50 protein-coding genes (1 of these 50 running past the window's edge) are annotated in these 57,671 nt (G+C 64.4%); 36 read left to right on the top strand and 14 right to left on the bottom strand.

Annotated features, from left to right (window positions below; all coding sequences use genetic code 11):
* The 4 genes in view from secD to ACX4ZE_RS10085 are tightly spaced (at most 37 nt apart) and all read left to right on the top strand, a layout consistent with a single transcriptional unit that may run on beyond the window.
* A protein-coding gene (gene secD / locus ACX4ZE_RS10100) for a protein translocase subunit SecD (protein WP_480273088.1) crosses the window boundary here: on the top strand, window positions 1-1,352 show its 3' portion. 331 nt of this gene lie to the left of the window's left edge; 1,352 of the gene's 1,683 nt are visible here — the last part of the coding sequence; the start codon falls outside the window, past its left edge; it ends in the stop codon at window positions 1,350-1,352.
* Between the two features lie 7 nt (window positions 1,353-1,359).
* Window positions 1,360-2,553 carry a protein translocase subunit SecF gene (secF, locus tag ACX4ZE_RS10095; RefSeq protein ID WP_480273087.1) on the top strand — a complete coding sequence of 398 codons (1,194 nt, stop codon included), beginning with the start codon at window positions 1,360-1,362 and terminating at the stop codon, window positions 2,551-2,553.
* Between the two features lie 19 nt (window positions 2,554-2,572).
* A complete protein-coding gene (locus ACX4ZE_RS10090) occupies window positions 2,573-4,294 on the top strand; it encodes an ABC transporter substrate-binding protein (protein ID WP_480273086.1) in 1,722 nt (573 codons plus the stop codon).
* Between the two features lie 37 nt (window positions 4,295-4,331).
* The gene (locus tag ACX4ZE_RS10085) at window positions 4,332-4,904 is read left to right on the top strand and encodes an adenine phosphoribosyltransferase (protein WP_480273085.1); all 573 of its coding nucleotides are present in this window, start codon (window positions 4,332-4,334) and stop codon (window positions 4,902-4,904) included.
* Window positions 4,905-5,226: 322 nt separating this feature from the next.
* Here ACX4ZE_RS10085 and ACX4ZE_RS10080 read toward each other — a convergent pair whose 3' ends face one another.
* Window positions 5,227-5,559: a YnfA family protein gene (locus tag ACX4ZE_RS10080; protein WP_480273084.1), complete on the bottom strand. Its 333-nt coding sequence runs from the start codon at window positions 5,557-5,559 to the stop codon at window positions 5,227-5,229.
* Between the two features lie 294 nt (window positions 5,560-5,853).
* Between ACX4ZE_RS10080 and ACX4ZE_RS10075 the strand changes: the two genes are divergently transcribed.
* The gene (locus ACX4ZE_RS10075; protein WP_480273083.1) at window positions 5,854-8,262 is read left to right on the top strand and encodes a RelA/SpoT family protein; all 2,409 of its coding nucleotides are present in this window, start codon (window positions 5,854-5,856) and stop codon (window positions 8,260-8,262) included.
* Window positions 8,263-8,492: 230 nt separating this feature from the next.
* Here the strand turns inward: ACX4ZE_RS10075 and ACX4ZE_RS10070 are convergent, their stop codons facing one another.
* Window positions 8,493-8,873, bottom strand: coding sequence for a hypothetical protein (locus ACX4ZE_RS10070; protein ID WP_480273082.1), 381 nt, complete (start codon window positions 8,871-8,873; stop codon window positions 8,493-8,495).
* Window positions 8,874-8,961: 88 nt separating this feature from the next.
* Between ACX4ZE_RS10070 and ACX4ZE_RS10065 the strand changes: the two genes are divergently transcribed.
* From ACX4ZE_RS10065 to ACX4ZE_RS09995, 15 genes are all read left to right on the top strand, one after another.
* On the top strand, window positions 8,962-9,951 hold the full coding sequence (locus ACX4ZE_RS10065) for a DUF8176 domain-containing protein (RefSeq protein ID WP_480273081.1): 990 nt from the start codon (window positions 8,962-8,964) through the stop codon (window positions 9,949-9,951).
* Between the two features lie 14 nt (window positions 9,952-9,965).
* Window positions 9,966-10,841 carry a MinD/ParA family ATP-binding protein gene (locus tag ACX4ZE_RS10060; RefSeq protein ID WP_480273080.1) on the top strand — a complete coding sequence of 292 codons (876 nt, stop codon included), beginning with the start codon at window positions 9,966-9,968 and terminating at the stop codon, window positions 10,839-10,841.
* Window positions 10,838-11,500, top strand: coding sequence for a DUF6668 family protein (locus ACX4ZE_RS10055; protein WP_480273079.1), 663 nt, complete (start codon window positions 10,838-10,840; stop codon window positions 11,498-11,500). The genes ACX4ZE_RS10060 and ACX4ZE_RS10055 overlap by 4 nt, the downstream gene beginning before the upstream one ends.
* A gap of 51 nt (window positions 11,501-11,551) precedes the next feature.
* A complete protein-coding gene (locus ACX4ZE_RS10050) occupies window positions 11,552-11,848 on the top strand; it encodes a hypothetical protein (RefSeq protein ID WP_480273078.1) in 297 nt (98 codons plus the stop codon).
* Between the two features lie 8 nt (window positions 11,849-11,856).
* Complete coding sequence (locus tag ACX4ZE_RS10045; protein WP_480273077.1) at window positions 11,857-12,132, top strand: hypothetical protein; 276 nt, start codon at window positions 11,857-11,859, stop codon at window positions 12,130-12,132.
* Window positions 12,133-12,325: 193 nt separating this feature from the next.
* The gene (locus ACX4ZE_RS10040; protein ID WP_480273076.1) at window positions 12,326-13,138 is read left to right on the top strand and encodes a DUF8175 domain-containg protein; all 813 of its coding nucleotides are present in this window, start codon (window positions 12,326-12,328) and stop codon (window positions 13,136-13,138) included.
* 20 nt (window positions 13,139-13,158) lie between these two features.
* Complete coding sequence (locus ACX4ZE_RS10035; protein ID WP_480273183.1) at window positions 13,159-13,548, top strand: DUF8175 domain-containg protein; 390 nt, start codon at window positions 13,159-13,161, stop codon at window positions 13,546-13,548.
* Window positions 13,542-15,014, top strand: coding sequence for a hypothetical protein (locus ACX4ZE_RS10030; RefSeq protein WP_480273075.1), 1,473 nt, complete (start codon window positions 13,542-13,544; stop codon window positions 15,012-15,014). The genes ACX4ZE_RS10035 and ACX4ZE_RS10030 overlap by 7 nt, the downstream gene beginning before the upstream one ends.
* Window positions 15,011-16,501, top strand: a complete 1,491-nt coding sequence (locus ACX4ZE_RS10025; RefSeq protein WP_480273074.1) for an SCO6880 family protein — start codon at window positions 15,011-15,013, stop codon at window positions 16,499-16,501. The genes ACX4ZE_RS10030 and ACX4ZE_RS10025 overlap by 4 nt, the downstream gene beginning before the upstream one ends.
* A 7-nt stretch (window positions 16,502-16,508) precedes the next feature.
* Window positions 16,509-18,578 (top strand): hypothetical protein, encoded by a 2,070-nt coding sequence (locus tag ACX4ZE_RS10020; protein ID WP_480273073.1) that lies wholly within the window; start codon window positions 16,509-16,511, stop codon window positions 18,576-18,578.
* Window positions 18,575-18,883: a transposase gene (locus ACX4ZE_RS10015; protein ID WP_480273072.1), complete on the top strand. Its 309-nt coding sequence runs from the start codon at window positions 18,575-18,577 to the stop codon at window positions 18,881-18,883. Before ACX4ZE_RS10020 ends, ACX4ZE_RS10015 begins: the two co-directional genes overlap by 4 nt.
* Window positions 18,884-18,917: 34 nt before the next feature.
* Window positions 18,918-20,597, top strand: coding sequence for a peptidoglycan DD-metalloendopeptidase family protein (locus ACX4ZE_RS10010; RefSeq protein WP_480273071.1), 1,680 nt, complete (start codon window positions 18,918-18,920; stop codon window positions 20,595-20,597).
* Window positions 20,594-21,223, top strand: a complete 630-nt coding sequence (locus tag ACX4ZE_RS10005) for a hypothetical protein (protein ID WP_480273070.1) — start codon at window positions 20,594-20,596, stop codon at window positions 21,221-21,223. The genes ACX4ZE_RS10010 and ACX4ZE_RS10005 overlap by 4 nt, the downstream gene beginning before the upstream one ends.
* Before the next feature lie 40 nt (window positions 21,224-21,263).
* Window positions 21,264-23,102, top strand: a complete 1,839-nt coding sequence (locus ACX4ZE_RS10000; protein ID WP_480273069.1) for a type IV secretory system conjugative DNA transfer family protein — start codon at window positions 21,264-21,266, stop codon at window positions 23,100-23,102.
* Complete coding sequence (locus ACX4ZE_RS09995) at window positions 23,099-23,485, top strand: DUF4913 domain-containing protein (protein ID WP_480273068.1); 387 nt, start codon at window positions 23,099-23,101, stop codon at window positions 23,483-23,485. The genes ACX4ZE_RS10000 and ACX4ZE_RS09995 overlap by 4 nt, the downstream gene beginning before the upstream one ends.
* Window positions 23,486-23,568: 83 nt before the next feature.
* Here ACX4ZE_RS09995 and ACX4ZE_RS09990 read toward each other — a convergent pair whose 3' ends face one another.
* Together ACX4ZE_RS09990 and ACX4ZE_RS09985 are read right to left on the bottom strand one after the other, a co-directional pair.
* Window positions 23,569-24,117, bottom strand: coding sequence for a hypothetical protein (locus ACX4ZE_RS09990; RefSeq protein ID WP_480273067.1), 549 nt, complete (start codon window positions 24,115-24,117; stop codon window positions 23,569-23,571).
* 365 nt (window positions 24,118-24,482) lie between these two features.
* Complete coding sequence (locus ACX4ZE_RS09985) at window positions 24,483-25,367, bottom strand: peptidylprolyl isomerase (protein ID WP_480273066.1); 885 nt, start codon at window positions 25,365-25,367, stop codon at window positions 24,483-24,485.
* 138 nt (window positions 25,368-25,505) lie between these two features.
* Here ACX4ZE_RS09985 and hisS point away from each other — a divergent pair, with 138 nt between their 5' ends.
* Both hisS and ACX4ZE_RS09975 read left to right on the top strand, forming a co-directional pair.
* Window positions 25,506-26,777 carry a histidine--tRNA ligase gene (gene hisS / locus ACX4ZE_RS09980; protein ID WP_480273065.1) on the top strand — a complete coding sequence of 424 codons (1,272 nt, stop codon included), beginning with the start codon at window positions 25,506-25,508 and terminating at the stop codon, window positions 26,775-26,777.
* 251 nt (window positions 26,778-27,028) lie between these two features.
* Window positions 27,029-28,039 carry a malate dehydrogenase gene (locus ACX4ZE_RS09975; RefSeq protein WP_480273064.1) on the top strand — a complete coding sequence of 337 codons (1,011 nt, stop codon included), beginning with the start codon at window positions 27,029-27,031 and terminating at the stop codon, window positions 28,037-28,039.
* 58 nt (window positions 28,040-28,097) lie between these two features.
* Here ACX4ZE_RS09975 and ACX4ZE_RS09970 read toward each other — a convergent pair whose 3' ends face one another.
* The 3 genes from ACX4ZE_RS09970 to ACX4ZE_RS09960 form a co-directional block, all read right to left on the bottom strand.
* On the bottom strand, window positions 28,098-29,177 hold the full coding sequence (locus tag ACX4ZE_RS09970; RefSeq protein WP_480273063.1) for a 2-oxoacid:ferredoxin oxidoreductase subunit beta: 1,080 nt from the start codon (window positions 29,175-29,177) through the stop codon (window positions 28,098-28,100).
* Entirely contained in the window at window positions 29,174-31,105 is a 1,932-nt protein-coding gene (locus ACX4ZE_RS09965; RefSeq protein WP_480273062.1) for a 2-oxoacid:acceptor oxidoreductase subunit alpha, read from the bottom strand. The genes ACX4ZE_RS09970 and ACX4ZE_RS09965 overlap by 4 nt, the downstream gene beginning before the upstream one ends.
* Before the next feature lie 323 nt (window positions 31,106-31,428).
* The gene (locus ACX4ZE_RS09960; protein ID WP_480273061.1) at window positions 31,429-32,442 is read right to left on the bottom strand and encodes an NAD-dependent epimerase/dehydratase family protein; all 1,014 of its coding nucleotides are present in this window, start codon (window positions 32,440-32,442) and stop codon (window positions 31,429-31,431) included.
* A gap of 242 nt (window positions 32,443-32,684) precedes the next feature.
* On the opposite strand from ACX4ZE_RS09960, the gene ACX4ZE_RS09955 reads away from it, so the two are divergent.
* Both ACX4ZE_RS09955 and ACX4ZE_RS09950 read left to right on the top strand, forming a co-directional pair.
* Window positions 32,685-33,014, top strand: a complete 330-nt coding sequence (locus tag ACX4ZE_RS09955; protein ID WP_480273060.1) for a type VII secretion target — start codon at window positions 32,685-32,687, stop codon at window positions 33,012-33,014.
* Window positions 33,011-34,759 (top strand): hypothetical protein, encoded by a 1,749-nt coding sequence (locus tag ACX4ZE_RS09950; protein ID WP_480273059.1) that lies wholly within the window; start codon window positions 33,011-33,013, stop codon window positions 34,757-34,759. The genes ACX4ZE_RS09955 and ACX4ZE_RS09950 overlap by 4 nt, the downstream gene beginning before the upstream one ends.
* Before the next feature lie 123 nt (window positions 34,760-34,882).
* Here the strand turns inward: ACX4ZE_RS09950 and ypfJ are convergent, their stop codons facing one another.
* Window positions 34,883-35,773: a KPN_02809 family neutral zinc metallopeptidase gene (gene ypfJ, locus ACX4ZE_RS09945; protein ID WP_480273058.1), complete on the bottom strand. Its 891-nt coding sequence runs from the start codon at window positions 35,771-35,773 to the stop codon at window positions 34,883-34,885.
* 174 nt (window positions 35,774-35,947) lie between these two features.
* Between ypfJ and aspS the strand changes: the two genes are divergently transcribed.
* Window positions 35,948-37,738: an aspartate--tRNA ligase gene (gene aspS / locus ACX4ZE_RS09940; protein ID WP_480273057.1), complete on the top strand. Its 1,791-nt coding sequence runs from the start codon at window positions 35,948-35,950 to the stop codon at window positions 37,736-37,738.
* A gap of 167 nt (window positions 37,739-37,905) precedes the next feature.
* On the opposite strand, the gene ACX4ZE_RS09935 is transcribed toward aspS, so the two are convergent.
* Complete coding sequence (locus ACX4ZE_RS09935; protein WP_480273056.1) at window positions 37,906-38,853, bottom strand: DUF2189 domain-containing protein; 948 nt, start codon at window positions 38,851-38,853, stop codon at window positions 37,906-37,908.
* A 190-nt stretch (window positions 38,854-39,043) separates the two neighbouring features.
* Between ACX4ZE_RS09935 and ACX4ZE_RS09930 the strand changes: the two genes are divergently transcribed.
* Window positions 39,044-40,213: a phosphotransferase family protein gene (locus ACX4ZE_RS09930; RefSeq protein WP_480273055.1), complete on the top strand. Its 1,170-nt coding sequence runs from the start codon at window positions 39,044-39,046 to the stop codon at window positions 40,211-40,213.
* A gap of 21 nt (window positions 40,214-40,234) precedes the next feature.
* Here the strand turns inward: ACX4ZE_RS09930 and ACX4ZE_RS09925 are convergent, their stop codons facing one another.
* On the bottom strand, window positions 40,235-41,890 hold the full coding sequence (locus ACX4ZE_RS09925) for an alkaline phosphatase D family protein (protein ID WP_480273054.1): 1,656 nt from the start codon (window positions 41,888-41,890) through the stop codon (window positions 40,235-40,237).
* A gap of 166 nt (window positions 41,891-42,056) precedes the next feature.
* Here ACX4ZE_RS09925 and ACX4ZE_RS09920 point away from each other — a divergent pair, with 166 nt between their 5' ends.
* The 6 genes from ACX4ZE_RS09920 to ACX4ZE_RS09895 all read left to right on the top strand — a co-directional run bounded on the left by ACX4ZE_RS09920 (window position 42,057) and on the right by ACX4ZE_RS09895 (window position 49,553).
* Complete coding sequence (locus tag ACX4ZE_RS09920) at window positions 42,057-43,379, top strand: replication-associated recombination protein A (RefSeq protein ID WP_480273182.1); 1,323 nt, start codon at window positions 42,057-42,059, stop codon at window positions 43,377-43,379.
* A gap of 88 nt (window positions 43,380-43,467) precedes the next feature.
* Entirely contained in the window at window positions 43,468-46,137 is a 2,670-nt protein-coding gene (gene alaS, locus ACX4ZE_RS09915; RefSeq protein ID WP_480273053.1) for an alanine--tRNA ligase, read from the top strand.
* Complete coding sequence (gene ruvX, locus ACX4ZE_RS09910; RefSeq protein ID WP_480273052.1) at window positions 46,137-46,697, top strand: Holliday junction resolvase RuvX; 561 nt, start codon at window positions 46,137-46,139, stop codon at window positions 46,695-46,697. The genes alaS and ruvX overlap by 1 nt, the downstream gene beginning before the upstream one ends.
* Window positions 46,694-48,166 (top strand): endolytic transglycosylase MltG, encoded by a 1,473-nt coding sequence (locus ACX4ZE_RS09905; RefSeq protein WP_480273051.1) that lies wholly within the window; start codon window positions 46,694-46,696, stop codon window positions 48,164-48,166. Before ruvX ends, ACX4ZE_RS09905 begins: the two co-directional genes overlap by 4 nt.
* A complete protein-coding gene (locus ACX4ZE_RS09900; RefSeq protein ID WP_480273050.1) occupies window positions 48,156-48,971 on the top strand; it encodes a shikimate dehydrogenase in 816 nt (271 codons plus the stop codon). Before ACX4ZE_RS09905 ends, ACX4ZE_RS09900 begins: the two co-directional genes overlap by 11 nt.
* 102 nt (window positions 48,972-49,073) lie before the next feature.
* On the top strand, window positions 49,074-49,553 hold the full coding sequence (locus ACX4ZE_RS09895; protein WP_480273049.1) for a B-4DMT family transporter: 480 nt from the start codon (window positions 49,074-49,076) through the stop codon (window positions 49,551-49,553).
* Between the two features lie 46 nt (window positions 49,554-49,599).
* Here ACX4ZE_RS09895 and aroB read toward each other — a convergent pair whose 3' ends face one another.
* The 4 genes from aroB to ACX4ZE_RS09875 form a co-directional block, all read right to left on the bottom strand.
* Window positions 49,600-50,724: a 3-dehydroquinate synthase gene (gene aroB / locus ACX4ZE_RS09890; protein ID WP_480273048.1), complete on the bottom strand. Its 1,125-nt coding sequence runs from the start codon at window positions 50,722-50,724 to the stop codon at window positions 49,600-49,602.
* Window positions 50,721-51,602: a shikimate kinase gene (locus ACX4ZE_RS09885; RefSeq protein ID WP_480273047.1), complete on the bottom strand. Its 882-nt coding sequence runs from the start codon at window positions 51,600-51,602 to the stop codon at window positions 50,721-50,723. The genes aroB and ACX4ZE_RS09885 overlap by 4 nt, the downstream gene beginning before the upstream one ends.
* Window positions 51,599-52,807: a chorismate synthase gene (gene aroC, locus ACX4ZE_RS09880; RefSeq protein WP_480273046.1), complete on the bottom strand. Its 1,209-nt coding sequence runs from the start codon at window positions 52,805-52,807 to the stop codon at window positions 51,599-51,601. The genes ACX4ZE_RS09885 and aroC overlap by 4 nt, the downstream gene beginning before the upstream one ends.
* Window positions 52,808-53,020: 213 nt before the next feature.
* The gene (locus ACX4ZE_RS09875) at window positions 53,021-53,494 is read right to left on the bottom strand and encodes a prepilin peptidase (RefSeq protein WP_480273045.1); all 474 of its coding nucleotides are present in this window, start codon (window positions 53,492-53,494) and stop codon (window positions 53,021-53,023) included.
* Between the two features lie 242 nt (window positions 53,495-53,736).
* Between ACX4ZE_RS09875 and ACX4ZE_RS09870 the strand changes: the two genes are divergently transcribed.
* From ACX4ZE_RS09870 to ACX4ZE_RS09855, 4 genes are all read left to right on the top strand, one after another.
* On the top strand, window positions 53,737-54,864 hold the full coding sequence (locus ACX4ZE_RS09870; RefSeq protein WP_480273044.1) for a M24 family metallopeptidase: 1,128 nt from the start codon (window positions 53,737-53,739) through the stop codon (window positions 54,862-54,864).
* 111 nt (window positions 54,865-54,975) lie between these two features.
* Window positions 54,976-55,539, top strand: coding sequence for an elongation factor P (gene efp / locus ACX4ZE_RS09865; RefSeq protein ID WP_480273043.1), 564 nt, complete (start codon window positions 54,976-54,978; stop codon window positions 55,537-55,539).
* A 34-nt stretch (window positions 55,540-55,573) separates the two neighbouring features.
* Window positions 55,574-56,089 carry a transcription antitermination factor NusB gene (nusB, locus tag ACX4ZE_RS09860; protein WP_480273042.1) on the top strand — a complete coding sequence of 172 codons (516 nt, stop codon included), beginning with the start codon at window positions 55,574-55,576 and terminating at the stop codon, window positions 56,087-56,089.
* A 342-nt stretch (window positions 56,090-56,431) separates the two neighbouring features.
* Entirely contained in the window at window positions 56,432-57,349 is a 918-nt protein-coding gene (locus tag ACX4ZE_RS09855) for a hypothetical protein (protein ID WP_480273041.1), read from the top strand.
* The last annotated feature ends 322 nt before the right edge of the window (window positions 57,350-57,671 follow it).

Genomic DNA, 57,671 nt, shown 5'->3' with positions numbered 1-57,671 from the left:
CGACGACAGCGAAGATGTACATCCGCCCGGTGTTGCAGAGCATGCCTACCGCGAGCGGCGGCACCGCACCGCAGCCGCCGCCCGCACCGCAGCCGCCGCCCGCCGCGGAGCCGGGACCGGCCGCAGAGCCCACGCCCGCCGTGCAGCCGGAGACCCCGCAGGCCACACCTGCCCCACAGCAGCGGGTATTCCCCGCGCAAGCACCGGCCCAGCCGTCGGCTGAACCGAACTTGACGCCCACCGAGGAAGCGGCCAAGGAGATCCAGGCGGCCAAAGCGACGAGGCAGAGCACGGATCCGGCGGTGCAGCGGGCCGCGATGGCCGCACTGGACTGTAGAAAACCTGATCCGCTCGCAGGCAACGACGATCCGAATCTTCCGCTGGTGACCTGCTCGACCGACGGCACCCAGGTCTTTCTGCTGGACAAGAGCCGCATCGATGGCCAAGAGATCAAGGATGCCAGTTCGGGCTGGGACCAGCAGCAGGCTAGGCATGAGGTCTATCTGGAGTTCAAGTCCGGCGGCAGCAGTGCCTGGGCAACGCTCACTGGTGAGTACATCGGCAAGCAGGTCGCCTTCGTGCTCGACTCCCAGGTAGTCAGTGCACCGGTCGTGGAGAGCGGCCCGCAGTACGGCGGGAGCACCCGCATCACGGGCAACTTCAATACGGCGTCGGCGAAGGAGCTGGCGAACACCCTGAAGTACGGCTCGCTGCCGCTGTCGTTCGAGACCTCCGAGGCGGAGACAGTGTCGGCGACTCTCGGCCTGGCTTCGCTGCGCGCGGGTCTGCTCGCCGGTGCGATAGGCCTGGCGGTGGTGCTGCTCTACTGCCTGGCCTATTACCGCATGCTCGGGTTCATCACCGGTCTGTCCCTGGTGGCCTCCGGAGTCGCAGTCTATGGCATCATAGTGCTGCTCGGGCGTTGGATCGGCTTCACTCTCGACCTCGCGGGCATCGCAGGCCTGATCATCGGCATCGGCATGACCGCCGACTCGTTCGTGGTGTTCTTCGAACGCATCAAAGACGAGATGAGGGAAGGCCGCAGCTTCCGGTCCTCCGTGCCGCGCGGTTGGCAGCGCGCCCGTCGCACTATCCTGTCCGGCAATGCGGTCAGTTTCATTGCTGCGGCCGTGCTCTATAACTTGGCTGTCGGCCAGGTGAAAGGCTTCGCGTTCACCCTCGGTCTCACCACCATCCTCGATGTCGTCGTGGTGTTCCTGGTGACCTCACCGCTGGTGCTACTCGCCTCTCGGACGGAGTTCTGGTCCAAGCCGGCGGTGAACGGCCTCGGTGCGATCCAGCAGATCGCCCGCGAGCGGAAGGCGGCCGAAGCTGCCCTCGGGAAGGCATGAAGACGCGATGACCAACAGCTACACCACCTCGCTAGACAAGGTGGCCCCGGACGACAGCGCCACATCGAGCGCCGAACCACAACCGGTCCGGCACGGGTTCCTCAATCGCCTCTACACCGGTACCGGCGCCGTGAACGTCATCGGCAAACGCCGGATGTGGTACGGCATCACTGCCGTGATCGTACTGGCCGCACTGGGTAGCATGCTCGTGCGCGGTTTCGATTTCGGCATCGACTTCGAAGGCGGCACGCGCGTTCAGTTCCCGACCGGGGATGCGACAGTCAGCAAGGTCGAGGATGTCTACCGAGGTGCTATCGGCACCGATCCGGTTTCGGTGCAGACCGTCGGCACCGGCGGCTCGTCCACCATCCTGATCCGGTCGGAAGCACTGGACCAGAAGCAGGTGGAGGCGCTCAGTACCGCGCTGTTCGCCGCGTTCCAGCCGAAGGACGGCAACGGCAACCCGAGCTCGAACGCGATCAGTACCTCCGATGTCAGTGAGACCTGGGGTGGTCAGGTCACCGATAAAGCGCTCCTCGCGCTCGCGGTGTTCCTCGCGCTCGTAGCGCTCTACATAGCCATCCGTTTCGAATCACATATGGCCATCGCCGCGCTCGCCGCGCTCGGCTTCGACCTCACCGTTACCGCGGGTGTGTACTCTATGGTCGGCTTCGAGGTCAGCCCGGCGACGGTGATCGGTATGTTGACCATCCTCGGCTTCTCGCTCTATGACACGGTCGTGGTATTCGACAAGGTGGAGGAGAACACTCGAGGTATTCTGCATCTGACTCGACGCACCTATGGTGAGCAGGCCAATCTCGCAGTGAACCAGACGTTCATGCGCTCGATCAACACCTCGTTGATCGGTATCCTGCCGATCCTCGGCCTGATGGTGATCGCAGTTTGGATGTTGGGTGTCGGCACTCTCAAGGACTTGGCACTGGTTCAGCTGGTCGGTCTGCTGGTCGGTACGTACTCCTCGATCTTCTTCGCGACCCCGTTGCTGGTGTCGATCAAAGAGCGCTGGGGGCCCGTGGCGGCGCATACCAAGAAGGTTATGGCCAAGCGGGCCGGCGCGGCTGAGCGTGGGGCGAAGGCGGTGAGGCCGGACCTCGGTACTGTGCCGGACAGGCAGCAGATGGTGCGGGCACCACGGCCGGGTGTGCGACCGAGCGGAAAACGACACAAGAGGCGGCACTGACCACGAAACAGGGGGTTATATGCGACAGCCACGTACGGTGATACGACTGATCGGAGCGTTTGTCGCGGCGATCTCGACCGCCGGGCTGGTGGTCGGTTGCTCCAGTAAGAGCCAGGTGCCGTCCATCGGCTATGCGACTGACGCCACCATCACCACCTACAACGGTGGTAGTACGCTCGGGGCTGTTTCCGGATCTGCTGCAGTGTTCTCCCGGGTGCTCACCGGATTCTTCTATACGGGTCCGGACGGCCAGCAGATCGCCGACACCGATCTGGGCACCGCCAAGGAAGTACCCGGCGAATCGCAGACCATCCAGTACCGGCTCAATCCCGCTGGTGTGTACTCCGACGGAGTGCCGACCTCCTGCGATGACTTGGTTTTGGCGTGGGCCGCCCGCAGCGGGCAGTTCACCGAGCCCAGTGACCACGGGCCTACTCCGCTTTTCGATGCCGCGAGCACTGTTGGCTACGAGGATATCGAGCGCATCGACTGTCAGCCCGGCTCGCGGGACGCCATGGTGGTGTTCCGTCCGGGCCGGAACTATTTCGCCTGGCGTACCCTATTCGCCGCGGGGGAGTTGATGCCCGCGCATATCGCGGCTCAGGTGGCGAATGTGCCCGACGTGGTATCGGCAGTGCGGGCCCGTGATCTCGACGCCATCCGCAGACTCGCGGAGTTCTGGAACACCGGTTGGACCATCCCGGCCGACGGCAGGATGGATTTGTCCCGGTTCCCTTCTTCGGGGCCTTACCGCATCGAGTCTTTCAGTAAGGAAGACGGGTTGGTGTTGGTCGCCAATAGCCGCTGGTGGGGCAACAAGCCGGAAACCGGACGTATCGTAGTGTGGCCCAAGACTTCCGATGTGCGACAGAGAGTCGAGGAAAATGCTGTCAATGTGGTCGATATCGGTGCGGATTCGGTGAAAAACCTGGATCTGAAAGGTTTTTCTGTGCATACCCAACCCGGACGGGGTGTCGAGCAGCTGGTGTTGTCGACCAGCGGGGTGTTCGCTACGCGCGAGGCGCGCCAGGCATTCGCGTTGTGTCTGCCGCGTCAGGCATTGTTCGACGAACTCGGCAAGGTACCGGATGCGCCGAAGACCGGACTGGGCTCCGGCCCGCTGAACGCGCATATCGTCCAGCAGGATTCGTTGCTGTACCCGGCGGTTATCGGTGCGGCGAAAAAGTACTCCGGTGATGACGCGACAAATGCGGCCAGGGCGGTTGCCGCCTCCGGCGTGTCGAGTCCGACGGTTCGCATCGGCTACCTGGCTCCGGACAACCGTCGTGCGCGGACCGTCGCGATGATCGCCGATGCCTGTCGGCCGGTGGGTATCTCCGTAGTGGATGCCGGCTCGCCCGATTTCGCTCCTGCTCAACTCACCGAAGGCACAGTGGACGCGATTCTGGGGAGCACTGCCTCGGCGTCGGGCCCAGCGGGCTCGGTCGGTGCGGTAGTCGCGATCAGCGCGTTGCGCACCGGTAGTGGACTCAATGCCGGGCGATTCGATAATCGCCGGTACGATGCGATCACCAATCAGCTCGCGGTCGATGACGACTCGGCTACACAGCTGACTCTGCTCACTGAGGCAGAGAATATGCTGTGGACCCAGCTGCCGAGCATCCCCTTGTTCGCCACCCCCCGCACAATCGCTTTCGGGGCAGGGCTGCACAACGGGATCCCCGCCCCCAGCCGGGCCGGGACGGGCTGGAATATGGACCGGTGGGTGCTGCAGCGGTGACAGACGGTGTGGGTGATGTGATGAGGGAGATGTGTCGATGAGTAAGCATGCGGCAATCGAATCCGCGGACGCAGTCGCGGAACGAGCTGCCAAGGCCGCCGAGGCGGTCGATCGGTTGACCCGTTGGAACGACGACTTCCCCGTGCCTGGAGTGCGTTTCGCGGATCTGACGCCGGTTTTCGCCGATGCCGATGGCTTCCGTGCCGTGGTCGATTCCTTGGCTGAGTGTGCACCTGACGCCGATCTGGTGGCCGGAGTCGATGCCAGGGGCTTCTTGCTCGGAGCTGGCGTCGCCGCGACTCTCGGCACCGGGGTGCTCGCCGTTCGAAAGGCGGGCAAGCTCCCGCCTCCCGTGCTAAGCCGGAAATTCGAACTCGAATACGGCACCGCCGCATTGGAGATCCCCGCGGATGGTATCGAGCTGCGGGGTCGTCGTGTTCTGCTGTTGGATGATGTGCTCGCCACCGGCGGCACCATCGCTGCCGCCGCCGAACTGTTCGAGCAGGCAGGTACGGAGATCGCTGCCGTAGCAGTGGTGTTGGAACTCACCTTCCTCGAAGGACGCGCCAAGCAGGGGGACTATCCGCTGACCTCGATCGTGCAGGTCTGATCCCGCGTGGAGCCGATCATCCGGGTAGGATGTCGAGGCAATTCCTACGTGGTTCAGGGTCGGTCCTGACACTGTGGTCCTGATGATCCGAAATATCACGGGTCAGAAATGCTACGGACGCTTCTGCCAATATTGTACTTAGTACGGGATTTCCCTATCTTCGCTGATCGAGAGCCATGCCGTTGCTCTTGTGCGGTAGTCGCTCCAGCGGCCCGTCCTCGCGCGCCGTGTGTTCGCCGCAACCTCTGGGAGCTGATATGACCACTTTGTCTATTTCTGAGCGGCGGTTTCATCGACCGAACGAACGCCGACGGCACACCGGTCAGCGACGTGGCGCATACATGATGAGGGCGACACCGATGAGGCAGATCGTCGCGCCGAGGTAGTCCCAGCGGTCAGGATGGAACTTGTCCACAAGCATGCCCCATGCCAGTGAGCCCGCGACGAAGATACCGCCGTAGGCAGCGAGAACACGCCCGAAGTTCGGGTCCGGTTGAAAGGTGGCGACGAAGCCGTAGGCGCCGAGAGCGAGAACACCCGCGGCGATCCAGATGAGGCCACGTTGCTCGCGCCAGCCCTGCCACACCAGCCAAGCGCCGCCGATTTCGGCGAGTGCGGCGAGCGTGAACAGGAGCAGCGATCGGATGACCGTCATAGCGGCAACGATACGTACCCGGCAGCCGTCGCACGGTGCTAGCTCCGGGTAGTGTCGCGTTCTACATCGACTGGCCAGGCCGGATCGCAGCAGGACGAATCCAGCGTAGGTCCTGGATGGCTCACCGGCCGAAGTTCCGCCCGATGTCCAACGCCGCCCGGCCTCGGGAGCCCCTGGTGGGTATCGATGGCCCGCTGAGCGGACGTATGTGCCCCACCCGGACTAAAGTTGGTGGTCCGGGAGGTTGCGCCGGTCGGATAGGGTGGTCCGATCGAGGCGCGGAGAGGTGGTGACATGACTCAACATCTGGGCGAGGCGAAGGTCGAGCAATCGACATCGGGCCCGCAGACCAATGGTGCGGCCGCCACCGATGCCGCGCGGCAGGCACAGCCGTCGACGGGGGCAGACACGACGTCTGGACGACAGGCAGGTACCTCTTCGGCTGTCCCGACCTCGGCCTCGCGCCGAGTGCGTGCGCGACTGGCTCGCCGGATGACCGGTCAGCGCGGCATCCCGGCGGTCAAACCGGTATTGGAGCCGCTGGCCACCGTGCACCGCGAGTTGTATCCGAAGGCCAACCTGACGCTGTTGCAGCGTGCGTTCGATGTGGCCGACGAGCGGCACAAGCATCAGTTCCGCAAATCCGGTGACCCCTACATCACCCATCCGCTCGCCGTGGCCAATATCTTGGCCGAGCTGGGTATGGACACCACCACACTCGTGGCCGCGTTACTGCACGACACCGTGGAGGATACCGGCTACAGCCTCGAGCAGCTCACCAAGGACTTCGGCGCCGAGGTCGCGCATCTGGTCGACGGCGTAACCAAACTGGACAAGGTCAATCTGGGTGCGGCCGCAGAGGCGGAGACCATCCGCAAGATGATCATCGCTATGGCACGCGATCCGCGCGTACTGGTGATCAAGGTGGCCGATCGGCTGCACAATATGCGCACCATGCGTTTCCTCCCGCCGGAGAAGCAGGCCAAGAAGGCCAAGGAGACGTTGGAGGTCATTGCGCCCCTTGCCCATCGTCTCGGTATGGCGACAGTGAAATGGGAGCTGGAGGACCTCGCTTTCGCTATCCTGCACCCGAAGAAATACGACGAGATCGTCCGGTTGGTAGCTGATCGCGCGCCTTCCCGCGACACCTACCTGGCGAAGGTGCGGGCCGAGATCGTCAACACGCTGGCCGCCTCGCGGATCAATGCGATCGTCGAGGGTCGCCCGAAGCACTATTGGTCGATTTACCAGAAGATGATCGTCAAGGGCAAGGATTTCGACGACATCCACGATCTGGTCGGTATTCGCATCCTGTGCGACGAGGTGCGTGACTGTTATGCGGCTGTCGGTGTAGTGCACTCGCTGTGGCAGCCGATGGCGGGTCGGTTCAAGGACTACATCGCCCAGCCGCGTTACGGCGTCTACCAGTCGCTGCACACCACCGTGGTCGGGCCGGACGGAAAGCCTCTGGAGGTGCAGATCCGTACCCAGGACATGCACCGCACCGCTGAGTTCGGCATCGCGGCGCACTGGCGTTACAAAGAGACCCGAGGCAAGCACTCCAATGACACCGCCGAGGTCGATGACATGGCCTGGATGCGCCAGTTGCTGGACTGGCAGCGCGAGGCCGCCGACCCGACGGAGTTTCTGGAATCGCTGCGCTTCGATCTGAAGTCGCCGGAGATTTTCGTGTTCACGCCGAAAGGTGATGTGATCACCTTGCCGCAGAAATCCACACCGGTCGACTTCGCCTACGCCGTACACACCGAGGTCGGCCATCGCTGCATCGGTGCCAGGGTGAACGGTCGACTGGTCGCGCTGGAGCGGCAGCTGGAGAACGGTGAAGTCGTCGAGGTGTTCACCTCGAAGGCGCAGAATGCCGGGCCCAGTCGCGATTGGCAGAACTTCGTGGTGTCCCCCCGAGCAAAGGCGAAGATTCGCCAGTGGTTCGCCAAAGAACGGCGCGAAGAGGCTCTGGAAAACGGTAAAGAGCAGATTTCCAAAGAGGTGCGCCGCGTCGGGCTGCCTCTGCAGCGGTTGATGAGCGTCGACGCGATGAGCGCGGTCGCGCAGGAATTGCACTACACCGACATTTCTATGCTCTATACCGCGGTCGGTGAGCATCAGGTCTCCGCGCACCATGTGGTGCAGCGATTGATGGCCCAGCTCGGCGGTATCGGCGACGTGGAAAACGAGCTCGCCGAGCGCTCCACGCCTTCGACGACGCCGAGTAGGCAGCGGGTAACCGGTGATGCCGGGGTGTTGGTCCCCGGTGCTCCCGGTACGGTTGCCAAACTGGCCAAATGCTGTACCCCGGTACCCGGTGACGAGATCATGGGCTTCGTGACCCGAGGTGGCGCGGTGAGCGTGCACCGCACGGACTGCACCAACGCCGGTTCGCTGCGTGAGCAGGCCGAACGGATCATCGAGATCTCCTGGGCGCCGTCGCCGTCCTCGGTGTTCCTGGTGGCCATCCAGATCGAGGCACTGGATCGCACCAGGTTGTTGTCCGACGTGACCAAAGTGCTGGCCGATGAGAAGGTGAACATATTGTCCGCGTCGGTGGCCACGCACGGTGATCGGGTGGCGATCAGCAAGTTCACTTTCGAGATGGGTGATCCGAAACATCTGGGGCACTTGCTGAATGTGGTGCGCAATGTGGAGGGCGTCTACGACGTCTATCGCGTCACCTCGGCGGCTTGACAGGTTCGGCTTCTTCTTGTGTGGTAGCCGCTGATCAACTGGTCTGTCATAGCCGTGGTGCCCGATGATCGGCATCTGGCCGCTGCTCGGGGCGAGCTATTGGAAACTTACCGAATTCTCTCTGGTAAGGAGCCATGGCATGTCGCATACTGAACGGTGTTTCATGGAAGTCTTTCGCTGATACGGCGACGATAGCTGGAATCTGTTACGGTCTATTGCGTTTCATGGCGTTAGTGGTTACGGTGAGCGACTTGATTGCGGATCGCTATGATGAGTAGCACGGCACGACCCTCGCGGATGCTGACAGCATCCGCCGTAGCCGCGTCGGTAGTTCGGTCGTTCGTGGTGAAATCGCCGAATCGGGAAGCGGTGAATCGGACAGCGAATCCGACGAATACCGCGTTCAGAATCCTTCGCGCGACCGCTGCCTTCGACGGTAATGTCGCATCTGGGGTGTTCGCGAGGCGCCTGGCCGGATTCTTCGATGACGGCCTCGGCGCGTCGTCTACGTCGAGTTCTCCCGGTACGGGACAATTTCCGGTGGGGACAGGAGCCGATGGCGCCTCATCCGGCGGCGTGACACCGATCCCGCCCACCGGCCGATCCGGCATGCCCGACACCTACCCGTTCTCCACGAATTGATCGCAGAGAGGGTCCGACGATGCGGTACTGCGTGCCCAGTTCTGCGGGAATGGGGGAATGTTGAAGTCGTACAAACAACTTTCCCGTTGGTACGGCGCCATGGAACCGGAGAACGGCGCGGCAGAGGAGGGTCGGCCGAATGAGCGGCGGCCGAATGAGCAAGGAATACAGGCGGGTTCTGTTCTTGCCGCGCAAGCAGGTGCACCGGGCCGGCATCCGGAGCATGTTCGCGACGACGACGAGCCAGAACGGCCGGGGTCGGTGGACACCCAGGTGGGCCAGGCCGCGCAGCGCAGCGAATTCCGTGGCGGCTGGTCGGATTGGGTGGTGACCGATCGCGTGCCCGGCCCCGAGGACGACCATGTCGTACCGCACGCCGATCTCGGGAAGCTGCCGTGGGCAGTCGACGAGCACGACGAGCCTATCGGTCCGCATCCGATGGTGTCGCGGGCGCTGCATCGAGACGGCGGCGCCCATCCCGTCCAGCGTCGGACCAGGGTGCTGCTCGCGGTGATCGCTGCGGTGCTGGTGCTCACAGTGGTCATGGTGTGCGTTCTGGTCTTGTTGCGCTCGGCATCCGGTCATGTGGCCGGGTCGCGGCAGTTGCTCATGCCTTCGTCGGTACAGCTCACCGCGGGTGGTGTGCAGCAGAGCGGAAATCCGCGCGGGGTAGGCGAGGATGCCTGCCCGACCGAGCATGACGGTGCGATCGTGCGCAGCGCGGAAGCGGGCGGGACGGGCTCGGGGCCGGACGCAGTGTTGTCGTTCCAATACGCGTATTACGTCGAACGTTCCGGAACGCAGGCGCGGGCGGCTGTGGCGCAGGACGCCGCCGTTCCACCCGCTTGGATCATTCAACGCGGCATCGACAAGGTCCCCGCTGGGACTACGCATTGCGTGCGGGTCGTGACGATCAGTGACAACCGGTATTCGGTGGAGGTCACCGAATACCGGCCCGGCGGTGTGCCGGCTACGTACAACAAGCAGACGGTCACCACCGCGGTGATCGACGGCCGCACTCTGATCACGGGTATCGCGGCGGGATGAGGAGAGCAGAGTCGATGGGAGAGGATTGGAGCCGCTGGCTCGACGAGACGCTCACAGATGGCGGATCATCGAGCCGGTCGGCGCGCTTCAAGGCTCCGGTGGTGCGGTTGCGGCGAGACAAAGGCGATGATTCCGGTGCTGATCATCGCGCGCGGCGTTCGATTCTGGTGGTCGGCGGATGTGGCGGCGCAGGCACCACCACGACGACACTCGGTTTGGCGGGGGAACTGGGGGCGGACGGAACGCCGACAGTAGCGGTGGACGCGACGTCTGCGGGTAGTGATCTGGCGTTGCGCGGTGCGGATGAGCATCTGCACCCGATCAGTCTGCAGTCCTGGCTGTACGGGCGTGGTGACGACGAGCCTGCGCCATTGAAGGAATGCCTGTCCCGCGCGACTTCGGGTATCGGCTTGCTCTGGCGCGACGCCGCGCCATTGCGCAGGCGCGCGACCTATCTCACGGTCGCTCGCGCGGTGCGCGATGCCGGGTACACCCCTGTCTACGACGGTGGGCACCCGATTGCCGCCCGGCAACTGCTTCCTTTGCTCGATGACGCGGATGTTGCTCTGGTGCTTACCATTCCAGCCCGCAACGATGCGGCCAACCGGCTGCGAGTCACATTGGAATGGCTCGATGACCAGTTCAGTGCCGCGGAAGGACAGGCTGACGGCATCGTCGGTGACACGACCATCGCGGTCTCACACCAGTATCCCGGTGGGGATTCTCGGGTAGCGGACCATTTGCGTGAGCACCTGTCCGGCTGGGTCCGCGATATCAGGGAGATACCCTACGATCCGCATCTGGCTCGCGGCGAGCTCGTGCGGCACACCGCGCTGGCCGAGGAGACGCGCCGGGCGTACGAGCACTTGCTCACCGAGGTGGCATCATGACCGCCGCCATGATTTTTTCGCGTCAGCCCGATCCCGCGCCCGCCGGTGTGATCGCACCGCCGGAGTCTCGCCGCGCCACCATCTGGGATCGCCCCGTGCCCGGCGTCGGTCGCGCTCCGCTGGTGTGGCTGCTCGGTGTGCACGGCGGGGCGGGAACCAGTACTCTCGCGCATGTGCTCGCGCCCGCGGCGGATTCGGGTCGCCGCTGGCCCGGCGTATTCGACCGCGAAAGTCCGTTTGTCATTCTCGTCGCGAGGGAGACCATCTCGGGCTTATCTCGCGCGCACGACCTACTCCGCCAACATCTTTCGGGATTAGCCGGTCCCTCTCACGTGGTCGGCCTGGTCACCGTCGCCGGGCGTCCCGGTCGGATGGCTCCGGAGATCCGGCGCTACCGGGACGTGGTCGGCTCGCTGGCCGGGCAGGTGTGGCAGGTGCCATGGTACGAGGAGTGGACATTGGTCGAACCGGAGCAGCTGCCGGTGTGGTCACCCGGTGGTCCGCTGCCATCCAAGAAGCGCAAGCTCGATCCACTGCGGGAAGTACCACTCGACGTCCGGGAACTCGGCGCCGACATCATCGCGGCTGTGCGGACGGCGCTACAGGAGGCTGATTTCGACCGCCAGGCACCGGATCTCGAGCGGCCGGCGAATCAATGAGTTTCCGTAGCGAACCGGCCACAACCACACCCCCTTCGAGAAAGGTACCCGATGAGCACGATTCTCCTCGCCGTGCAGGACACGTACGGCACCGTACTCGCGCAAGTCGGTAATCCGAAGCCAGAGGCGCCGCCGGGCTCGGAGAAGATTCTGCAATTGGTGCGGTATCTCACCTGGTTCGTCCTGCTGTCGGGAATCTGCGGCATTATCTACGCGGGCGGGAAATTCGCGTGGGAGAAATGGACCGGCGGTGGACTGGAATCGCCGAAGATGGTGGCGGGCGCGATGATCGGTGGCATCGTCGCCACCAGCGCGGGCACCATCATGAACGCTGTCATCGGCACCTGATGCCCACGATGAGTACCATGCGCGTGCCGGTGGTCGAGCCGCTGGCCTATAAGCGGATGCCTGCCGAGGTAATCGCCCCGTTGATGCAGTTGCTGAACTGGCTGCTGTGGTTCGTGCTGCTGGTGTGCCTGGCGTGGATGATCGTATCTGCGGGCAAGCTGTGGCTGACGTTCCGCAGTGATCTGGCCATGAACGACTCTTCGCACGGTGTGCTGATGAGTCTTTTGGGTGCCGTTGTGGCGAGTACAGCGTCGGGAATAGCTCTGGCATTCCTGCCCGAGTGAGCCATCGAAGCGAGACGGGGAATTACGCGGGTAATGATTTCTATGCACGGGCGGGCAGCGCACGCTGCCGCGGGGCGACGAGGTCTCCACTGCCCGCGGCAGGAGTTGTCGTCGCCGCGGGCCTCGACAATCCGGTCGACAGTGATCCGTACAGCACATTATCGAGCGATATCCGGGCATCGGAGGTGTCGACGTGAGTGACAAGGAGTCGTATCCGCGCGACCGCGTCTCCTTCGGCGCCGTCGCTTCCGCCGCCGTATTGGCGCTCATCGTGATCGTCGGTGTCGTGGTCTACATCGGTCGTGGGGACGAAGAGGTGCGCGATGCCCCCGTGGTCGTCGTCGGCTCCGGCGGTACCGGGTTCGCCGGCCCCGAGGTGGACATCCTCGGCAGACGTGTGGACATACCGAACAATGCCGCCGGGCAACCGCTTCCGCAGGACCCGACACGACAGCACAAGCCGACTGATCCGGACTGGCTGACTGCCGCGCCAGCGGGTACCACCGAACCGTATGGCTGGCAGCGGGTGTACGGTGCCTCCGTCCCGTTCTCCACCTCCGACGGGCCGACGCGTATCGAGGACGACTTGGCCGTCGGTTACTCTCACACCCCGCAAGGCGCGGTGCTCGCCGCGGCGCAGATCACCTATCGGCTCAACGCCCGTCCCGCCGACCGCGATCTGTACGTCCGCCAGGTACGGGTGACCGCCCAGCAGATCGCCGCGTATGACAGAGCACTGGCCGCTGACCGCCTGCCTCAACAGCAGCCGGAGAAGGTGACCCGCTACTTCGTCGCTTCCGATGCGTTCAAGGTGGACGACTATGCCGACGATCTCGCGATCATCCGCCTGGCCACGAGGGGGCCCGTGGTGGACGGCAGGCAGCTGTGGGCGGCCACGCGCTTGGTCATGGTGTGGGACGCGGGTGACTGGCGCCTGAAGCCTTCGACAACTAATAGTCCGCAGACGGAGTATCTCGAGTCGCTGACGGGGTGGACGAAGTGGTGACAACACGGACATTCGATCGTATGTTCCTCATGCCGATGGGAGCTTGCGCAGTGCTCGGTGACATAGCCGCGGCATGCGGTAACCCGGTGTTGGATATGTTCGGTCATTGTGCCGATATATCGGCCATCGTGGAGGGAGTCGGAGGTGCGATGCCCGACCGGCTGCCGGATAAGCTCGTGCCATTGTCGTTCGCCTCGGATACGTTCCGAATCGGAAGCTATACAGATGATTTCGCGAAAGTTCAGTGTGCGAGAAAGGCTCGAGTAACAGTTGATGGTCAACCAACGTGGGTGGGCATGCGCCCGGCGGTCGTGTGGCGAGACGGAGATCGGAAGCTCACCGCGGTGACGGGCGACCAGCGAATGCAGATCGAGTCCCTGCGGAGTATCGAGGGGTGGACACCATGGTGAGGCGGCTGGTCACGATACTCGCGGTCATCTTCACGGTGATGATCGCGACGCCGACCGTAGCCTACGGCCAGACCTATGGCTTCGACGAGACGTGTAATGAGATCCACGACACCCTCGACAATATCGGTATCCCGGGTATTTCTCTGGGTGATGCCGCATCCGCCGCGTGCAAGGCGGGTAATGCCGCCACACATCCAGGGCAAGCCGCGACAGCGGTGCGGGACAAGGCGTGGGATTCGACGTTCGGTAAAGTAGTCGATTCATTGATGAGCGGCCTCGGCGAGGCTCTCATCCTCGCATTGACCTTCTGGATGAAGGTACCCAACGAGGTGACCAGTGATTCGGGCTCGCTGTTCACCAAGATCAACGACTACACCTATCAGATACAGATCTTGCTGTTGATAGCGTCGGTCATCATTTCAGGCGCGCGACTGGCCGAAGCCAGACGCGGGGCGGTCATGAACGAAGCGACGGAGTCGTTCCGCATGTTCACCCGTGTCGTGTTCAGCTCCTGGATGCTCGGTGCGGTTATCGTGGCGGGCACCCAGGCCTCGGATCGTTTCGCTGAGTGGATCATCAACGATTCGACCAATGGGAATGCCAAGGACCTTGCCGAATTGATGGTGAAAACCAGCAAGTTGCAAGCGTTTTCACCGGGGCTTGTCTTGATCATCGCGATTGTCGGTCTACTCGGCGCGCTGGCGCAGATCGTGCTCGCCATCGTTCGTCAAGGTCTGCTGGTGATCGCGGCCGGTGTGCTGCCGCTAGCGGCGGCGTCGTCCGGTATGAATGTGGGCAAGCAGTCCTATCAGAAACTGATCGGCTGGATCATCGCCTTTATGCTGTGGAAACCGGTGGCGGCGATCGTCTATATGATCGCGTTCACCACGGCGGGCCATGTCGACGCGCTCACCGAGACCGGGGGCTTGCCGGATGGTGAGCAGGCCCAGCGCATGCTGGTGGCGATCGTGCTGCTGTGCAGTGTGGCGTTCGTGCTGCCCGCGCTTATGCGACTGGTCACCCCGGCCGTCGCGATCGTCGGTAGCGGTGGTTCCGGCCTCACTGCCACCGGCGGGACATTACTCGCGGCAGCGGGTCTCGGCGCTATAGGTACGAAGGCTGTCGGCGTCAAGGGCGCGGCCGCGCCAGGTGCGGCCGGTTATGTGAGCGGTAGTGGTAGCGGTCCGAGGCCGGGTGGCGCAGGCGGACCGGGAGGTGGCGGCATGCCACGGCCGACTCCACCCCAGGGTGGTGGTGGCGGGCAAGGTGGCGCGGCTCCGCGCGCCTCCGAATCCGGGAGCGAGGCCGGAGTACCGTCCGGAGCAGCCAGGGCAGCGGGTCGGCTCGGTGCGGCGCGTGCCGCGAGCGGCGGGCTGAACCGAGCCGACCAAGCCATGGGTGATGTCGCGGGAGATCGCTGGGCCAACCGCTCACCCGACCTCGGGAGGAGCACCATTCCGCGATGACACTCACCGACACCTACGAGCGGCGTTCGTACGGACTCTGGCAGAAGCCGCGCAGTGCGGGCCTTTTCGGTTTGCGCTGGGAGGAGACTGTCCTCGGCTTCGTGGTTGTGATCACCGCGCTGATCGCCGCGATGGTCGGTGGCTTCCAAGCGGGTTTGATCGTCGGCGGCACCGGCGTCGCCGTGCTGGTTCCCCTGGTATGGCGGACCGGAGGTCGTTCGGGTTACGAGACGGGATTGATGATGTTCCATTGGATGCGCTCGCGCAGTCGCGGCGAGCACGTGTACCGAGGCGGCCGATTCTCCCGTGTACCGGGCGGCGTTACTCGTCTGCCCGGCTTGCTCGCGCCCGCTAAGCTCTACGAGGGCGTCGACGCGGGCGGCTACAACTTCGGCATGATCCATCTCCCGCAGTTCGCTCAATACACTGTGGTGCTACGTGCCTGGCCGCAGGGTCATGAGGCGGTGGACCAGCCGGTGATCGACCGGTGGGTGTCGGCATGGGGGACCTTCCTGGCCTCGGTCGGCCAGACCAGCGATATCGTCGCTGTCGTTCCGGTCATCGACACCGTGCCCGAGACCGGAAACCGACTGCTCACCGAGGTCGCTACTATCACAAAGCCGCAGGCGCCGGAGCTGGCCCAGCAAGTGATGTACGAGCTGGCCACCGAGTTGCCACAAGAGCGGGTACAGCTGTTGCCGCGCGTGGCGATCACATTCAAGGCCACGACCGCCGAGCGGCGCAAGAACCCGGCGGAGGAGGCCGTCGAAATCGGCCGTCGGCTGCCCGGCATCTGCGCGGCGCTGGAGGAGGCGGGCGTGCGCGCACAGCCGATGTCGGCCGACGAGGTGATCGCGTTCATCCGGCGCAGCTACGACCCCGCCTCACAGGCCGATCTGGAAGTCGCCGCAGGCGAAGCCGAGGGCCACGGCCTGGATTGGTCGGATGCGGGGCCGGTGTCGCATGACGAGAAATGGGATCACCTGATACACGACGGTGGCCGGTCGGTCACCTGGGAGATGGACGCGGCGCCGGAAGGCGCTGTGGACGAACGAGTACTGCAGCGCTTGCTCGCGCCGAATCCCGAGGTTCCGCGTAAACGTATCGCGATCGTCTATCGGCCGCACTCGGCCGCCGACGCCGCCGAAATCGTCGATGACGATTTCAAGAACGCGTTGGTGGCGCAGCAGAGCGAGCGGGGAGTCGTTTCGGCAGCGGCGACCCTACGGGTAGGGGCGACCCAACAGGCCCGTGAGGAGCAGGCCAGGGGGCACGGTGTGACCCGCTTCGGTGTCCTGGTGACGATCACCGAGCCACTGCGCGGCGATCTGCCGCGCATCGAAGCCATTACACGCGACCTGTCCACCCAGGCGCGGTTGAAGATCCGGCGGTGTTACCGCTACCAGGCGGCCGCATTCGCGGCTTCGCTCGGGTGTGGGGTGATTCTGCCGGAACATGCCACTATTCCGAAGGCACTGGCGGGGTGAGCGATTCATGGCAAGGAATTACGAGCCATCCGTACGGGACCGGGACGAGAACTCGCGGCGGCGCGGGTTCGGGAAAACCGGCCGCCCCGCGCGGAATCAGGCGCGGGTGAGCGGCAAGGATCGGCCGGACACAGAGGCGTCCGAGCGGCGCGCCCTAGCGGATGCGAGCCGGTCGAACGGTGTGCGCGACGAGCGCGGCTCCGATCTGCCCCTCGACATGATCACCGAGCCCGGCGACCGGCGACCTGAACGCAGCGCAGCCAGGAATGGCCAGGTGGCCCGACGATCTGTCGAGGTCGACTACACGGCCGACCGTGCTGTGGGCATTCCGGACCGGGACAAGACAGCTCGCCGTGCGAAGTCGAAGGCGCGCGGCCGCAAGCAGTCCGGTCCTTCGTTGCTCGACGACGCCGCTCGTGCCGAACTGGAGATCCTCGCCCGCGAGGGTAGTGGTTTACGGGCGGCGTGGGCCCAATTCCGGGTCCGCACCGATGATATCCGCAGACAGAACTACGCAGCCCGCGCCGAGCAGCTGGTCGAAGACGGATTCGACCGCAGTACAGCGCAACTCACCGATCGGGGCTATGCCGGCCCCGGCGGTGGAAGGATGAACGTGGTGGGCCGGCCGGTCGAATATCGCGCCACCACCGCCCAGGTAGCAGGCCTGTGGCCGTGGTCGGTCGGCGCGGGCGCGCCATTGATCGGTACGCCGCTCGGATCGCATCTGCACACCGGGGCACCGGTGTGTTTCGACCCGATGAACTGGTTTCTCCGCGGTAGCTTTATCACCGCGCCCAGCCTGTTCGTACTCGGTCTCAACGGATTCGGCAAGTCGTCGCTGGTGCGCAGGATCGTGCTCGGCGGCATTGCGCAGGGGATCACGCCGTTGATTCTGGCTGACGTCAAACCGGACTACCGTAAGCTGGTCGAGCTGGTCGGTGGCCAGGTGATCGACCTGGGATACGGTCATGGCAAGCTCAATCCGCTCGCCGCGGGTGTGCTCGGCGCGATAGTTCCGCAGCTGGAAGAGTTTCCGGCTCTGCGGCTTCAAGTGCTGCAGGATTTGCGGGCCAGACAGGTGACGCTGGTTGCTGGTCTGGTCGAGCTGGTGCGCGGTGACCGCGTCCGGGATTATGAGGAGACCCTGATCTCCACCGCATTACGTATCCTCTACCAGCCGGGAAGCGGCTATACGCCGGACAAGCCGCCGATCATGGAGGATCTGCTCGACGTGATCGTCAGCGGCGGTGCTGAAATGATGTTGGACGCGGGGGCCGACAACCCCACCGAGTACCAGGAGGCTATCAAAGGGCTGCGTCGCTCCTTACGGGCGCTCACTCAGGGGCCGTTCGGCGCGGTCTTCAACGGACAGACCACGGTGGCGATCGATACCAGCGCGGTCGCCGTGTGCATGGATGTCTCGCATATCCCGACCGGTGACAAGAAGCTCAAGGCCGCGGTTATGCTGGCCTGTTGGGCCGATGGTTTTGCTTCCGTCGAGGCCGCACATGTGCTGGCCGACGCGAAACTCGGGACACAGCGCTACTTCCAGGTTGTGATGGATGAGCTGTGGCAGGTGCTGGGCCTCGGCGACTTCATGGTCGATCGCGTCGACGAGCTCACCCGGCTGCAGCGCGGCATCGCTACCGCTCTGATCATGATCAGCCACACTATTAAAGACCTTCAAGCGCTTGGGTCGGAAGCCGCCATCGCCAAGGCGTTGGGCTTTCTCGAACGGTCGCGCGCCAAGATCTTCGGCGCACTTCCAGCCGAGGAGATCAGACGACTGGACAGTACGGTCCCGTTCACCTCGGCCGAAGCGGAGATGGTGACCGGGTGGTCCGCACCGCAAGCGCTGACCGGCGAAGCGCTCAAGCCGGGACAACAGCGTCCCTCCCCGCCCGGTACCGGAAAATTCTTGCTCAAAATCGGTGAAGACCGCAGGCCCGGCATCCCGTTCCACATGGAGTTCACGCAGTCGGAGAAGGAAAGCGGGATACACGACACCAACCAGCGGTTCAGCGAATTCACCGGATCAGCAGCGCAAGAAACGGATTCGCCGGGGAGCGCCGCATGATGCCGCATCGGTCTTACCGTCGAGTTTCCCCTGAAGTGCGCCAGGCCGCGGTGGCACAGGTCATTGCGCTCACCGGCAAGCTACGCAGTGAATCGGAGGCGTGTCGGGTGGTCGCAGAACAGATCGGTGTGCATACGAATTCGGTGCGTAATTGGGTACGCGCGGCTGAAGGCCCCAGTCTGGAGCGCATGGACGCGACCGCATTGCGGCGTAAAGTCGCACAGCTCCAGCAGCAATTGGCGGCGGCTGCTGAGATGAATCGAACCTTGGCCGATACGCTCAACGAAGCCCGGCACCGAAGGTGAGTCGCGCCAAGCCCGCGATCGGAGAGTGTCGGCTATGAGCGGGAAATCGGCGCTGTGGACGGCGCTCGGTGTAGTGCTGGGCCTTATGACGATCGTATTGGTGATCGTTATGCCCGCGGTGGACGACGAGTGTGTGGGCGGCTCGGTACTCGGTTCGCCGACGTTGTTCGCCCCACCGACCGGATACTCGTCCGATGATCCACGCGCGGCGGCCGCCACTGATCCCGAGGCGATCGAACCCGATGCGTCGCCGCATAATCCGACCACTATGGCGACACCCACATTGGTCGCGGAGGCGGGACCGCTGCGTCGGACCTTGCCACTGGCCGCAGGTACTTTCAGCATATCGGACATCTTCGGTTCGCGAGGTGGCACGCATAAGGGCATCGATCTGGCCGCAGCCGACGGCACTCCCATCTTCTCTGTATCGGACGGTTGGGTCGTAGCTGCTGGGCCGGCATCGGGTTTCGGTAGCTGGATCGTCATCGATTCGGTGGACAGCAACGGCCGTTCGTACTCGGCTGTCTACGGACATATGTGGAGCTCCGGGGTGCTGGTCCGGGCAGGCGACCGAGTGACAGCGGGTCAGCATATCGGTGTGGTGGGCTCCGGGGGCGAATCCAGCGGGCCGCATTTGCATTTCGAGATCGTTCCCGGCGGCCGGTTCACCGGAGGGCGTCCGATCGATCCGGTGCCGTGGTTGGACGGTGCTCCCACCCCGGATGTCGGTGGTGCGCACGCCTATTCCAATGACCCTAGGTGCAGCCGTGGTTTCGGTACCGCGGGTGGCGCGCTCGCCGCGGGCAAGGTGCCACGAGAACTGGAGATCTGGTATCGCCGTGCGGGGTCGATCTGTCCGCAGATCACGCCATCGTTACTGGCCGCGCAGGGTAGACAGGAATCCGGTTTCCGGCGTGATGCGATTTCGCCCGCTGGTGCGCAGGGGCTGGCTCAGTTTCTGCCGTCGACGGCGGCGAGTATCAATCCGGATGACGGCATGCCCTATGTGATCGATGCCGATGGTAATGGTGTGGCCAGTGTGTGGGACGCCGGTGACGCGATCATCGGCCAGGGTCGGTACATGTGCGCGCTCGCACACAAAATTCTGGGGTGGCAGGCCGAGGGCAAGGTGCACGGCAATGTCGTCGCACTGGCATTGGCCGCGTACAACGCGGGTGAAGGCGCGGTGTTGGCATCGGGTGGCATGCCGAACCAGCTCGCGGCGCATTACCTCGAGACCCAGCCGTATGTGCGGAACATCTTGGTGCTGGAAGCGCAATACCGCGCGCCAGGCTCGTTCGGCCGGTTCATCCCGGGGGAGGGCTCGCCAGGAGAACAGATCGTTGCCGCCGCGTACGAATGGCTCGGCACCCCATACGTGTGGGGCGGCGGCGGGCCGCAGGGGCCCAGCGACGGTGGTCTGGACGGACCAGGACTCACCTCGGCTGCGGTATTCGCGGCCTCGTCCGGATCGGTGACGCTACCACGTACAGCCGAACAGCAATGGGAAGCAGGGGTCGAAGTACGGATGAGCAGAGCTCGGCCGGGTGATCTGGTATTCAGTTCGTTCGGGGTGCGTGGCCCGGCCCAGGTCGGCATCTATCTTGGGGAGGGCAGGATGATCCAGTCCAGTCCCGGCGCGCTTGTCGGGTCGGCCGGCGGTGTCGCGGAAGCGGCGGTGCCAGGGGATGGGCGAGTGCGGAGGGTGCTGTGAGTGTATTCGGACTCGGTCCTGTCGTGGGACTGCCGCACCACGGTGCTGTGCGGTTAGCCTGGAAGGACAGCGCAATTGCGCGTGCGAAACTGGTGGTGGTGCTGGTGGTGAGCTTCGCGATGCTCGGCGCGGCCTGCGGCCGAGCGGACCACCCGGACGCCGAGTCCGGTGCGGCGCGCTCGGTGACCTCTTCGGCCCGGTTGCTCGAGGATGTCCCGGCACCGGATCCGGTGCTTCCCGATGGTGTTGCGGTCGCGGCACTCCGAGAGATCTACAGTTGGGAACCCGCCACCGAGAGCCAGGGTGCGGCTTTGGCTCGGGCACGGAAGTTCCTCGGCCCCAACCTGCTTCGGATTTCAGATGCGACGCCGACGGGAGTGCGGACACCGAATCCGAGCCTGCAGTGGGCGGATTGGGCAAAAGAGGGGGCGCGGGTGGAGGCGTTCACCTTCGCGGCAGGCGAGCAAGCGCCGCACCGACCCGACCCGAATATCCAGCAGTTCAAGATCGGGATCGAGCAGACCGTCATCTATCCGAACGGACGCAGGGAGTCGCTACCACCCACGACGGTGATTGCCACCGTTGTGCGCACACCCGATGGCTGGCGACTCGACGAGTTCCGCTGACCAACCGCTTCCCTATCGAAGGCCGACCGAGGAGACACACATGGCGAAGAAAAAGGTGACGGACCCGGCTGTCCCGGCACCCGATATCGGCTTGTACCTGATCTATGCCGGCTTCGTGCTCTTCGGAACCCTTTGGCTTACTCTGCATCTGGGTAATATGCTCTCCGCTGAGCAGCAAGATGTCCCGTTGAACCCGATCGCTATCGCCGCTGAATTGGCGAATGGGCAGCTGCGCTGGCCAGGTGCGGCTACCGCGATCCTGGTGCTGGTGATCCTGACCGTGCTCGCCTATTTTGTGGCCCGTGGGCGACTGCGGCGGCAACGGGCCGCGGGCAGGCTGCCGGTCGACGACAAGGCCGATGTGATGGGTTATGGCGGCGCGATCTCGATGCTCGCTGAGGCGGGCGTCCGGGAGAAGGCCGAACAGCTCGGAGTGAAACTCGGCTACAACGATATCCCGGGTGTGCCGATCGGTATCGGGGTGTCCGATGGGGCGATGCTCTACGGTTCGTACGAGGATCTGCACCTCGATATCTGGGGTCCGCGGCAGGGGAAGTCCACCTCTCGGGTGATCCCGGCGATCCTCACCGCGATCGGGCCGGTGCTGGCCACCTCGAACAAGCGTGATGTCGTGGACGCCACCAGAGACGTCAGGGAGACCAAGGGCAGCCCCACTTTCGTCTTCGACCCGCAGGGTGTGGCGAGCGAAGAGCCGACCTGGTTCTGGGATCCGTTGTCCTGGGTGGATGCCAAGCGCGAAGGGTGCGAGATGCGCGCTGCTCGGCTGGCCGGGCACTTCGCCGACGGCGACGATAGCAACGACACCACCACCGACGCGTTCTTCGATCCGGAAGCCGAGGATCTGCTGGCCGGACTGTTCCTGGCCGCCGCTGTCGGCGATCACAACGGCAGCAAGCCGATTGTGCAGGTCTGGGAGTGGGTGACCAATCCACAGGACACCGAACCCATCGAGATCCTGCGCGCCGCAAGGCATCATTACACGGCTTCTGGTCTTTCCTCGCAATACAATGCCGATGCGCGTACGCGCAGCGGCATTTTCGGCACGGCCAAGAAGATGATTCGTTGTCTGAAGTTGTCGAATGTACATCCGTGGATAACCAGGGGTAGTGACCGCGTACAGTTCGACGAGCTGGAGTTCCTGGAGCGCAATGGCACCCTGTACAGTCTGTCGTTGGAGGGCAGGGGGTCGGCGGCCCCGCTGGTGAGTGCGCTCACCGAGGCGGTGATCGATGTGGCGATGCGCAAGGCTTCGCAGTCGGCCGGTGGGCGATTGGCGATCCCGTTGCTCGCAGTGCTCGACGAAGCGGCGAATGTGGTGCGTTGGAAGGATCTGCCCAAGCAATACAGCCACTTCGGTTCGCGCGGCATCGTAGTCATGACGGTGCTGCAGTCCTGGGCGCAGGGCGCTCGGTGCTGGGGAGAAAGCGGAATGAACGCGCTGTGGGCGGCGGCGAATATCAAGGTGCTCGGCAGCGGTGTGGACGACACCAAGTTCCTGCAGGAACGTTCGGACGCCATCGGTGAATACGACACGATCTCGCGGTCGGTCTCCGAAGCCAAGGGTGGAAGCAAAACGTATTCGCGGTCGCTGAGTTCGGCGAAGACGTTCACGGTCAACGGGCTGGCGACTCTGCCGCGCGGCCGGGCCATCCTCTTCCCCTCCGGGGCGCCGCCGGTGCTGATCCGCACGGTGCCTTGGTGGGAGGGCGAATACGCGGCCGAGGTGAAGAAGTCCATCTCGCATCATGATCCGCAACGCAAGACCGAGATTACGGATTTGTCCGGCGCTCCGTCGCTGAGTAAGTCCATAACACCGCCACCGGATTACGGACAGATCGAGGAGGTTCGGCCACTGTGACCGAACAACAGCACCAGCCGATGATTCACGCGAGCGTGGTGGAGTTCGTCGAGAACTATCTCAGTGTGGTCTATCGACGGCAGGTCACCGATCTCAGCGACACGGTGTGGTGCCCAGAATGGTGGCAGCACGCCGAAGCGGTCGCGCGGCTGGACGCGCTCTGGCGAGCCTGGGAGCATTACCGGCTGGACGGGCGGACCGGTCTGAGTGTCTGGTTCCTCGATCACGCGGACCCACACATGTCGAAGTTGTTCGATCCGAGGGGGCCGTTCAAATACTGCAGTGTACGCAATGGCCACAAAGACATGCTCAGCCCGCTGCCGACGAAATTGCCGCAACACGGTATGTTCGGCGATCCTACGATAGGTGACTTCCGTAAATAGTCGGCGGTGTGGTGCCGGTGCTCGTACAGGCCCGCGGAAAGCGGAACGCCCGCTGGGAAATCCAGCGGGCACCCGCGACTCGATTACCTTGTGCGTTCCAGGCCGCGGGATTCCTGCTCTCGTGCTCTGGTGACGACGGGCGCTTGGTCGGGGCGGGTGCGTACGGCCTCGCCCGGTGGCTGCGCCTGCCCGATTTCGGTCAGCATCCGCACCTCGGCCAACTCCGGCGCGATACCCATTCGGGCGAGATGCGCGGCGAGGGCGGAGCGGCGTTCCGTGGAATCGTATTGCACGGCCGGTGGGGCGTCGGTCACGGCATTGGCGACTATGTCCATGGACTCGGATTGCGCTGAGAAGCGGTCTTTCTCCAAGGACACCCCCCGGTCCGTGCTCGGCTTCTCGACCAGCCGGGCCAGCTCGATATTCCGTGGATCCTTGGCCTTTGCCTCGCGGGCCTCGCGAACTTGCATCTCTCTGGCCTCTTTCAGGCGCGCTTCGGTGAGCTTGACACGCGCTTCGGCCTCTTTCTGACCACGCTCGCGGGCCCGCAGAGCGACGAGCGTCGCAAGCTGCAACATTGTCCTCATCATGGCCGCGGTTTCCCGGCCGATGTCGTCCAGTTCCTCGGACATGGCTGCTCCCCGATGCTGCGGTGATCACTATGGTTGATTGTGGTGCTCGGCCACGGATGCTGCCAGGCGAACTGTAGTCCCCCCGCAGCGGGTCTCGCGCAAGGACCGCGGTACCCGCGGTGTGTGGCACGGTACCTCAACGGGAATTGCCTGTTGCGGGGGTTACGCCGCAGGAACCGCTTGGGTCGAGATTACCCGGCGCATGCCGGACGCAATCGCGTAGGCATGCTGGGCATCAGCATATATCGCACATTTACGGCGTAGGACGGAAATGTGCCGGATGCTCTCGGACCTAGGGGGTATCTCGATGGCGAGAATTCGCTTCTTCTCGCTCGACTGACCGGTTCCTGGCATACCACCGATGGTCAGCGATCGAGGCGCACCGATTCGATGACGACCGGCTGCTTGGGCTTGCCGTCACCAGGTCCATTGGAGTTGTCCTGACCGAGCTTGGCGATGGTGTCGAGTGTGCCGAGGCTATTGTCGTCCACCGTGCCGAAGATCGTGTACTGCGGTGGCAGCTGCGAATCCGCGTAGACGATGAAGAACTGACTGCCATTGGTGCCGGGACCGCTGTTGGCCATGGCCAGGACGCCGCGCTTGTACAGGATCGGCATGGTGGCCGCCGGATCGCCTGGGGCGTATTGATCGGTCGGGTATTCGTTGTCGAATGCGTAACCGGGTCCGCCTGTTCCGGTAGCGGTCGGGTCGCCGCACTGCAGGACTTTGAGGCCATCGTTCGCGGTCATCCGGTGGCATTTGGTGCCGTCGAAGTAATTCTGTGTGGCCAGGCTGACAAAGTTGTTCACCGTGCACGGCGACTCGGCGTTGTTCAAGGTCAGGCCGAGCGGACCGTGATTGGTCTCCATGCTCATACTGACCGTGGCGTTGGCGCCGGTAGTCGGGATGCCGTTGGTCTTCGGCTCGTCCACGGGTTTGGCGGCGGGCTGGTTACTTTTGCGATAGTGACAATCGACGGTCGCGGGCTTGGCTTTCAGGGAGGGAGGCGCGGCAGCGGTGACGGTGTCGGTAGGGGTGGCGGATGCCGAGGCGTCGGCGGAGTTGGCGCTGCTGCCCTCGCCGCGGGTCAGCAGGTAGATCCCCGTGGCGGCCGCGACCGCTACGACGACGCCGAGTGCTGATCCGGCGATGGTGAGTTGCTTACGCCTACGTGCCCGCTGTGCCCGGTTGGCGAGCTGACGTTCCAGCTTGCGTTTCGCCGTTGCTCGTCGCTGTTGGTTGCTCGGCACTACCGCGTTCCTCCTCTATCCGGGTGCATCGGGATACGAGTGTGCCATCTCTTTCTGAGACTGTTCCGCATCCATTCCCAGGGTGGTTCGGCAAACCGGTTGGACTTCTCGGGCCGCAGTGGTGAAAACTGGAGCATCGTGACCAAGACCAGCAGCTTTTCTGCCCCGAAGGGGGTACCGGACTATGTGCCACCCGGCTCGGCCGAGTTCGTCGCGGTGCGCGACGGTCTGCTGCATGCCGCCAGATTGGCTGGGTACGGGCACATCGAGCTGCCGGTTTTCGAAGACACGGGCCTGTTCGCTCGCGGTGTCGGCGAGTCGACCGACGTGGTCACCAAGGAGATGTACACCTTTCCCGACCGGGGCGATCGCAGTGTCACGCTGCGTCCAGAAGGAACCGCCGGGGTGATGCGCGCGGTCATCGAGCACGGTCTCGACCGGGGCCAGCTGCCGGTGAAGCTGAGTTACGCCGGACCGTTCTTCCGCTACGAGCGCCCGCAGGCCGGCCGATACCGGCAGTTGCAGCAGGTCGGGATCGAGGCGATCGGGGTCGATGATCCGGCGTTGGACGCCGAGGTGATCGCTGTCGCCGATGCTGGATTCCGTGGGCTCGGCCTCGACGGTTTCCGGCTGGAGATCACCTCGTTGGGTGATCAGACCTGTCGCCCGCGGTATCGGGAATTGTTGCGGGAATTCCTGCTCGAACTGCCGCTGGACGCGGAGACCGAGCGGCGCGCCCGGCTCAATCCGCTGCGCGTCCTGGACGACAAACGTCCCGAGATACGGGCGATGACTGCGGCCGCGCCGTTGATGCTCGACCACTTGTCGGAGTCGGCGAAGGCGCACTTCGAGCAGGTGCTCGGCCACCTGGATGCCCTCGGCATCCCCTACGTGGTGAACCCGCGTATGGTGCGTGGGCTCGACTACTACACCAAGACTACATTCGAGTTCGTGCACGACGGTCTCGGCGCGCAGTCCGGCATCGGCGGCGGCGGTCGTTACGATGGGCTGATGGCCGACCTCGGCGGGCAGCCGTTGTCGGGAATCGGTTTCGGTCTCGGCGTCGACCGCACCATGCTGGCGTTGGCCGCCGAAGGGAAGTCGGCGGGCGATCCGGCGCGCTGCGAGGTATTCGGAGTCCCGCTGGGTGATGCCGCCAAGCAGCGGCTGGTCGTGTTGGCCGCACAGCTCCGGGCAGCGGGGGTCCGGGTCGACCTCGCCTATGGTGGGCGCGGTGTGAAGGGCGCGATGAAAGCCGCGGACCGGTCCAGGTCGAAGTTCGCCCTGGTGCTCGGCGATCGCGATCTCGCGGAGGGCGTTATCGGGCTCAAGGATATGCAGACCGGTGCACAACGCCGAGTTCCGCTGCCCGACGCGATCGAAGTGATCCAGGAGTCGCTAGCCGGATAGCGCGGGCGCAGGACCGGCCACTGTATCGCGCCATGCAGTTGGCGCAGGCCAAGGATGCGGTATCGCCGATTGTGCTGGCCGGCAGTGGGATCGCGGACCCGAGCTGATCCTGGTGTGCTGACCGGTGGCACGATCGGGAACCGGAGTGGCTCGCGCACCGACCATTGTCACGTAGCTCACCGTGGGGATTCGTGGGCGGTGAGAGTCGATAGGGTGGGCGATAAGAGTCCATCGACTGCAAGGAGTTCGTCGTGAGCACCGCCGCTGGGTCCGCAGCCGTCACTGTCACCGTGACCGGGGGCGCGGGCCAGATCGCGTACGGCTTGCTGTTCCGGATCGCCTCGGGCGCGATGCTCGGCCCGGATACGCCGGTGCGGTTGCGGTTGCTCGAGGTGCCCTCCGCGGTGGTAGCGCTGGAAGGCGTCGCCATGGAACTGGAGGACGGTGCTTTTCCGCTGCTGGAGTCCATCGACATCAGCGCGGATCCGTGGGTCGGCTTCGCGGGTGCCGAGATCGCACTGCTGGTCGGGGCCCGCCCGCGCACCGTGGGGATGGAGCGTTCGGATCTGCTCGCGGCCAATGGAGCGATCTTCACCGAGCAAGGCGCGGCGATCAACGCCACCGCCGCGGACGAGGTGAAGGTGCTCGTGATCGGGAATCCGGCCAATACCAACGCGTTCATCGCGATGAACAACGCACCTGACGTTCCTGCCGAGCGGTTCACCGCGTTGACTCGCCTCGATCACAATCGCGCTCTTGCGCAACTGGCCGCGAAGACCGGCGCGCCCGTTGCAAATATCGCGCGGGTCACGATCTGGGGCAATCACTCCGCGACGCAGTATCCGGACATCGCGCATGCCACCGTAGGTGGTCGCCCTGCCCTCGAACTCCTCGGTGAGAAGGTATGGCTGACCGAGGAGTTCATTCCGACCGTGCAACAGCGTGGTACCGCGATCATCCAGGCCCGTGGCGCCTCTTCCGCGGCCAGTGCGGCAGGAGCGGCGATCGACCATATCCACGACTGGGTGCATGGCACCCGGCAGGGTGACTGGGTCTCCATGGCCGTCCCCTCGGACGGCTCCTACGGCGTGCCAGAGGGGTTGATCAGCTCGTTCCCGGTTACCTGTGCGGGCGGCACGTACACGATCGTGCCGGATCTGGCTATCGACGAGTTCGCACGCACCCGGATCGATGCCTCGGTCGCCGAGCTCGTGCTCGAACGGGATGCCGTTATCGACCTCGGCTTCGTCAAGCGCGGCTGAACTGTTCGTCGGCTGTCTCGGTATCCGGTCGCTCGTGGCGCCGATTTCGCCCCGTCCGCTACTCGACCGTCCAGATTTCCGTCCCGGTGAGCAGGGACTGCAGCGATTCCGGATCGATCGGTTCGTTTGTGCGGGCCACCTCGACCTGGTTGCGCACTGTGTCGTCGTAGGTCGGCCGCGCTACGCTGCGGAAGATGCCGGTGGCGACGTGGCCGAGATCTTGGTCGGACAGTCGCGACAGTGCGTAAGCGTACTCTGGGCCCTTGGTGTGTATATCGTGCACGACGATGTCGGACTCCGCGACGCTGTCGGTGCGCACCGTCGCGAGTCCGAAGCCGTGGCGGACTACCGCGAATTCGCCCTCGGTGCCGAAGCGGATGGGCTGACCGTGCAGCAGCGGGATGAGGTGGTTGGCGGCATTCTCCCGGCGCAACATATCGAACGAGCCGTCATTGAAGATCGGACAGTCCTGCAGGATCTCCACGAACGACGTGCCGCGGTGCTCGGCGGCGGCGCGGAGCACCGCGGTGAGTCCGGCGCGATCGGAATCGAGTGCGCGAGCAGCGAAGGTTGCCTCCGCGCCGAGCGCCACCGAGAGGGGGTCGAACGGATGGTCCACCGATCCCATCGGGGTGGACTTGGTAATTTTGCCCTGTTCCGAGGTCGGGGAGTACTGCCCCTTGGTCAGGCCGTAGATCCGATTGTTGAACAGCAGGATCGTCATGTTCACATTGCGACGCAAGGCATGAATGAGGTGATTGCCCCCGATGGACAGTGCGTCGCCGTCACCGGTCACCACCCAGACCGAAAGATCGGGCCGACTGACCGCGAGGCCGGTTGCGATCGCGGGCGCACGACCGTGGATGGAATGAATGCCGTACGCCTCCAGGTAGTAGGGAAATCGGCTGGAGCAGCCGATTCCGGAGACGAACATCAGATTCTCCCTGCGTATGCCGAGCTCGGCGAGGAAGCCACGGATTGTTGCCAAGATCACATAGTCGCCGCATCCGGGGCACCAGCGCACCTCCTGATCGGAGGTGAAGTCCTTCGCCTTCTGCGGTCCGTCCGCGAGGGGCACTTCCGACACCCCGGTCAGACCGAGATCGGTACCGGTGAGTGAGGTTTCCACGATGGTCATGCATCACCTCTGGCTGTGCGATAGGTGGCCCGCGCCCGCGCGGCGAAGACCTTGTCCCTTTCCATCTCCTCTAGCGATCCGTCCAGCGCCGCATCGATGACCCCGACTACTTCCTGGACGGAGAACGCAGTGCCTGCGATCTTGGTCCAGGGTTGCACATCGACCAGGTACTTCGCGCGCAGCAGCATCGCCAGCTGACCGCTGTTCATTTCCGGCGCGACTACGAGACGGTAGCGGCGCAGTATGTCACCGAGATTAGCGGGCAACGGATTCAGATGTCTCAGGTGCACTCGAGCGACCGGTACTCCTCGGCGGCGCGCGCGACGGCACGCCTCACCGATCGGGCCGTAGGAGCTGCCCCAGCCGATCAGCAACATTTCGGCCGCGCCTGTCGGGTCGTCCACCTCGAGATCGGGCACATCGATACCATCGATTTTAGCTTGGCGCAGACGAACCATGAGGTCGTGGTTGGCCGGATCGTAAGAGATGTTGCCACTGCCGTCCGCCTTTTCCAGTCCGCCGATACGGTGCGTGCGTCCGCGGGTGCCAGGAACGGCGAAGGGGCGCGCCAGTGTGTCGGGATCGCGAGAATACGGCTGGAACGGGCTGTTTTCCTCCCCCTCCGACTCGAATGCCGGATCGATCCGGTCCAGTCGCGCGACATCTGGAATCGCCCACGGCTCCGAGCCGTTCGCGATCGCGCCGTCGGATAGCAAGACCACTGGGGTGCGGTAGGTGAGTGCGATCCGTGCCGCCTCCACCGCAGTGGCGAAGCAGTCGGCAGGCGAACACGGTGCGAGCACCGCCACCGGTGATTCGCCGTTACGTCCGAAGAGTGCTTGCAGCAAATCGGCCTGCTCTGTTTTGGTCGGCAGGCCGGTGGACGGCCCACCGCGCTGTACATCGATCACGATCAACGGCAGCTCTGTCATCACCGCGAGGCCGATGGTTTCGCTCTTCAACGCTAGGCCGGGGCCGGAGGTACTGGTGATCCCGAGCGCGCCGCCGAGCGAAGCGCCCAGCGCTGCTCCGATTCCGGCGATCTCGTCTTCGGCTTGGAAGGTCGTGACACCGAAGTTCTTGTGTTTGCTCAGCTCGTGCAGGATATCCGAGGCAGGCGTGATGGGGTAGGTGCCGAGGAAGACCGGCAGTTCTGCGAGTTGCCCGGCGGTAATCAGACCATAGGCGAGCGCGGTGTTGCCGGTGATCTGGCGATAGGTGCCCGCGGGTAGTTCCGCTGGTGCGATCTGGTAAGTAGTGGCGAAGCTCTCGGTGGTCTCGCCATAGTTCCAGCCCGCTCGAAAGGCAAGCACGTTGGCCTCGGCGATCTCCGGCCTGGTGGCGAACTTCTCTCGCATGAACTGTTCGGTTCCGCCGATCGAACGCCCATACATCCAGGACAGCAGCCCGAGTGCGAACATGTTCTTCGCACGTTGGGCATCTTTCTTACCCACTCCGGTCGACTCGGTGGCACCCAGAGTGAGTGAGGTCATCGGCACTTGGTGGACTGCGAAATCGGACAGGGTGTCGTCGGTCAGCGGATCTGCGGAATAGCCGACCTTGGCGAGGGCGCGGGTGGTGAACTCGTCAGTGTTCACGATGACGGTGGCGCCGTGCGGGAGGTCGTCCAAGTTCGCCTTGAGCGCGGCGGGGTTCATTGCGACCAGCACATCGGGATGGTCGCCTGCGGTGAGGACGTCGTAGTCGGCGATTTGGATCTGGAATGACGAGACGCCGGGCAAGGTGCCCTGCGGCGCTCTGATTTCTGCTGGGAAATTGGGCTGAGTGGCCAGGTCATTGCCGAAGGCGGCGGCCTCATGAGTGAAGCGATCGCCAGTCAGCTGCATGCCGTCGCCGGAATCTCCGGCGAACCGAATGACAACCTTCTCCAGCTTCGCAGTGGCGACATCATTGGGGTGTGAAACCATATGCTTGCTTCACTTCCTCGTTGCAGTGAGGTGTTATCGCCAAACTACCCCGTTGGCTGTAGTGTGTGCCCGCGGAGAACACGACCCACTGCGATTCGGTGGTCGCGGTCGCCTGAACACGTCTATCGCCGGCCAGGGATGGGCGTCCGATCCTGCCGCATCCTCGGTTCGGCGAGCTTGCCCGGTGTCGGCTCGGGTATGGCCGGTAGCTGATCGATCCGCGCGGGTAGCCGGATCGAGACGGTGATCTACTGCGCGTGTCGAAGTGATGGCGCCGACTGCAGCGGCGACCCAGTGTGGTCGACTCGGGGTTGCCGCAGCTGTCACGCGATCCGCCTGATAGCGGGTGGATCGTGCCGAGCCGGATCATTGAAGAAGGCAATCAGGTCACGAACGGTTTCATCGAGTGGGCGCGGCCGGTAGCCGAGTTCGCGCTCGGCCTTGCCGTGATCCACGATGGGCGCGGAGATCAGCGCGCCGAGCGCGGCCTTGGAGACGATGTCGGAGTCGAATAATCTGCCGATCGGCGCGAGTAACGGGATGAGACCGGATATGAGTTTCGGGGGGATGGCGAACTTGGGACCCTGCTTGCCGCCGTGGGCAGCGGCGATCCGGCACAGCTCGAGCATCGATATCATCGATCCGCCGAGCAAGTAGTTCTCACCGACTCGGCCCCGCTCACCGGCCAAGAGCAGGCCTTCGGCGACGTCACGCACGTCGACGAGGTCGAAGCCGCCGCCGATCATGACGGGTATCCACCCCCGCGCCGCTTCCTCGAGTGTCCGGTTGATGCGGGACAGCGGCTTGCTGTGATCCGGGGGGCCGAACACACCGGTCGGATTGCACAGAACCGCGTCCAGGCCCTGGTCGATCACGGTACGCAACGCCACCTCGCCCGCCCATTTCGAACGGTCGTAGACCGGTAGCCGAGGGTCGGTCGACCGCAAGGCGCTCTCATCGATCCGGCCACCGCAACTGTACTGATCGAAGGCGTGGATGGAGCTGGTGTGCACCATACGACGTGCGCCGACAGCCAGTGCCGCTTCGGCGACCACGCGTACGCCCTCGGTGTTCACCCGCCAGGCGAGGTCGTTCTTTTCGGCGAGGGTGATCACCGCGACCAAGTGATACACCATCTCGGCGCCGTTCAGTGCGGTACGCATCGACCGAGGATCGAGGACATCGCCGCGCACCCAAGTGACGTTCGGTGCTGTTCTCGCTGTTTTCTCATCGGGGACGTCCCGATCGATGGCAGTCACCTGGTGGCCACGCTCGGCGAGGAGACGGAGCAGATTTGTGCCAAGGTAGCCGGCTGCGCCGGTCACTGCGACCTTCATAAAAGAGAGAATATAGAACTTGTTCTAATTAGCAACAGGTTCTGATTTGCCAAGGATTCCTCGCTGTCCGGCGCACTCCGGGTCGAAACAGGACGGTGCTGTCCGCTATATTGAGCCCAGCCGTTGCGGCCCTTGCTGATTGGGTCGACAACGGGCGGCTGCGACGGCATTCATAACGCAGATATTCTGATGCAGACATGCACAACGATGCAGACATGCACAACGATTCGGGGGGAGGCTCGATGAAACATCTCTCGGTAGAGACCGAAGCGGTCCGAGGGTTCGCCGCTACGAACGCGGGCATCGCCGGTGATCTCGCGGGAGCGGGCAATATCGACGCGATGCAGCAAGTGTCCGCCTTGGTTCCGGTATTCGGTTTGATCGGTGCCGACTATCTGGCGATGTTCGCCGCGGCGCAGGTACTGCAGGCCAAGGACATCAACGATTTGTCGGCCAAGTACGCCGAGCTATCGGAGTCGGCGTTCAGTGCCGCCGCGGCCTACGACGCCGTCGACGCGACCAACGCAGGCGCGCTCGGGGCGGCTACCGGCCGGATCGGCGGCGCGCCATGAGGCAACTGGACAGCGGTGTCATCGCTCCGACAGAGCAGGTCAGAGAGCCAGTGACCGGGCCGGACGAGGCCATCGGCCGTCCGACGGTGCTGGATGCGCTGCAGGACTCGCCGATCGGGGCGGTACTCGACCTGCCGTTGCCGCAGCTCCCCGAAGGAATGCCACCGATCGAGCCGCCCGCTTTCTTGTTGTCACGCAAGATCGCCGAGGACCAGCAATCGACCGGTGCGATTCCCGCGGGCCTGCCTGGACTGAACGGCTCGCCGAGCGCGGGAGATCCGCCCGGTCTACCGCAGGAGGCATCGGCGCTGCTCGGTGAGGTGAACACGATGGCCGACCAGTTCGCCGCGCCAGTGGTCACCGCATTCCATCAGGCTGGTGCGGCGTTCGACCAGGCTGGCACCGCGCTTGTCCAGGCTGGTGCGGCGTTCGACCAGGCTGGTGCGGCGTTCGTTCAGGCCGGTGCCGCGCTGGGCGGTGCGCTCGCCACCGCGATGCCCCCGGCCCCGGCTATGGCGGCGTTGCCGCCATTGCCCGCCGATCCGGTCGCCGCATTGCTACAGGGGATCGCGTTGCCCGCGTTGCCCGGTGTGGACCTGCTGATCAAGCCGATCCTGGACTTGCTCGGCAGTTTCGGCAGCGGCATCATCGGTGCGTTCGACCCGACCGCGCTCCTCGACAAGTCCTCCCGGATCATCGAGATCGCCATGCAGGTGGGCCGGGGCAGCATGGTCGCGGTCGACGAGCTGTGGCAGAGTCAAGCAGCTCGTAATGCCCAGGCCGCGAGCAGGCAGGCGAATATCGAGGGCCAGGAGGCAAGTCAGCGCGGCATCGATATCTCCGAGCTGACCCAGCGCGCCGCCGCGGTAGTGCAGCAGGGCAATGCGCAGCTGCTCAGCATCGCTGCCTCATTCGCCAGCGAGGCGACCGCGCTTGCCCCTGCGATCCTGACCCCGCCCGCGCAAGCGGCGCTTGTCGCTTCGGCCACTCAACATCTCGGTCGAGCGGTCAGCGTGGTCAACGCTACCCGCGGGGATCTGGCAGGCAAGACCGCCGAACTCGGCGGTTTGGTACAGCAGCTGGTTGCGCCGGGTGGAGGGCCTGCGCCGCAGGAAGTCGTACAGACGTTGATGCGCAATATCGGTCAGCCGGTGTTGGAACAGGTTCAGTCGAGCGTGGTGGACACCACGACCAAGGCCGCGAGCCTGGACTCTGCCGTACCAGGGTCGCCGAGCCCGACGACCACGCCGGCATCGGTGCAGACTGCACAGGCTCCGGGTACGAACCACGGTGTGTCGTCCGGAGTTCCGATCGGTCCGGGTGGATCGGGTACCCCTGGTTCCTCGAGCGTATCGGGCCGAACGGGAACTCCGGGTGTGACTTCGGCGCCCAAACTCGTGGGTCTGCCCGGGGCCGCCGTTGTTGCGCCGATCCGCCCACTCGGTGGCATTCCCGGCATGTCGTTCGGTGCCGGGTCCGCGCCGTTCGGTGCGGGTACCTCGTTCGGCACTGCTACGCCAGGCACCACCTCATCCAGTGGCAACGGCTTTTTGGGTGGTCCGGGCGCGGCGGCGGGGCAGCGGAACAATGACGAGGAACATTCGCGTACGGTGCGGCCCTACTCTAGTTCGCACGGCAACGACAACAACCTCACCGGTCCGTTGGGGGAATCCACGCCGGATGTCATCGGCGCGACGCATCCCGACGAGATCATCAGCTCGGACTACGAACAAGACCAGTTCTAGCCCAGCGCAAGAATCTTGGGTACTTTCCGGTGCGCATGGCCATGCGCACCGGAAAGCGGACGCACCACCGCTGGATACCACAGGTCTACCTCCGCGGGGGGGCTCGACCTGCCGAATCCGTCGTTATCGCAATCCGGGTGGGTTGTTCAGATCCCGCGCTGAATATGTGTCACAGGCGTGAATCCGGCCGGACTCGTACCCGGTGAGAAACCACTTCTGCCGTTGCTCGGACGAACCATGTGTCCACGCTTCGGGATCGACCTTGCCCTGAGCAGCGTGTTGGATGCGATCGTCGCCCACTGCAGCGGCTGCGGAGAGCGCGTCGTCGATGTCTGTGTTCGACAATGGTTCCAGGAACGGCTGATCGCTGCCCGGCGCGGGCAGATTGTCTGCGAAATGAGCCCAGATGCCTGCGTAACAATCGGCCTGAAGTTCGGTACGCACCGCGCCGGACCCGGATCCGCGCGGATCGCGTCGTGCGCGCCCGATATCACCGAGCCGGTTCTGGATGTGATGGCCGATCTCGTGCGCCACTACGTATTCCTGTGCGAGCGGCCCACCACTGGAACCGAAGCGATCCACTAGTTCCTGGAAGAAGCTGGTGTCGAAGTAGGCGGACCGGTCGGCCGGACAGTAGAACGGACCCACCGCGCTGGTGGCGTAGCCGCAACCGGTCGAGATAGCTCCGGAAAAGAGGACGACATCCGGCCGCACGTACCGCTTGCCGGTTTGTTTCGGCAGTTCGGCCGACCATACGGTATCCAGGCTCTGTGCGGTGAGCGCTATCCGGCAGTCGAGATACTCATTGGCGTCGGCACCGGTCTTGCAATGGCTCGGTGTGCCCACTGTGTCCGGCTGTGTGTAGCTCTGTTCAGATGTGCCGCTCAGCAGCAGAGTCAACACCAGCACGATCAGCCCACCCGCGCCGCCACCGAGTACGAGCTTGCCGCCCGCGCCTGGACCACCGGACGAAACCCGATCCGGGTCGATCTGTATGCCTTCATTGAAGGTCATCGTCACTTTCTCCGTTGTCCGCAGTGTTGGGACGCGCGGCCCAGGCCGCCCACCTGTCGATACAGCTTGACACGGGCTCGGTGATCTCGGTTTCCGCTCCACCGAAGTGTCTCACTACGATGGACCCGCACCTGGTCGCACCGTTCGGGTGCCGGAGTCGTCGAAAGGAACCCCGTGCTGCGCACCCACTTGGCTGGTTCGCTGCGAAGCGAGCATGCCGGTCAGACCGTCACCCTCACCGGCTGGGTGGCCCGGCGACGTGACCACGGTGGGGTGATCTTCATTGATCTTAGAGATGCCTCCGGTGTGGCCCAGGCGGTGTTCCGCGAGGGGACGCCGGCACAACAGGCGCACCGGCTGCGCGCCGAGTACTGCGTGCGTGTCACGGGAGCCGTAGAGCCGCGACCGAGCGGCAACGAGAACCCAGAACTGCCCACCGGCACCGTCGAGGTGAACGTCACCGAGCTCGAGGTGCTGAACGAAAGCGCCCCATTGCCGTTCCAGTTGGACGAGCAGCCCGGCGAGGAAGCGCGTCTGCAGCATCGTTATCTGGATCTGCGCCGTGTGGGCCCCGCGCATGCCATACGGCTGCGTTCGAAGGTCAACGCGGCCGCCCGCGAAGTGCTGGCTCGCCACGAATTCGTCGAGGTGGAAACACCTACGCTGACGCGATCCACCCCGGAGGGTGCGCGTGACTTCCTGGTACCCGCCCGCCTGCAGCCAGGTAGCTTCTACGCATTGCCGCAGAGTCCGCAATTGTTCAAGCAGTTACTTATGGTCGGCGGCATCGAGCGGTACTACCAGATCGCGCGCTGCTACCGTGACGAGGACTTCCGTGCCGACCGGCAGCCGGAGTTCACCCAGCTCGACATCGAGATGAGCTTCGTGCGTCAGGAAGATGTGATCGGTCTGGCCGAAGAGATCCTGGTCGCGTTGTGGAATCTGGTCGGCTACGAGATCGCCACGCCGATCCCGCATATGACCTATGCCGAGGCCATGTGTCGTTTCGGCACCGATAAGCCGGACTTGCGCTTCGGAGTGGAGATCACCGAGTGCACCGGATACTTCGCAGACACCCCGTTCCGGGTCTTCCAGGCGCCCTACGTCGGTGCGGTGGTCATGCCAGGTGGCGCAAGCCAGCCGCGGCGGCAGCTCGACGCCTGGCAGGAGTGGGCCAAGCAGCGTGGCGCCAAAGGACTGGCCTACGTCCTGGTGGATGAGGACGGCACTCTGGGTGGCCCGGTCGCCAAGAATCTCAGCGCCGCTGAGCGTGAGGGCTTGGCCGAGCATGTCGGCGCAGTACCGGGTGACTGTGTGTTCTTCGCGGCCGGTTCCGCGAAGGCGCAGCGCGCGCTGCTCGGTGCGGCGCGCGTCGAGATCGCCCGCAAGGTCGGACTGATCGACGAGGATGCTTGGTCGTTCGTATGGATCGTGGATGCGCCACTGTTCGAGCCGACCGCTGAGGCGACTGCGAGCGGCGACGTCGCAGTGGGGCACTCTGCCTGGACCGCGGTGCACCACGCGTTCACCGCACCGAAGCCGGAGTCGCTGGATACCTTCGACACCGATCCGGGCTCGGCGCTGGCCTACGCCTACGACATCGTCTGTAACGGCAATGAGATCGGCGGTGGCTCGATCCGTATCCATCGTCGCGATGTGCAAGAGCGGGTATTCGAGGTGATGGGTATCAGTTACGAGGAGGCGCAGGAGAAGTTCGGCTTCCTGCTGGATGCTTTCGCCTTCGGGGCTCCGCCGCACGGCGGCATTGCTTTCGGCTGGGACCGGGTCACCGCGTTGCTCGCGGGCGAGGAATCGATTCGGGAGGTCATCGCCTTCCCGAAGACCGGCGGTGGTGTCGACCCGCTGACCGAAGCACCCGCGCCGATCACCGAGCAGCAGCGCAAGGAGGCGGGACTGGATGCCAAGCCGGAACCGAGGGCTGTAAACGCCGAGGTCGCGTCCTAGCGCGCAGCCGCTGATATGCGACCTCGGCCCCGCTCTGGTCGACGTCGACCAGAGCGGGGCCGTCGCTCTTACATGAATGTGGTCGGCTCGGTATAGCGATCGGCGGCGGTGGAATGATCCGAGTGCCGGACCGATACGCGCTCGCCGACTGCCGAACGAGCACTATGCTACCCAGAAGGGGGTATGTTACCGGTGAGTACACCGTAGGCGTAGGTCACCGCCATAACAGTGACCGGGCCCGCGACCAGCAGGCCTAGGCCACACAGTAGTGCTCCGAGAAAGGTCAGCACTGCCACCGCGAGGGCAAGCAGGAGTGTCTGCCCGGCATTGGCGAGCACCAGCATGCAGCTGGACTTCAGCGCTTCGAGCGGACCCTGGTCCTGATCGATGACGAAATGCAACGAGAACATGCACAGCCAGCCGACGACAAGACCGGGCAGGATGAACAGCGCCGAGCCGAGAAACGACGCCGTGAACGCGAGTAGCGCGGTAAGCAGTACATTTCCAGCGTTCACTGCGCGAAAATACGCGCCGAAAGGAGGTGGGATGCCATTGATTTCGTATAGTGCGCCGCGCACCATGGCCGCTTGCAACAGCCATACCGCCGCCATGACCGCAAGGAATATGAACAGCACCGCCAGTATCGTCGCCGGCTCGGTGATTTGCACGAAGAGCAGGCACGCCAGGTAGACGACCATGCCTACCGCTGTCACTGCGACCCAGGGGCCCGGATTGGCCCGGAATGTCGCCCAGCCGTATCCGAGCGCTCGGCCCACGTCGAGTATTTCGGGTCCTGTCGGGGCCCGTTGGTAGCCGTAGACAGGTTTTCGCGGTGGGACGGTCCCCGCGGAGGCCCAGCTCTGTTCGGCGCTTTGCTGGCTATGTTCTGCGTGTGGTGTGGGTGGAGGAGGATGCGCGCTGCCATGGCGTGCCGGGCCGTGCTCCGCGAATTCGGGGTGGCCCGCCATCTCTTCGTGATTCTGGTCTGCCCGAGGGTTCGGGTTCTGTGGGGCCCGGCTCGCATGCTGCTCGGGTCGCGCCGCGATCCGCTCGTCGCCAGGGAGGAAAGTATCGCCGGCCGATCGCTCCGGTGGGGGAGGCGGGGTTCCGGTCACATATAAACCCTTCCACTTGGTCGGCTTACGATGTGGCGCACAGTAGTTGACGATGAGAAAACCCGACGGATGCACAGGTGTCAAGCACTCGGTACTCACCATCCGGCTGTGCCGGGGACACGCCGAGCGACGCGGAAAGGTTGTGTAACCGCTCGCTAGAAGTGACCCGATGCGAGTAGCTTGAGAGGCGATGACCGCACTATTGGCCGAACGCGCCGCCGAAGTCGTTTCCGCAGCGCAACAGTTGCTCACAAAACGAATGGGTGCTCCGGTAAAGTTGAGCGATCCGATCGAGCTCAGCGGTAGCGGTAGGACGACAGTCCTCCGTGTGCGGGTAGCCGAGAACGCTTTCTCGTTACCGCGAACCCTGATCCTCAAGCAGCTTCGTGGATCCGCGCAGGACCACAGGACCGGCGGCTTGGCTCCAGGTGTCGCCAGCGTCGACTCCGCGTTTCTCCGGGAGACCGTGTCGTATCAGTTCACCACCGCGCTCAGCAGGGAACAGCGGCCGGGCGCATACCTGATTGCGCACAGCCTCCCCGATCGGTTGCTGATTCTCAGCGATCTCGGCGAGAATTCCCCATTGACCACGGTCTTGCAGTCCGGTGCCGAACCGGTCGCCCGCAACGCGCTGATGGCGTTCGCGCAGGCGCTGGGCCGGATGCATGCCGCCACCGTCGGACGCGAAGCGGATTTCGTCGCCTTGCTACGCCGGGTCGATGTGGTGCACCGGGTGGACGGCATCGCGCAGCAGGCCGAGTCGGCGATCGCCGAAGTGCCCGGGCTGTTGCAGCGAGAATTGGGTATCGAGGTACCCAAGGAGGTCGCTGAGCGGATCGTGCACGGCAACCGGCTGTATTCGGCGGGACGTTTCCGCGCGTTCAGCCCGTCGGATCTGTGTCCGGACAATGTGATCTTGAACGAAGAGGGCGCCCGCTTTCTCGATTACGAGTGGGGCGGGTTCCGTGATGCCACCTTGGACATCGCCTATGTGCTGGTGTCTTTTCCCGGTTGCCTGTGTGATGTCGAGCTTTCGCGCGAGCGCGCCGGGCAGATGGTGGAGGCCTGGCGCTCGGAGGTCGTGGGAGTGTGGCCCGCGCTGGCCGATGATGATTTGCTCGCTCAGCGCATTCTCGAGGCCCGGCTGATCTGGGTGTGGCTGTCGACCTACTGGTTCCTGCCCGCCGATCACACACGCATCGCCGCGGCACGGGAGCACGGGCTGTCGGTGCCGCGTTCGGAGGCGCTGATCAACCGCTGGGCCGCGCTCGCGGAGGATGCGCGGTGCACGGGCGACGATATTGTCGGGGATTTCGCCGAGGACGTCTCGGCAAGGCTGGAAGAGCACTGGTCGGAATAGGCCGCCCGGCACGCGATGAGCTCAGCTGAGCGGGGTCCGGCGCTGCTCGACCCGGCCGCCGGAACGTGTGGCGAAAGAGGCCCCGTAGCGTACAGCGGAATTCGGGTCTGCCACATTCAGTAGGTAGTACCAGTCCATCTGCACCTGTTCCGCAGTGACTTCCAGTACGCCGTAGCCATGGGAATCCAGTTCGGCATAACGCAGGTGGTGGTTGACCGCCCTGACCGATTCCGCGATCGGCGCGGTGTTCGCTCCTATCATGTCGCCGATGCTGAGCGAGGTCACCGAGGGAACGACGAATTCGGTGCCCACCGTGGCGCCGCCCGGGTAATTCGCCGCATCGACGGGCAGGTCCGCGGCCCAAGAGGAATGGATATCGCCGGTCAGGAAAACTACATCGGAGATCTGCTGCTCGGTGATGGCGTGGAACAACCGGGCGCGATCGGCGGTGTAGCCGTCCCATTGGTCGCCGTTTATCGTCAGGCCGGACCGAGGTATGCCCATGATGCTGGTGATCGTCGCTGTCGTGGCCGGTTCCAGTGGTGGGAAGACCAACGGGGCGATCATCACCGAGTTGCCGACCAGCTTCCACCGCACCGGCGCGGATGCCAGGCCAGCGGTCAGCCACTCCATCTGTGCCTTGCCGGTGATAGTGCGTGCCGGGTCGTCGGCTACTCGCCAGCCCGCGACTGGGCCCGCCTCGCGGTCGCGATAGCTGCGCAGATCCAGCATGGACAGTTCGGCCAAGGTGCCGAAGCGGAGCCTGCGGTAGAGCCGCACTTCGGCGCCGGATCCGGCTGTACGGACCGGCATCCACTCCAGATAGGCCTGCGTGGCGGCGGCGCGGCGGTCCTTCCAGCTGCCTTCGGTCGCGGGGTCATGGTTGGCCGCGCCGCCGGACCAGGAGTTGTCCGCGAATTCATGGTCGTCCCAGGTGCAGATGAACGGCATTGCGGCGTGCAGGCGGAGTAGATCCGGGTCGGTCTTGTACTGTCCGTGCCGGATGCGGTAATCGGCCAGGCTGATGATTTCGTTGGCCGGTTCATGCGGGCGCACTGTGCCGGTGCGGCCGCCGTACTCGCCGCGGCGGTATTCGTAGAGGTAATCGCCCAAATGTACGATCACGTCCAAGTCGGTGCGGTCAGCCAGATGACGGTAGGCGCCGAAGTATCCGGCTTCCCAGTTCGCGCAGGAGACCACGCCCAATCGGAGGCGCCCAGGAGACTGTTCGGCAGCGGGCGCGGTTCTGGTGCGGCCGATCGGAGATGTCTGTCCCAGTGCGCTGAAGCGATAGAAGTACTCTGTCGCGGGTGCGAGGCCGGATGCATCGATCTTGACAGTGTGATCGGAACCCGCTGTGGCTGTCGTGCTTCCGGAAGCAGTGATCGCTGTGAACCGCTCATCCGCGGCGACCTCCCAGCGCACTATTGCCGGGTTGCCCAGTCCAGAGCCAGGGACTGCGTCATCGGAGACCGTGACACGAGTCCAGAGGATCACGCCACCGGGAAGCGGGTCACCCGAGGCGACGCCGTGCCGGAACGCCGGTGGCGCCGCGCCGGAGTGTCCGGCGCCGAACACTGTGGTAGCGGTGGCTGCTGCCGCTCCGCCCCGCAGAAGAGCGCGCCGAGCGAAGCGTCCGGTGGCTCCCTGATCTGAAAAGAGAAATTTTTCGGTCACGGTAGCGATCCCATACGAAGTACTGATGACACGCAACTCGGTTCTGCGCGGAGTAGTATCCGAGACCTGCGCCGGGAGCGGGGTGTTCGCGGGACAGTCGGAGCGGGACGAAGTGCTATTGGTGTAGCTCGGTAACGTTCTGCTGGTGAGCGATGGCTTGTTCGATATGCCAGATACCGCCGTGCCCGGGGATTACTCTATCGACGCGGTGGTGCGCAGAGACCAGGGAGCGCCCTTGGCGGTGCGTATGCGCCCCGCCACACTGGCGGAAGTGGTCGGGCAGCAGCATCTACTCGGCCCCGGCTCTCCGTTGCGTAGGTTGATCGAGGGCTCGGGTGCGGCATCAGTGTTGTTGTACGGCCCGCCAGGAACCGGGAAGACAACCCTCGCCGCGCTCGTTTCGCAGGCGACCGGCCGCCGATTCGAGGCGTTGTCGGCTCTCTCCGCCGGGGTCAAGGAGGTGCGCGGGATCATCGATACGGCACGGCGCAGGCTGACGGCGGGCGAGCAGACTGTGCTGTTCATCGACGAGGTACACCGTTTCTCCAGGACCCAGCAAGACGCGCTGCTGGCCGCGGTGGAGAACCGGATCGTCCTGTTGGTCGCCGCGACCACGGAGAATCCCTCGTTCTCGGTGGTATCGCCGCTGCTGTCGCGCTCGCTGGTGCTGCAATTGCGGGCGCTCACCGAAGTGGACATCCGACAGGTACTCACCCGGGCGCTCACCGACCCGCGCGGACTCGGCGGCCGGTACGTCGTCACCGATGACGCGCTCGATCACATTGTGCGGATCGCCGGCGGCGATGCCCGCCGGGCGCTGACCGCATTGGAGGCCTCGGCCGAATCGGCACCCGACGGCACTGTTGATATAGATCTCGTCGAGGCCGGCCTGGACCGGGCCGCCGTGCGCTATGACCGTGCAGGCGACCAGCACTACGACGTGACCAGTGCGTTCATCAAATCCATCCGCGGTTCGGATGTCGACGCCGCGCTGCACTATCTGGCCCGCATGCTGAGCGCGGGCGAGGATCCGCGCTTCATCGCACGCAGGTTGATGATTCATGCGAGCGAGGACATCGGCATGGCCGACCCGATGGCGTTGCAGACGGCGACCGCCGCCGCGCAGGTGGTGCAGCTGGTCGGTCTGCCGGAAGGCAGGCTCGCGCTGGCACAGGCCACGATCCACCTGGCGACCGCTCCGAAGTCCGGCGCTGTGGTGGCCGCGATAGATACCGCCATGGCCGACGTCGCCGCAGGCAAGGCGGGGGCGGTACCAGCACATCTGCGCGATGGCCACTATCAAGGCGCGGCCGCACTCGGCAGTGCCGTCGGATACCGATATCCGCACGATGACACCGACGGCGTGCTCGCTCAGCAATACCCGCCCGACGAACTGATCGGTGTGGACTACTACCACCCCACTGGGCACGGTCACGAACGGGAGATCGGTCCTCGAATTGATAAGCTGCGTCGTATCGTCCGCAGTTGACTGTATCGCTCTCGCTCACTCAGGAGAACGCGCTCGGACCACCGGTCGCTGGATAATCGCGCGCACGACACCGGTAGGCTGGATAGTTGTGCAGACCCACGAGATTCGACGGCGTTTCCTGGACCATTTTCTTCGGGCCGGCCATACCGAGGTGCCGAGTGCCTCGCTGATCCTGGCCGACCCGAACCTGCTGTTCGTCAACGCAGGCATGGTCCAGTTCAAGCCGTATTTCTTGGGGCAGGAAGAGCCTCCCTATCCGCGAGCGGCCAGCGTACAGAAATGCGTGCGCACCGGTGATATCGAAGAGGTCGGCGTTACGACGCGACACAACACATTCTTCCAGATGGCGGGAAATTTCTCCTTCGGTGACTACTTCAAGGAGGGTGCGATCACCCTTGCCTGGGACCTGATCGCCAAGCCGCAGGACGAAGGTGGTTATGGATTCGATCCTGAGCGGATCTGGGTGACTGTGTATCAGGAAGATCCGGAGACGGCCGAGATCTGGCGGCGGGTCGCGGGCATCCCCGAGCAGCGCATCCAATTCCGTGACGGCAAGGACAACTATTGGGACATGGGCGTGCCGGGTCCGGGGGGGCCGTGTTCGGAGATCTACTACGATCGCGGGCCCGAGCACGGTCGCGACGGTGGGCCGGTCGCCGACGAAGACCGCTACCTCGAGATCTGGAATCTCGTCTTCATGCAGGACGTTCGCGGTGAGCTGAGCCCCAAGCGGGGGCATCCTCCGGTCGGGGCGCTACCGAAGAAGAACATCGACACCGGTATGGGTGTGGAGCGGATCGCGATGTTGCTGCAGGGCGTGGACAATGTTTACGAGACCGACCTGCTGCGTCCGATCATCGGTAGAGCCGAAGAGCTGTCCGGACGCAACTATGGCGTGCGGCACGACGACGATGTGCGCTTCCGTGTGATCGCCGATCATGTCCGCACTGCCGCTATGCTGATCGCCGACGGGGTGAATCCAGGAAATGACGGCCGTGGCTATGTGCTGCGGCGCCTGCTGCGTCGCATTGTGCGCTCGGCTCGCCTGCTCGGCGCGGAGAAGCCGGTAATGGGCGAGTTCATCAAGATCGTCAGCGATCTGATGGCCCCGTCCTACCCCGAGTTGGCTACCGACTTCCACCGTATCGAGACCGTTGCGGTCGGCGAGGAGACCGCGTTTCTCAAGACGCTGAACACCGGTTCCACCCTGTTCGACAACACCGCCGCCGCGGTGAAGGCCGAGGGCGGCACGACGATCGCCGGGGCGGACGCTTTCACCCTGCACGACACTTACGGATTCCCGATCGATCTGACTCTCGAGATGGCTGCCGAGGCCGGCCTTTCGGTCGATGAGGAAGGCTTTCGCTCGCTTATGGCCGAGCAGCGCCAGCGCGCCAAGGAGGACGCTCAGGCCCGCAAGCACGCGCATGCGGACCTCACGGTCTACAAGGAGCTGGTCGATCGCGGCGCCACCGAGTTCACCGGCTTCGACGAGCTGGCCACCGAAGCCACTGTGCTCGCCTTGATCGTCGGTGGTATGCGCGTGCCGGCCTCGACCGCGGGTCAGGACGTCGAGGTAATCCTGGATCGCAGCCCGCTCTATGCCGAATCCGGTGGTCAGATTGCCGATCGCGGCTCGATCGTCGCCTCCTCCGGTCTGAAACTGCGGGTGAACGATGTACAGAAGATCGCCAAGAAGCTGTGGGTGCACAAGGCCACGGTGGAGCAGGGCCGGATCACCGAGGGGGATATCGTGCTAGCCCAGGCCGATCCGGCCTGGCGACGCGGTGCCACCCAGGGACATTCCGGCACGCACATGGTGCACGCCGCGCTCCGGCAGGTGCTCGGCCCGAATGCGGTGCAGGCTGGTTCGTTGAACAAACCGGGCTATCTGCGTTTCGATTTCAACTGGCAGGGCCCGCTGACCGAGCAGCAGAAGGCCGATATCGAAGCTGTATCCAACGATGCGGTCGGCGCGGACTTCCCGGTGAACACCTTTGTCACCGATCTGCCGAAGGCCAAGCAGATGGGCGCGCTCGCCCTGTTCGGTGAGAACTACGGTGACGAGGTCCGCGTGGTGGAGATCGGTGGTCCGTTCTCCATGGAGCTCTGTGGCGGTACGCACGTGCGACATTCTTCGCAGATCGGACCGATTACAGTGCTCGGCGAGTCGTCGGTCGGTTCCGGGGTACGGCGGGTCGAGGCTTTCGTCGGCCTGGATTCCTACAAGTATCTGGCCAAGGAGCGTGCGTTGTTGGCCGGCGTCGCCACCACACTGAAGGTGCCCTCGGAGGAAGTGCCAGGTCGCGTCGAGCAGCTCGTAGAGCGGCTCAAGGTCGCCGAGAAAGAGCTGGAGCGGACCAAGCGGGCCGCGGTGCTCTCCGCGGCAACCGAATTCGTCGACGCGGCCGAGCGGATCGGTCGCCTGCTGCTGGTCGCCGCAGCAGCCCCGGAGGGGGTGCCCGCAGGCGATCTGCGAACGCTGGCCACTGATATTCGCGGCCGGTTCGGTACCGAGCCCGTGGTAGTGGCGCTGTTCGGCAATACCGATGGCAAAGTGCCGTTCGTGGTCACTGTGAACAAGCCCGCCCAGGAACTCGGTCTCAGGGCCGGGGATCTGGTCGGTAGCTTCGGTCCCAGCATCGCAGGACGTGGCGGTGGTAAGCCGGAGATGGCTCAGGGCGCAGGCTCGGACCCGTCCGGTATTCCGGCGGGTCTGGCCGCAGTCCGCGCACAGGTGGCCGAACTGGCCGGGTGATGGACGACTCCCGCGAACAGGAAAGGTCCGTGCGGCCCGATGCCGACCGCCCGAACCCGGCTACCGATCCTGGGCGAGGAAGGCGGATCGGGGTCGATGTCGGCAGTGTACGGATCGGGATCGCCACGTGCGATCCCGATGGCATTCTCGCCACGCCGGTGGAGACCGTGCCGCGTGTGAAGCACCGTCAGCGCACAGTAACGCCCGATATCGGAAGAATTGCCGAAATTGTGTGGGAATACGAGGCCGTCGAGGTCGTTGTCGGATTGCCACGGACATTACGCGGGGACAAGGGGGTCGCCGCTAGGCTGGCCACTGAATTCGCTGATCGATTGCGAGATGCTGTCGCGCCGATACCGGTCCGGCTTTCCGACGAACGTTTGACTACGGTGTCAGCTGCACGCGCTTTGCGGGACAGTGGTGTTCGAGCGCGTGGCCAACGTCAGGTCATCGATCAAGCGGCAGCGGTATCGATCCTGCAAGGATGGTTGGACGAACGGAGTGCGGTGTTTAGCTCGGTGGAAACGGTCCGTCACGCGTCGTCGGGGGACGATATATGACCGATCGGTGGGCGCGGGCAGAGGAGCTGTTCCGTCAGCGCGAAGCTGATCGGCGGTATCGCAGAGATGACAGTGCCTGGGCTGAGCACGACGACGACACTACCGTCATTCCTCGCTATGTCGAGGACGACGATATCGACGACAGTCATGTCGAAGACAGTGAGGAGTCGCCTGCGCCGACGACCTCGCAGCGCAGCGGTCGGCGTTCACAGGTCGGCCGCCAACAGGAGGCTTCGCCGCCTCCGAAACATCACCAGTCGGAGCGTTCTTCCGGCGCTCGGCACGGCAAGCGTTCCCGCGCCGCTTCGCGCAAGGCCGCCGAGCACAAGCGCAAGCGCAGGAACCTGGGGGTCGTCGCCGGTGTGTTCGTGCTGTTGTGCACTGGCGCGGCGATCTTCGCGGGGATGAAACTGGTCGGCGATTCGGGCGCACCGGCTGACTATGCGGGTGAAGCCGGACCGCTGGTAGTGGTGCAGGTGCACCCAGGCGACACCTCTCAACAGATCGGCGCGACCATGGTCGAGCAGGGGGTTGTCGCGAGCACGGCTGCCTTTTTCCAAGCGGCTGTGAGTAATTCGAATATGAGCACGGTGCAGCCGGGCTACTATGCGATCCCCAGTCACATCCCCGCGGCGCAAGCGGTATCCGCGCTGGTGACCAACTCCTCGCGAGTGGGCAACTTAGTGGTGTCGGAGGGGCGTCAGCTGCACGATCAGCACGATGTGAACACCGGCGCGCGCAAGGACGGCATCTATCGCAAGATCGCCGAAGCCAGTTGCATCGGAACCGGACCCGCGCGCACATGCGTGACCTACGAACAGCTCGATGCCGCAGGTGCGAGCCTAGATCCGTCCGCACTGGGAGTGCCGGCCTGGGCCGAGCAAGCTGTCCGTAACGTCCCGGACCGCCGTAGGCAGCTAGAGGGGCTGATCGCCGCAGGTAGCTGGAATTTCGATCCGAGCGGTACACCGGAGCAGATCTTGCGGCAGTTGGTGTCCGCGAGCGCCCGCAGCTATGAAGACACCGGTTTGCTGCAGTCCGAGGCGAAAACCACGCTGACTCCCTATCAAACGCTCATCGCAGCCTCGCTGATCGAACGGGAAGCGCTGCCGCAGGACATGCCCAAAGTGGCACGTGTGATCGTGAATCGGTTGCGAGTCGGCCAGCCGTTGCAGTTCGACTCGACCGTGAACTATACCCTGGACCGGACCGAGGTCGCGACCACCGACGCCGACCGGTCCGAGAAAACTCCGTGGAACACATACGCCATGGCCGGTCTGCCCGCTACACCGATCTCGTCGCCATCATTGAAGGCGTTGCGCGCCATGGAGAATCCGGCGCCGGGGCCGTGGCTGTACTTCGTCACGATCGACAAGCGCGGCACCACCTTGTTCGCCGAAAGTTACGGGCAGCATCTTCGTAATATCGAGAAGGCAAGGCAGAGCGGAATTCTCGACAGTGGCCGGTAATCGTAAAGCGGCGGTGCTCGGTAAGCCGATCGCGCACTCACGTTCCCCGCAGCTCCATTCGGCAGCCTACCGTGCGCTCGGACTGGACTGGACCTATGCGCGTATCGAGTGTTCGGCCGGGGATCTGCCCGGACTGGTCGATGGACTCGGGCCGGAATGGGTGGGGCTCTCGGTGACCATGCCGGGCAAAGAAGCAGCGCTGGCCTACGCGGATGAGCGGACCGAACGTGCCGTTCTGGTCGGATCGGCCAATACACTGGTCCGCACCGCGAACGGATGGCGAGCCGACTGTACCGACGTGGACGGTGTGCTCGGTGCGCTACGCGGCGCCGGTATCGCCGAGGTGGCCGAGGGGATGGTGCTGGGTGCGGGCGGCACCGCGCGGCCTGCGTTGCTGGCACTGGCGCAGTTGGGTGCCGAATCGGTTACCTTGGTCGCGCGAGACGCCGGCCGAGCGCGGGGTGCCCTGGAACTCGCGGAACGGTTGGGAATGTCCGCCTCTTTGGTCGGCTTCGCGGCCGCGCCCATCGGTGCCGCCTGCGCGCAGGTCGGGGCGGTCGTTAGTACCATTCCTGCTGCTGCTGCTGCTGCGGTCGCGGACTCGGTGGCAGCGGCCCCGGTGGTTCTCGACGCGATCTACGATCCATGGCCGACTCCGTTGGCGCAGGCCGTCGAGCGCGCGGGTCGTATAGCAGTCAGCGGCCTGCAGATGCTGCTGAACCAAGCCTACGGACAGGTCGAGCAGTTCACCGGGCACCCGGCGCCGCGGGCTGAGATGGCTGCCGCCTTGGCGGACTGGGACTAGGGGCCTGTCTGTATCGAATGCCGGTTCAGGTAGGAAATTGCGGTATGAAATCCGAGACGAGCTCTAGCTGAGATCCAGGTGGCGCGGGTTATGGTGGTCGGCATGATTGCTTGGTTACTGCGGTCTGTTGTGCTCGGCGCACTAGTGGTGGCATTGCGTATCGTGCTCGGGTTCGCGATGGTGGACTGGCCGACGCACGGCGCGCAGATGCGCACTCTATCTTTGGTCGTGCTGATCGCGGCCATTGTGGTATGGGGGGCGCTCGACGGCCGCCGTAGCCGCGCCGCCGGCTCGGGCTCCGGTCGTGGGCCCGATCTGACCATGCGTTGGTTGAAGGCCGCTGTTGCGGGCGGGGTCGGCAGTGGCTTGGTCGCCTGGGTACTGGACTTCCTGCCGCGCTTCGACCTCGGTGACAACGGTCTGCTCTTCGAAGTCACAGCAGGCGCGTCGTTCATCATACTGTTGATCTTCGTGCCCGCATCGATCGGTGTCGGTATCGGTCGTCTGCTGGCCGAACGGAAGGGAGGCAAGGGTCGTTCGACTCCGCCATCTCTGCTTTCCGCCGCAGGCACTGTGATCTGATCCGCCGCCACTCGCCTATCCGGCGCCGAACGGTCGGTACCACGCGTTACAGCAAAACCGCACTGTCGCTGCCCGGATCATTCGTGCGGGCGATCGCCGCGTATGCGGCGGCCAGCAGGGACGGATCGGGTCCCTCCAGACGACCAGGCTTGGCCAGACCATCGAGTACGACAAAACGCAGTACGCCGGAACGCATTTTCTTATCAGTATGCATGGTATCGAGCAACTGGGGTAGCGCATCGGCGTCGTAGCTGGTCGGTAATCCGACAGCAGACAGGATAGTGCGGTGGCGGTCGGCGGTGGCGTCGTCGAGCCGACCCGCGAGACGACCGAGCTCCGCGGCGAACACCAGACCGACGGCGACCGCCGCGCCGTGCCGCCAGCGATAGCGTTCCCGCCGCTCGATCGCGTGGCCGAGAGTGTGGCCGTAGTTGAGTATCTCGCGCAGGCTCGACTCTTTCAGATCGGCGGCAACCACATCGGCTTTCACCCGAATAGCCCGGCGGATCAGCTCGTGCAGTACTTCCCCCCTTGGATCGAGGGCGGCCTGCGGGTCGCGCTCCAGTACATCGAGAATTACTGGATCGGCGATGAATCCAGCCTTGATGATCTCGGCCATGCCGGCAACGATTTCGTGGCGCGGCACCGTTTCCAGCGTGGCCAGGTCGACCAGTACCGCGCAGGGTTCATGGAAGCATCCGACGAGGTTCTTGCCCGCCTCAGTATTGATGCCGGTCTTGCCGCCGACCGCTGCGTCGACCATGGCGAGTAAGGTGGTGGGCACATGCACGATGCGTACGCCGCGCATCCAGGTCGCGGCGACGAAACCGGCCAGGTCGGTGGCAGCGCCTCCACCGAGGCTGACCACTACATCGTTACGGGTCAGCCCGATACGTCCGAGCACCTCCCAGCAGAATCCGGCGACAGCTAGGTCCTTGCCTGCCTCCGCATCCGGAATTTCGATACGGTGGGCGTCGATACCGGTGTCGGCCAAGGTCTTTCGCACCGTCTCAGCGGTCTCGGCGAGCGGCGGTTGGTGGAAGACAGCCACGGTGCGCACGCCAGTGTTCGCACTGTTGACCGACTCGACGAGTTCGCCGAGCAAGCCGCGGCCGATGATCACCGGATATGGGTCGGCGGTCCGGACTTCGAGACGAGTCGGCTCTATCACGTGGTTTGCTCCGATTCTATTGGTGATGTTGTCGGTTTCCGGCGTGTGCGGGCTCGGGCGCGAGCGCGTGTGGTTGAGCCGCTCGTCGCGTCACCGTTGTCCGCACTGCTCTTGTCGCTGCTGGGTTCACCCTTGTTGATGCCTTGTCTGCTGCGCCGGGATCGGCCGGTCGTAGTAACCCCGGGTACCGGCGCGGAACCGGTCTCGGTGGTCCCGCCCTGCTCGAGCAATCTACGTCGGGCGGCTGCCCTGGCCCTGGCGCGGCGCCGGGCCCGAGACCGGCTACCGCCCTGCGAGTTCGTACCGGACGGCTGCCGAGGACTCGGTTTGGTCGTGGCCGGCAACGCGGACTCTATGCCGAGCTTGGCCATGATCATCCGCACCACTCGGCCCGGGCTACGGCCGTCGGTGCGTACCCGGATGGTGGCTACCTCCCGATAGAGTGGGCGGCGGATACGCATTAGTTCACGGTATTTCGCACCGGGATCGGTACCGTTGAGCAGCGGACGTTGTGCACTCGTTCCGGTGCGCCGAAGCCCCTCTGCCACACTGATTTCCAGGTAGACCACGGTACGGTCGCGGAGTAGCGCCCTAGTGTTCGCGGACAGCACGGCGCCGCCGCCGAGCGAGACGACGCCACGCCGGCCGAGAAGAGCTCGGCGCACGACCTGCTCTTCGATTCTGCGGAACTCGGGTTCGCCGTCTTCGGCGAAGATCTCCGGAATCGTGCGTCCGGTTTCGCGCTCGATACCGGTATCGGTGTCGTACAGCTCGACCGCGAGTTCCCTGGCGAGCTTGCGGCCGATCGTGGACTTGCCCGCCCCAGGCGGTCCGACCAGCACCACGCGCGGGGCACGTGGATCGGTCTGCGCGATCACTGTGACCGACTGCCTGCGGGCACCGGGGGGCGGGCGCTGATTCGTTCGAGGTAGCCTGCGATATTGTCGGCTGTCTCGGTGAGCGAGTCGCCGCCGAACTTCTCCAGCGCGGCTTGCGCGACGACCAGCGCCACCATGGATTCGGCGACCACACCCGCGGCGGGGACCGCGCATACATCCGAGCGTTGGTGGATCGCGACGGCTTCGTCACCAGTGGTCATGTCGACGGTGGATAGTGCACGCGGCACGGTGGAGATCGGCTTCATCGCCGCACGCACCCGCAGCGGCTCACCGTTGGTCATGCCGCCTTCCAGGCCACCTGCCCGATTGGTGGAGCGCAATACCCCACCGGGGCCTGGCCGCATTTCGTCGTGTGCTCGGCTGCCGCGCCTGCGCGCGGTCTCGAAGCCGTCCCCCACTTCGACGCCCTTGATGGCCTGGATACCCATGAGCGCGGCAGCCAGTCGCGAGTCCAACCTGCTCTCGCCACTGGTGAACGAGCCGAGGCCCACCGGAAGTCCCTCGACGATCACCTCGACCACACCACCAAGCGTGTCGCCGTCCTTCTTGGCTGCTTCGATCTCGGCGATCATCGCCGCTTCCGCGTCTTTGTCGAACGCGCGTACCGGGCTCTGATCTACTGCGGCGAGGTCGGCGGCGGTCGGCACGATGCCGGTCGGATTGTACGCGGGACCGATCGAGACCACATGTGAGACCACCTCAGCGCCGAATGCCTGACGTAGGAAGTTGCGCGCTACGGTGCCCGCCGCGACCCGAGCGGCTGTCTCTCTGGCGCTGGCGCGCTCCAGCACATTGCGGGCGTCGTCGAAGTTGTATTTGAGCATGCCGGAATAGTCGGCGTGGCCGGGGCGGGGTCGGGTCAACGGGGTGTTGCGTGCCAGGTCGGCGAGTTCGGCCGGGTCCACTGGGTCGGCGGACATCACTGTGACCCATTTCGGCCACTCGGAGTTGGCCACTTCGATCGCCACCGGCCCGCCCATCGTACGTCCGTGCCGTACGCCGCCGACGATGGTGACCTTGTCGGCCTCGAACTTCATCCGGGCGCCGCGTCCGTATCCCAGCCTGCGTCGAGCCAGCTGAGCGGAGATCTCCTCGGATGTCACCTCGACGTCGGCCACCATCCCCTCCAGGAGGGCGACAAGAGCGGGACCATGGGATTCTCCAGCAGTTATCCAACGCAGCACGCCGTTCATTCTCCCACGCGGACCTCGGTGCAGCGGAATGCGGCCCGGCGTGACGACGCGCACGCCGATGTGGCCGGAACCCTAACGGGACGGTTGGTGGGCGCCGGAGTCGGAGTGATCCACCGCCCGGTGCTACGGTGTCGCGGCAGCCGGGCAGGTGGCTGCTTCGGGATCTCGTAGTGGCGACTCTCTGGGTGCGGATCTGTCACCATTTCAGGCCGGGAACGGGGCCGACGACCACAGCGCCAGCAGAGTCGCCAGACACATCGCGGGTCCGTGTGGCACGGTGACCGGGCAATCGGCCTGGCGGCCACCGCCGATGGCGAGCAGGTGTCGACCGGCCAGCGTGCTTGCCGCGACGAACGCAGTGAGCGCTGGTGCGCCGAGTGCCGCCCAGACCCACGCCTGGGCTCCGCCGAGCGCCGCCGCTCCGCCGAGCGCCGCCGCCAGCTTGACGTCTCCCGCGCCTAGCGCGGCTGGTGCGACCAAGTGCACCAGCAGATACGGCGCCGACAGGAGTATCGCGCCGAGTAGAGCACCAGTGAATTGTCCTGTGAACAGGGCATACCCGAGCACAGCCAGCGAACAAGAACCAGTCAGTCGGTTCGGTAGTCGTTGTGTGCGGATATCGAGCGTGGTCAATACTGTGCACCATGCGGCGAGAACAATGAGTGCGAGCGGGGCCATATCACTAACCTTTGCCCGATCTCGATGCCGCGCAGCCGCGCACGACCGGAATGTGCACAATATGACCGCATGTGCACAACACCCGGTCGGCTGTGATGACGGCATAGGCGAAATTCGATGGGTGCTATCGCTTCCCGTACGAGTTCGCCTTTCTCCCGAAGTTCTGTGTTCGGCGCCGCTGGACGGCGCGCGGAGCATGTGCTGCGTGCCGGTCCACGATGGGGCGGCGGTAGCTTTGACGTATGTGTGCTGATCGCCAGGACCACGCGCCAGACTACGCGGCCCGACGTAGCGCGTTGCGTGGCCTGTTAGTGGAGAACCGGGTGGACGCCCTGCTGGTCACCGATCTGGTGAACATCAGATACTTGACCGGGTTCACCGGCTCCAACGCCGCTTTGCTCGTGCATTCCTGGGATACGCGTGCCGCCGAGGACCGCACGGTGATCGGCACCGATGGTCGGTACCGGACCCAGGTCGCCGAGCAGGTCCCGGATCTGCGGTCGGAGATCGCGCGGGCTACTATCCGCCGGATTCTGCAACTGGCGGGGGAGTGGCAACTCGGCCGGGTTGGTTTCGAAAGCCAGGTTGTCACGGTCGAGCAGCACCGTGGCTTTCTCGAACAGCGCACCGGCCTGGAGTTCGTCGCGACTCCAGGGCTGGTCGAGCAGTTACGTATGGTCAAGGATTCTTACGAGGTCGAGCAGTTACGCGCGGCCTGCGTGGCGGGTGACGCCGGTCTGGCCACATTGTTGGAGCGTGGTGGCCTGCGTCCAGGTCGTACAGAGTGTCAGGTGGCCAGAGACCTGGAGTGGGCCATGTTCGAACACGGTGCCGAAGCGGTGTCGTTCGAGACTATTGTGGCGACCGGGGCGAACTCGGCTATTCCGCATCACCGTCCGACCGGCACGACGCTGGCGGCGGGGGATTTCGTCAAGCTGGACTTCGGCGCGGTAGTCGGCGGCTATCACTCCGATATGACCCGTACTTTCGTGCTCGGTCCGCCGACCGATTGGCAGCGCGAGGTGTACGCGCTGGTCGAAGCGTCGCAGCGCGCTGGGTGTGCGGCACTCAGGCCCGGAGCGCTAGTGGCCGACGTCGATGCCGCGTCGCGGTCGGTCATCGAGGCCGCCGGGCACGGCAAGCTGTTCGTGCATGGTCTCGGGCACGGGGTCGGGTTACAGATCCACGAAGCGCCTGGGATCGCGAAAACCGGAACCGGTACACTTCTGTCTGGCGTGGCGGTGACCGTCGAACCAGGTGTGTACTTTCCCGGCCGCGGCGGGGTCCGGATCGAGGACACGCTCGTGGTGCGCGAAGGGGGCCCGGAGTTGCTCACTCACACCAGCAAAGAACTGACCGTTGTCGACTGACGCCGGTACGCCGGAGGCGCAGTAGTAGACCACCGATCAGCAGAACGACCAAGCGGTAGCACACACCGAGCGGTAGAACACCGAGCGGTAGAACAAGGAGATCCGAAGACAGTGGCGGACACCAGCGACTTCAAGAACGGCCTTGTGCTGAAGATCGACGGTCAGCTCCAGCAGATCGTCGAGTTCCAGCACGTCAAGCCGGGCAAGGGACCCGCCTTCGTGCGGACCAAGCTGAAGAACGTCGTGTCCGGCAAGGTGGTCGACAAGACTTTCAACGCCGGGGTGAAGGTAGGGACCGCCAATGTCGATCGCCGTGACATGACCTACCTCTACCACGACGGCACGGACTACGTCTTCATGGATGGCGAGACCTTCGACCAGATCGCCATCGCCGAGGAGACCATTGGGGCGGGCGCCCGATTCCTGCTGGAAAATATGACCGCGCAGGTCGCCACACACGAGGGGGTGCCGCTGTACGTCGAGCTTCCGGTTTCGGTCGAACTCGAAGTCACCCACACCGATATCGGTCTGCAGGGCGACCGTTCCACTGGCGGCACCAAGCCCGCCACCCTGGAGACCGGCGCCGAGGTGCAGGTTCCGTTGTTCATCAACACCGGCGACAAGCTGCGTATCGACTCGCGCGACGGTAGCTATCTCGGTCGGGTCAACGCCTGAGCGCCGGATCCGGCGCTCAGGGGATGAGGTGACTGTGGCGGACCAACCCGTGGACAAGAAGTCCACGTACAAGAAGCTCGGTACGCGGCACAAGGCTCGTCGTCGTGCGGTCGATCTGCTGTTCGAGGCGGAAGCCAGGGATGTCGATGCCGCCGAACTACTCGGTGAGCGTGCTGAACTGGCTACCCGTGACGGGGCGGTCGCGCCGGTGCATGCCTATACCCGAACCCTGGTCGAAGGCGTTGCCGACAACCTGGACCGGGTAGACGGCGCCATCGAATCCTATTTGCAGGACTGGACTCTCTCGCGGCTTCCGGCCGTGGATCGTGCGATCTTACGCATCGCGGTGTGGGAGCTGTTCCATGCGACCGATGTTCCCCCGGTCGTCGCTGTAGACGAGGCAGTGGAGCTGGCCAAGGAGCTTTCCACCGACGACTCCCCATCCTTCGTCAACGGCGTGCTCGGACAGGTTGTTCTGGTGGCGCCGCAAGTGCGTGCCGCGGCGGCCGCGACCCGTGCGCCGTGGCGGGAGCCGGAGCCGGAGCCGTGAACAAGTATCTCGTGTCGACGAGGCACACGCTACATTTCGATGCCGCCGTGATCGAACCACACCAGTAATTCTCGTAGTAGTCGCACAATCGTGGGCAGCTGCAGGAGAGTGGCCGTTTCACCGAAGGCACTGGCGGTGCATAGCTCGCGGGCACAGGTGTGTCGTCGCGTGCGAGTGCCCTGCCCGCAGGCATGCTCCGGTTCATCCCGTAGCGCTGTTCGGTGTACCATGGGTTGCTTCGCAGGAGCATTCGCCTTCGCGCACAGAACTTCTCGTTTTCATCGTCCTTCCTGCGGCGCTGCCATTATCCTGGGTGGAGACCACAGGTGAGGGTGGAGCGGCATGGCACAGTTGCTGAGCTGGACGCGGAACAATATCGATGGTGTCCTCGCGGTCGCCTTCGCACTGGTGGTCGGGCCGCTCGCGGTGCTCGACCTGATCGATGTCGACGTGGTGGGCGGGGCTGCGCTGTTGTTGCTCGGCCTGCTGGCAGGCATGTCCCTGCGTGATCGACACCTATCGTCGAAAGCGGTGCGCGCCACGTCGTCGGTACAGCTACTCCACGGTCCGGCCATCAGACACGCGCACATACTGGCTCGGCGTGACACCGAGCAGTGGATCTTCAAGGGCGGGATCGGCACTTACTTCCGTGCGGTGACATTGCATGCCTGCGTGGAAAACGCGCGGCGACAACAGCGTCCGTTGCGTATGCAGTTGGAGATCCTGGACCCAGCCGACGAAATACTCTGCAAGACCTACGCGCAATTTCGTTCCGCCCTGGACCCGGTAGTCGACCGTATCGGGGAGCAGTGGACCACCGAGCGCACCAGGAAGGAAGTATTCGCGACAATACTGGCCGCCTGTTGGTATCGACAGCGGTTCACTTTCTTGACTATCGATGTGGGGCTTTCGTCGGTGATGACGACATTCCGCTGGGATCTGTCGTCCAGCTGCGTGATCGTCACCCAGGACGATCCGGAAACACCCGCATTGCTGTTCGAGCGGGACAAGCCCTACTACCGAGATTTCCATCGGGAGCTGGTGGCCAGTTTCAAGCAGAGTCGTAGGCTCCCGATGAGCCATAGCGAAGAATTGACGCTGTCCGATAAGCCGACCCTAGAGCAAACGCGCAGACTGTTCTACGAACTCGCTCTGCCGCTTCCGGATTCCTTCACCGACCGTGATGTCGCTGACATCGTGCGCCGTGCGCTGCACCCAGAAGCCCATACTAGTGCTGCGTTCCTCAAAGGTAGTAGATAAAACGGTGGCGTAGGGTGCGTGGTCTCGGGGCTGGCCTGCCCCAGATCCATGGTCGTGCGCGGGCGTTGAGGGTGGCGGTGGCTTGGCGGGTGGCCTGGTCGATCTCGGTGTGGTCGGCAAAGGTCTGACCCGCGAGGGCTTCTCGCCGAAAGATCCGCCACCATGGTTGTTGCGGGTTTAGCCAGCATGCCCCGACCGGGATGAAGGTGTGTTTGCTCCGGTCGCCGCGTCAGCCGCCCCGGTGGCGTGGTGGCTACCAAGGCCACGATACGACTGCGCTCGGTCTCGGTCAGCCGAGGTCTACGTCCCGACCCCGGTCGAT

It is taken from the genome of Nocardia sp. TBRC8007 (genome assembly GCF_056629435.1).
The sequence above is the reverse complement of the archived record's forward strand: the minus strand, read 5'-3'. Positions and strand labels throughout refer to the sequence as shown.

Excerpts from the sequence above, each read along its gene's own strand:
- secF (WP_480273087.1), top strand. The coding sequence starts at position 1,360 with ATGACCAACAGCTACACCACCTCGCTAGACAAGGTGGCCCCGGACGAC.
- ACX4ZE_RS10090 (WP_480273086.1), top strand. The coding sequence starts at position 2,573 with ATGCGACAGCCACGTACGGTGATACGACTGATCGGAGCGTTTGTCGCG.
- ACX4ZE_RS10085 (WP_480273085.1), top strand. The coding sequence starts at position 4,332 with ATGAGTAAGCATGCGGCAATCGAATCCGCGGACGCAGTCGCGGAACGA.
- ACX4ZE_RS10080 (WP_480273084.1), bottom strand. The coding sequence starts at position 5,559 with ATGACGGTCATCCGATCGCTGCTCCTGTTCACGCTCGCCGCACTCGCC.
- ACX4ZE_RS10075 (WP_480273083.1), top strand. The coding sequence starts at position 5,854 with ATGACTCAACATCTGGGCGAGGCGAAGGTCGAGCAATCGACATCGGGC.
- ACX4ZE_RS10070 (WP_480273082.1), bottom strand. The coding sequence starts at position 8,873 with ATGCCGGATCGGCCGGTGGGCGGGATCGGTGTCACGCCGCCGGATGAG.
- ACX4ZE_RS10065 (WP_480273081.1), top strand. The coding sequence starts at position 8,962 with ATGTTGAAGTCGTACAAACAACTTTCCCGTTGGTACGGCGCCATGGAA.
- ACX4ZE_RS10060 (WP_480273080.1), top strand. The coding sequence starts at position 9,966 with ATGGGAGAGGATTGGAGCCGCTGGCTCGACGAGACGCTCACAGATGGC.
- ACX4ZE_RS10055 (WP_480273079.1), top strand. The coding sequence starts at position 10,838 with ATGACCGCCGCCATGATTTTTTCGCGTCAGCCCGATCCCGCGCCCGCC.
- ACX4ZE_RS10050 (WP_480273078.1), top strand. The coding sequence starts at position 11,552 with ATGAGCACGATTCTCCTCGCCGTGCAGGACACGTACGGCACCGTACTC.
- ACX4ZE_RS10045 (WP_480273077.1), top strand. The coding sequence starts at position 11,857 with ATGAGTACCATGCGCGTGCCGGTGGTCGAGCCGCTGGCCTATAAGCGG.
- ACX4ZE_RS10035 (WP_480273183.1), top strand. The coding sequence starts at position 13,159 with ATGTTCCTCATGCCGATGGGAGCTTGCGCAGTGCTCGGTGACATAGCC.
- ACX4ZE_RS10030 (WP_480273075.1), top strand. The coding sequence starts at position 13,542 with ATGGTGAGGCGGCTGGTCACGATACTCGCGGTCATCTTCACGGTGATG.
- ACX4ZE_RS10025 (WP_480273074.1), top strand. The coding sequence starts at position 15,011 with ATGACACTCACCGACACCTACGAGCGGCGTTCGTACGGACTCTGGCAG.
- ACX4ZE_RS10020 (WP_480273073.1), top strand. The coding sequence starts at position 16,509 with ATGGCAAGGAATTACGAGCCATCCGTACGGGACCGGGACGAGAACTCG.
- ACX4ZE_RS10015 (WP_480273072.1), top strand. The coding sequence starts at position 18,575 with ATGATGCCGCATCGGTCTTACCGTCGAGTTTCCCCTGAAGTGCGCCAG.
- ACX4ZE_RS10010 (WP_480273071.1), top strand. The coding sequence starts at position 18,918 with ATGAGCGGGAAATCGGCGCTGTGGACGGCGCTCGGTGTAGTGCTGGGC.
- ACX4ZE_RS10000 (WP_480273069.1), top strand. The coding sequence starts at position 21,264 with ATGGCGAAGAAAAAGGTGACGGACCCGGCTGTCCCGGCACCCGATATC.
- ACX4ZE_RS09990 (WP_480273067.1), bottom strand. The coding sequence starts at position 24,117 with ATGTCCGAGGAACTGGACGACATCGGCCGGGAAACCGCGGCCATGATG.
- ACX4ZE_RS09970 (WP_480273063.1), bottom strand. The coding sequence starts at position 29,177 with ATGACCATCGTGGAAACCTCACTCACCGGTACCGATCTCGGTCTGACC.
- ACX4ZE_RS09965 (WP_480273062.1), bottom strand. The coding sequence starts at position 31,105 with ATGGTTTCACACCCCAATGATGTCGCCACTGCGAAGCTGGAGAAGGTT.
- ACX4ZE_RS09960 (WP_480273061.1), bottom strand. The coding sequence starts at position 32,442 with ATGAAGGTCGCAGTGACCGGCGCAGCCGGCTACCTTGGCACAAATCTG.
- ACX4ZE_RS09955 (WP_480273060.1), top strand. The coding sequence starts at position 32,685 with ATGAAACATCTCTCGGTAGAGACCGAAGCGGTCCGAGGGTTCGCCGCT.
- ACX4ZE_RS09950 (WP_480273059.1), top strand. The coding sequence starts at position 33,011 with ATGAGGCAACTGGACAGCGGTGTCATCGCTCCGACAGAGCAGGTCAGA.
- ypfJ (WP_480273058.1), bottom strand. The coding sequence starts at position 35,773 with ATGACCTTCAATGAAGGCATACAGATCGACCCGGATCGGGTTTCGTCC.
- ACX4ZE_RS09930 (WP_480273055.1), top strand. The coding sequence starts at position 39,044 with ATGACCGCACTATTGGCCGAACGCGCCGCCGAAGTCGTTTCCGCAGCG.
- ACX4ZE_RS09920 (WP_480273182.1), top strand. The coding sequence starts at position 42,057 with ATGCCAGATACCGCCGTGCCCGGGGATTACTCTATCGACGCGGTGGTG.
- ruvX (WP_480273052.1), top strand. The coding sequence starts at position 46,137 with ATGGACGACTCCCGCGAACAGGAAAGGTCCGTGCGGCCCGATGCCGAC.
- ACX4ZE_RS09905 (WP_480273051.1), top strand. The coding sequence starts at position 46,694 with ATGACCGATCGGTGGGCGCGGGCAGAGGAGCTGTTCCGTCAGCGCGAA.
- ACX4ZE_RS09895 (WP_480273049.1), top strand. The coding sequence starts at position 49,074 with ATGATTGCTTGGTTACTGCGGTCTGTTGTGCTCGGCGCACTAGTGGTG.
- ACX4ZE_RS09875 (WP_480273045.1), bottom strand. The coding sequence starts at position 53,494 with ATGGCCCCGCTCGCACTCATTGTTCTCGCCGCATGGTGCACAGTATTG.
- ACX4ZE_RS09870 (WP_480273044.1), top strand. The coding sequence starts at position 53,737 with ATGTGTGCTGATCGCCAGGACCACGCGCCAGACTACGCGGCCCGACGT.
- ACX4ZE_RS09855 (WP_480273041.1), top strand. The coding sequence starts at position 56,432 with ATGGCACAGTTGCTGAGCTGGACGCGGAACAATATCGATGGTGTCCTC.